We start from the raw sequence: 46,484 nt of genomic DNA, 5'->3' as shown, positions 1-46,484 counted from the left end.
TTCGATAACGACATTCTACGAATAGAATGTCTTCGTTTGCTTACGCACTAATTAAAGTTTGTAAGACTTTATATTGATTAACTTCACTGCTTGTTTAGTTTTCAAGGTTCATGTTTTGTTGTTGTCGTTTTGTTTCAGCGACATTTAATATCTTAACATTTTACTTTTTCTTTGTCAACAACTTTTTTGAAAAAGTTTTTAACGTTGTTTGAGTAAGCTGTTTCGTTATTTCTTGTTGTTGTCCTAACGACAATTACTATAATACAATAATATCATATCAATTGTCAACTATGTTTTAAAAGTTTTTTTAAAAACATTTAAAACGACTGTTCATCCATGCACTACATAGTATCGATGATAGACATTTGGCGTTTTTGTCTCCAAACGTTCTATATCAATATACCCTTTATCTACTAAGTATTCAATGAATACTTCTAGGTTTATTGAATAATTTTTAAGTTCTTCTTGTTCATGTAATTGTTGAATAGACCAATTCGTTTGTTCTTCCATAACACGTAGTATATGGACGCTACATTCTTCCATTTTAGAATTCAACATAAACTCAGTTGCTAGAAATACAAGTTCCAATCTTTGTTCGATGGATTCTGAACTCATAATAAATTCTTCATTTAATCGATATACTTCTGCATTAAAGTAGCGTACTTGATTCCAGACCATTAGTTCTGGATAGTTCCCTTCTTCTATTATAGATAGTCTGGCTAAATGTAATAGCGACTCACTCATATGATGATATGCATCAAAGAAGTTCTTTTGTTCAAAGCTAACACGTCCTTCTTGATAGCGGCGTAATAGCTTTGAAAATTCGATACCCATCTTAATAGAGCGACCGTAATAAGGATTATCTTTTAATTCTTTACGTAATGTGCTAACAAATTCATTGCGATCAAAAACAACGCGTCCGTTATATAACCAATCTACAAGTTTTTTATTCGTTGCTAATAATAACCATTTCCTAAGCTGTGCCTCTGTAATTATATGCATAGCAGTAATTCGATTATTATAAGTATAATGCTTTGTAAAGATCGGTAACTCTGCTTCTTTTACTAATAGAAGCAACACAGAATCAAAATTATCCGTCGTCGGACTTAATTCATCAACTTTTTCTACAAGAATTGCGCCTAATGTGTTTGGATCGCCCGCTCTTTCTTGATAAATAGGTCTCAATATATGTTCCATTCTACTCCTCCTCATAATTATTCTTCAAATAAAAAAATAGTATCTTTGTTTATTTTTTACAATTTTATATGATATAGTAAATTATAGATTAGGAGGTCTACATATGAAACCCTATAAAAACAAAATAAACAAAATACGTTCATTTGCTTTATCCTTAATCTTTATTGGATTTGTCATCATGTATGGCGCTATTTTCTTTAAAGAGAATGCTGTGTTAGTCATCATCTTTATGACGCTTGGTTTATTATGCATTATCGGTAGTACCGCTACATATGCTTGGATTGGATTATTATCAACGCGCGCTATTGTGGTCGCATGCCCAAGCTGTCAAAAGCATACAAAAGTCTTAGGACGTGTTGATATGTGCATGTATTGTAATGAACCTTTGACATTGGATCCAAATCTAATCGGTAAAGAGTTTGACCAATCTTATAATAATAAAACAAAATCAAAGACGCAAGAAATAGATTCAAAGTAAGAGGGGCTGCTGCTGCTCTTTTTTTTTGCATAAAAAAGGCTTGAGAAATCTCATCAATTTCCCAAGCCTTTAAATCATTTTTACGATTTAGTCTGACAAGCTGGACATAGACCATAGATTTCTAAACGATGTGAATTTACTTTAAAACCTGTAACATGTTCGGTAAAACGTTCGATTTCATCTAGCCCTGGGTAGTGGAAGTCGACAATTTTGCCACAAGATTCACAAATCGTATGATAATGCTTACTCGTAATAAAATCAAAACGACTTGCATTATCTCCATAAGTCAATTCTTGCACTAAGCCAGACTCTTTGAATACGCGCAGATTATTATAAACCGTTGCGACACTCATATTCGGAAATTTCGCTTCTAATGATTTATAGATATCATCCGCTGTTGGATGTGTCATCGTTTCAATTAAGTATTCTAAAATCGCATGACGTTGCGGAGTAATCCTAACGCCTGTTTTTTTCAGCGTGTCTAGCGCAGTCTCTAATTGCTTTTCTGACATCGCCATGCACCTCTTTCATAAATATTCTTTAATTATAATTGTTATAAATAGTGTATCGAAATACAGTGCACTCTGTCAACTTCTATAGTTTATCCACTAAAAAAATCAGATGCTATTCTCAAATAGGGTGCTATGAATGAAAATCAATAGCCTGCAGTTAAATCCACAAGATTTTCTAGCTCATTTATTTTATGTGCTCTGTAGTTAATGAAATCACGTTTAAATAACTCAAAACTTCTTTCTAAGTAGCGTGATGAGTGGCTCGATGTATGGGGAGATACAGTCAGGTTCTCGAGCTGCCATAGCGCTGATGTTGCAGGTAATGGTTCCTCTTCAAAAACATCACAAACAGCAGCAGCAATTTCATGTGTTTCAAGTGCTTGTTGTAACACGGCAGTTTCTACTAATGTTCCGCGTCCAAAATTCAAGAATAGTGCATCTTCCTTCATTGCCAAAAAATATTCAGTCGTCAATAAATGATAGGTTTGTGGTGTACTTGGTAATACTGATAGCACGATATCAGCCGTAGGTAACGCGGTGAGTAAGTCATCAAACCCCACCATACGATCCATAAAAGGTGCATGTTTTTTTGAGCGATTGCAGCCGATTGTTTGTACACCAAATGCTTGTAGTAAACGACCAATTTCTCCACCTATCGCTCCTGGTCCTAAAATTAAAGCTGTTTGCCCACGCAATTCTTTTGATGGCATTTTACGTCGCCAATTATGTTGTGTTTGTTCTTTGTAAATAGTGGGCAAAGAACGGTAATGGGCTAAAATATGACCGAGAACTGATTCAGCCATTGGCGTTTTGTGAATCCCTCTCACATTTGAGACAGTTATCCCTCGCTCTTTCAATTCAGTTAATGGTAATTTCTCAACACCAGCTGATGCGATGAATAACCATTTTAACTCTTGCGCAAGTGCAATATTTTCGGGTGTAAGGTCTTCGCCATATGACACGATAATTTCCGCTTTTGCAAAATCACTAGGATCTATTTTTTTAGCAAAGATCAATTGTTCATTTGGTAGGCTTGACTGTAAATCACTTTTCAAATCAGGGCGTGGATCAAATGTAAAATAAATCATGTTAATTGTCACCTGCTTTTCTCAGCACTTCGGCAACTGCTGCTACATGATCTTTTACTCTTACATTTCTCCACTCCTGTTGCACGATTCCCTCTTTATTGACGAGGAAGGTTGAACGTACAATACCCATATATTCTTTGCCAAAATTTTTCTTTAATTGCCAAACGCCATATTTTTCTGCTACTTCTTGGTCTTCATCTACTAATAGTGAAAATGGTAGGCCATGTTTGTCGATAAATTTACTATGACGTTCAGCTGAATCTGGACTCACACCTAAAATAACTGCATCTAAATCAGAAAAATCTTCATACGCTGCTGCAAAATCGCATGCTTCAGTCTTACAACCTGGTGTCATGTCTTTTGGATAAAAATATAAAATCACGTTTTTCTTATTCAGAAAGTCGCTCAAGGAAACTGTTTCACCTTTCTCATTTTGCAAAGAAAAATCAGGTGCTTGTAAACCAGTCAAATTTGTCATATCCATTACCTCCAAAGTTTATTTGTTTCTTTATTGTATCAATATATTTGGTAAAAGTTGTGGATTTTGTCTACAATTAAAATTATAGTTGACCCAACGTACTTAATAGTTTAGAGTACGTCCATATAAAGTCAGAAAGTGAGGTTACCCATTTCTCATGAAATTAGGTGCCCGGATATTAAAAACAGGCCTTGCGATTGTCCTTGCCTTTTATGTTGCAACTTGGTTGGAGTTACCTTCTCCTATCTTTGCAGGAATAGCAGCGATATTCGCATTGCAGCCTTCGATTTATCGCTCTTATAAAACAATTATCGAGCAGGTACAAGGTAATATAATTGGCGCAGTTGTCGCCGTCATTTTCGGTACAGTATTCGGTCATTCCTTTGCCGTTGTAGGTTTTGCTGTCATCGTTACCCTGCTCATTATGATGCGTTTCAAACTAGAGAGTAGTATCTCTTTGGCATTGGTAACCGTCATCGTCATTTTAGAATTCCAACAAGGTGATTTTATTGAATTTGCAGTTTTGAGATTTCTCACAGTTATGACAGGTGTTCTTGCTGCTTTCATCATCAATCTCATTTTCTTACCACCGAAATACGAGGAGCGTCTTTTCACCTCCATCAAGTATTTACAAAGTGATATTATTAAATGGATTCGTTTGGCCGTTCGTCAAGCTTCAGAACATACTTCCACAAAGCAATCTTTACGTAGGTTGCGCGAGCAGTATGAACGCGTTAGTTCTTTATATAAACTTTTTAAAGAAGAACGCCCCTATACAAAAAAAGCACGTCATGTGAAGTTTAGAAAACTCGTTGTCTATAGACAAATGCTCATTACGATGACAAAAAGTATTGAATTATTAAATCGTCTACACCTCCATGAAAATGAATTATCTCAAATGCCTGAAAAATTCCATATTATGATTCAGTCGCGACTGGACTACTTACTCACTTACCATGAGCAACTACTGCTAAAATATACTGGGAAGTTGAAGGCGGAACATACAACTTGGATTGGGCAAGAGGAATTTTTACAACGCAATGAGGTAATGGATGTTTTTGCAAAATACATCGTCCAAGAACATGCTAAAGAAGGCGAAGAAGAATTTTCAAGTTATCATTTATTGCATATTCTATCTCGTATTTTAGATTATGAAGAAAACTTGGAGCATTTAGATACGCTGATCACATCATTCCAACAGCATCATTCCAAAGAATCGTTTAAAGAGAAAAATGAAGAGGTTATTTAAAAAATAAAAGAGTTCGTCCCTATCCATTTTATGGATAGGGACGAACTCTTTTTCAATTCAGTACTTGTACATTAAATAAATCGCTATAAAGTCGTTTTCTATCCATCAACTCTTGATGTGTTCCGACTTCTTTTAGTTCACCATGATCAATGAGCATAATTTGATCAGCATGAGTAATCGTCGATAAGCGATGTGCAACGATTAATGTTGTACGATTATGCGCTAGTCGTTCTAATGATTCTTGGATTAATGCTTCACTTTCAAGATCGAGTGCCGAAGTCGCTTCATCTAAAATTAATATTGGAGGATTTTTTAAAAATACTCGCGCGATTGCTACACGTTGCTTTTGTCCTCCAGACAATTTGACGCCGCGTTCTCCAACCATTGTATTATAGCCCTCTGGAAATTCCATGATAAAGTCATGTGCGTTTGCTGCCTTAGCTGCTTTAATCACTTCTTCATCCGTTGCGCGTGGATTCCCCATCATAATATTCTCTTTAATGGAATCACTAAACAACACATTATCTTGCTGCACAATCCCGATTTGATCACGCAAAGAGTGAATGGTCGTGTGTCGAATATCATGACCATCAATTTTTATGGCACCTTCTAAAACATCGTAGAAGCGTGGAATCAAACTAATAATTGTCGATTTTCCTCCGCCACTCATACCGACGAAAGCAGCTGTTTGTCCCGCTTCAATCGTAAAGCTCATATGATTTAAAATATTGCGCCCTTCAGGATCGTAACGAAATACCACATCATCAAATTGTACTTTTCCTTGTACTATTGGCAGATCTTTTGCATTTTTCTGGTCCGTAATATCATATTCTTCATCAAATAAATCAAACATACGGTCCATTGAAGCGACAGACTGTGTCAATGTTGTAGATGAATTGACAAGTCTTCTTAATGGATTATACAAACTATCAATATAGCCGATAAATAATGCTAATGTACCAACCGTAATATTGCCATGAATTACTTGATAACCAGCGTACCCTACAACCGCTACGGGTGCAATTCCAGTTATTGTATTGACGACCATGAACGTTTTAGCATTCCAACGCGTTTGATCAAGTGCTTTATCTAAAAAGTTTTGGTTCGTCTTTGTAAAAATAGCTTGCTCATGTTTTTCTAGCGTAAAACTTTTAATCACACTCATCCCTTGCACTCTTTCATGCAAATAACTTTGCACACCAGCCAACGCTTTAGATCGTTCACGCGTCAAAGTTCGTAAGCGTGTAAAGAAGAACTTCACACTGATAATATAAAACGGTAATGCTACTAACGTTACTAATGTTAACTCCACATCCATATATAACATAATGCCAATGGCGATGAACACTGTTACTAAATCAATCCATACATTCATGAGACCTGTGACAACAAATTCTTTTGTTTGTTCAACATCATTAATTGTTCGTGAAATTACATCACCGACACGATTATTCGCATAAAATTTAAGGCCGAGTTTCTGCAAATGTCCATACATCTTATTGCGAATATCAAAAAGAATACGATTACTGATCCTTTGCCCAAAATATTGACGATAGTATTCAATTGGCGGTCTTAATATAAAGAACATCACGGCCATAATACCAAGCCACATAAACAGTTCTGTCGTTTTTTGTTCTGTCGATAATTTTTCTGCGCCGATAATATCATCGATGACAATTTTAATGATGATCGGTGTTGCTAATGGAATCATAAATTTGATGATACCAAAAAAGAATGTAATAACTATATCCCATTTATACGGCTTGACGAATTGCATATACCTACGCATGCTCCCCATCCAAACACTTCCTTCGTTCTTTCAATAGAAAAGGCTCTCTACAAAGTCATTCACTTTGAGATAGCCCGTAACTTATTGTTGATTTTTAATTTCTTTTTGTAGCTCATATCGCTTTGTCCATACTTTGATAAAATCAGCTGCAAATGGACCCCGGCGTTGTTTGATCCAGCCAATTAGTTTTTTAATATTAGCCTTTAATATTTCATCGATCACCAATGGATAATCCATCTCTAGACGGTGCTGTTCATACTCATCTTCATCGAGTACTGTGTAAGTCATATCCGGAAATACTTTTACATCTAGGTCGTAATCGATGTATTTTATTGAGTTGTGATCAAAAACATATGGTGAACTAATATTGCAATAGTAATAAACACCATCTTCTCTTAACATACAAATAATATTAAACCATAGTTCCGTATGGAAGTAAGTAATAGACGGCTCTCTCGTTAGCCATGTCCTACCATCAGACTCCGTAACAAGCGTACGATCGTTGGCACCAATCATCATTTTCGGTGTACTTTTTAGTACCATCGTTTCTTGCCACACTCGGTGTATACGACCGTTATGCTTATAACTATGTATTTGTACAATTTCCCCTTCAGTTGGAATCGCCATCGCTTCGCCCACCTTTTTGTAAAACAATTATTGTATTGATGAAGTCTTTTGTAACATTATAACAATGTCCTGGAAAAACTTATAGCAAAAAAGCTATGAACATCTAAAAGATTTACGTATTTGGTGTTTTTTCAAGCTAGTGTGCTTTATAGTTTTTTTCGAGAAATTTTATATTGTTGTAAAATCTTTTGCATAGGCACTGCTAATGGTAATTGCTCAATTTCTTCCAATGATAACCATATACCCGACTTCGACTCGCCCTGAACATAGTAACTACTTAAGTTCCATACAATATGCGAGAATACATGTTTTAAAGTTAGCAACGCTTCCTGCCCCAGCACTTCCACACTATATTGCTGTGAAAACTCCGCTAAAGCTGAATAATGTTCATTTTCTAAAACCATTGGAAACTCCCACATATTAGCTAGCAGACCTGATTCAGGACGTTTCTCCATTAATAATTGCCCCTTGTCATTCTCTACAATAAAGACATCATATGCAAGTTTTTTGACTTTTGTTTTCTTTGTTTTCACCGGTAAGTTACTAGTCTGTCCTTCGGCAAATGCGCCACAGTAGTCACGCACAGGGCATAGTAAACATTTTGGTGATGTTGGTGTACAAACTAATGCACCTAATTCCATTAAGCCTTGATTAAAATCTGATGGATGTTTAATGTCCATCAAGTCCATCACGGCTTTTTCAAATACTTTTTTTGTCTTGGGCAGAGCGATGTCATCTTCTATTAATAGAACGCGACTCAAAACGCGCATGACATTGCCGTCAACAGCATGCTCGGGTACGCCATACGCAATGGATAATACTGCACCTGCTGTATAGGGACCTACACCTTTTAAAGTGGATATACTTGCGCGATTATTTGGTACGATTGAATGATAGTTTTCGACAACTTCTCGCACACCCGCTTGTAAATTTCTAACGCGAGAATAGTAGCCTAACCCTTCCCATTGCTTCAATAAAAACTCTTCTTCAGCCGTTGCCAATGCTTCAACAGTCGGGAACTTTTCTAAAAAATTTTCGTAATAAGGAATGACGGTATCTACGCGTGTTTGCTGTAGCATTACCTCAGAAACCCAGATTTTATATGGATCTTTTGTTTTACGCCATGGTAAATCTCTTTTTTCTCTTTGGAACCATTCAACTAAAGAGTTTTGGAATTCTTTTATATATGGATAGGACATGATGATCCTCCTTTTTTCAGACTTAAAACAAGCTAAAACTGGGTATAGTATTGTATGCTTGCTTTATAGAATATTTGTTTTTTGTCATGTTAGGAGCTGAATTTATGGACACAGGAACACATTTAGTCATGGGAATCGCAATCGGTGGTTTGACTTTAGTCGATCCAGTCGTCGCTAATAGTACAGCAACGACTACTGCAGTTATTGCAGGTGTGATCATCGGCTCACAAGCTCCAGATATCGATACAATTTTAAAACTGCGGAATAATGCAGTTTATATACGTCACCATCGTGGCATTACCCATTCTATTCCCGCAGTCATCTTATGGCCTCTTTTAATTTCACTTGTTTTATTTTTATTAATCCCAAGTGCCAATTTACTGCATTTGTGGCTGTGGACATTTTTTGCTGTTGCATTGCATGTTTTCGTCGATATATTCAATGCCTACGGAACGCAGGCGTTGAGGCCTTTTTCTAAAAAGTGGATTGCATTAGGCATGATCAATACGTTTGATCCTATTATTTTTGGTTTGCATGTGATTGCCATTATGATTTGGGCATTTGGTGCAAATCCAGTCATCACTATGTTTAGTTTATACGCCATACTCACCGTCTACTATATTATTCGCTATGCGTTGCATCATGCTGTGATTCATGCCGTAAAAAATACAATACCAGATGCAGATATTATTTTATTATCGCCAACAAGGTATTTTTTCCAATATAGAATCGCCGCCAACTCGTCCACCCATCATTATGTCGGAAGAGCTTATGGTCGCTCTATCACCTTATTAGATAAATTTCTCATAGAGCCGCTTCCTGATACACCTGAGTTTCATGCAGCAATGCAAACACCTGACTTGCAAAGTTTCATCTCTTTTTCACCCCTTTATCGCTTCGAAATACGCGATATTGAAGACGATTTGAAGGAAATACGATTAATTGATTTACGCTACCGTAGTAATAATCGCTATCCATTTGTAGCTGTGGCTGTTATAGATCCCTCTTTAACAGTTGTACGCTCCTTCACTGGTTGGATTTTTTCTGAAGAGAAGCTACAATCAAAATTAGAAGAAGAAAGTAATAATAGTTAATATAATAAGCGTCCTTGCCTTGTGCATGGGCGTTTTTCATTGGTTATTTTCAATGAAAAAACCCCCGCTTATAAGCTCGGGAGTTCATTATGTTAATCTAGATTCTCTAATAAATGCGCATACTTTGGATTACGTGCCACAAATTCATGCAATGTCGCTCCATAACTTTGAATCCATTGACGAATGAATTTTTCAGTCATTTCTGCGCCCTTATACTTATAGCCTGCTCGAGCATAGGTAGATTCAAAATCTGACCATAGTAACTCAATCCATACTCTCGCTTTTTCATATGAAATTTTATCATTCTGCTCTTGTAATAACGCTGTTAATTGCTCGATTGTCTCTTCCAATTAAAAAGCCTCCTTTACATCGATTAACATAGAGATCGGAATAGCTTCAATCTGAACATTGCCGCCTAGACGATAGCCCCATGCATATACACCTTTTAAATAATCAATTTTAAAGAATACACCGGGATCAGCTTGAATACGATAAATCTCGCCAATTTTAAAGTCCTCAGGTTTTAATAAAAAGGCTGATGCTAATATGGCCTTTCTCTCGTAAACTGCAAATTCATTAATAATACCTAATTGTTCTGCTTTTCTAGCCTTTTCGCGTAATACTGCTATTAATTCACGTAATTCAGTTGGTGTCATGTCGCTATATTTTTTTTCCATTAGTTATGCTCCTTCATGTCTATGAACTGTTCGATTATATCAGATGGAAAGCCCTTTTGGTACAATCCTTGCTTGACGCGCATTTTCAAATCATATCCTTCATACTTCTGGCTGTATTTACGCCAAATTTTTTCTCCCTGCGCTTCGATGAGATTTGCCCAATCCTCTTCATCTCGTATCAATTCAATTTTACCAATGACCTCTTGGATAATCGCAAAACCATAACCTTTTCGCATAAGCATTTCTTGAATTTTCTGCTTTACTTGACTTGGTGTTTTACGTGATTCTGCATCCGCTTTTTTTTGAGCGAGTGCTAGGGCCATCGTCAACTGCTCCTCATCAGAAAACTCATCGAGCATCTGTTGTTGCAATTCCGGAGAGATGCCTTTTTGTTTCAAATCTTGAGCGATTGCACGTGGTCCTTTTTTTGATGTACGTTTCTTCGTATCGGTAAGTGCTTTTGAATAAGTTTCATCATTCAATAAACCGATGCGTTTCAGCTTTTGGATTGCTTCCATAATAACAGCCTCACCTAACTCGTCGGCTAGTAGCTTTTGATGAATCTCATGCTCACTGCGCATTTGATAACTCAAAAAAGATAAGCCTCTATTAAATGCACGCGATACTTCATCTTCAAAAGCAATTTCTCCGACAGCCAGTTCATCCAATACTTTACCTTTCGTTAAACCATGTTGGATCAATATACTTTCGTCGACACTAAAAGCGTATTTTTCATCTAAGAAAATATTATACCGTTCTTCATTTCGTTTCTGACGAGTAATTTTCGTTATTACACGAGTCATGTAATCACCCCTAATCTATTTAGTATACCTCTTTTTGAAAAGTCTTACATCGCTTGTTTTTTAGTTATTTAGGGTAAAATAATAACAAAGAACGAATAAAAGGGGGAAATAAAATGAAAATTGTTATTGCTGGTGGTAGTGGATTTGTCGGGCATGCACTCTCAAGCTATTTATTGCACGCGAATCATGAAGTGATTATATTAACGCGCAAACCGAGTTATACAGACGGTGCTATTAAATATGTTCAATGGCTAAAAGCTGGTAGCGCTCCCGAAAAACAGCTCTCAAATATTGATGCGATCATCAATCTAGCTGGCACCTCTCTAAATGAAGGTCGTTGGACTAAAAATCGCAAAGAAGAAATTTATATTAGTCGGATTGAGGCAACAATGGCCATTAATCGTTTAATTGAAGAATTACCTCAAAAACCAAAAGTATTAGTAAATGCGAGTGCTGTTGGAATTTATCCAACGTCTAAAGCAGCTACCTATAACGAAGCCTCTACTCAACAAGCACATGATTTCCTAGGCAAAACTGTCGCTGATTGGGAAAGTGTCGCTAAAAAATCACAAGCACTTGGCGTGCGTGTCGTACTTTGTCGTTTTGGTGTTATTTTTGGTAAAGGCGGTGGCGCGTTACCTATGATGGTACTACCTTATAAACTACATGTCGGTGGCAATCTTGGGAGTGGATTACAATGGGTATCTTGGGTCCATTTAGACGATGTCGCACGGGCAATCGATTTTATTTTACACGATGAATCAATTTCCGGACCGGTGAATATCACTTCTCCAAACCCTGTACGCATGACACAGATTGGCCAAACAATTTCGACTATTTTACAACGCAAGCATTGGTTTCCAACTCCATCACCCTTGCTAAAGATTGCACTCGGCGAAAAAAGCATGATGATTTTAGAAGGTCAACGCGTAATACCAGTCGTTTTACAAAACAGCGGCTTTGAGTTTTCATATGCAAAAATACAGGATGCCCTTACGAATCTTTTATAATTCCTTTCCTTCATCGTCTTCCTTCGTTATAATGAACAAATGATTAAAAAAAGGACGTGGCAATGATAATGCAACAAACAATTATGGAACTGGGTAAACGTATTCCATTAAATATTAAAAAACTCGGCATTAATGGCGAGGGTATTGGTTACTATAATAAAAACATCGTCTTTGTAAAAGGCGCATTGATTGGGGAAGAAATTTACTGTGAGCTAACAAAAGTTGGCGGTAATTTTTCTGAAGCTAAAATTTTAAAAATTCATAAACGTTCAAAACATCGTGTACAACCACCTTGTCCAGTATATGAAGAATGTGGCGGTTGCCAACTTCAACATATGACTTATGCGAGTCAACTCGTAGCGAAAAAACATGTCATCAATCAAGCATTGAACAAATACGTGGCGAAGCTTGCACCAAAAGTAACTGTTAAAAACACGATTGGTATGCAAGACCCTTGGAAATATCGTAATAAGAGCCAATTCCAAGTTCGTAAACCTGGTAATCAAGTGATGGCTGGTTTATTTGTTGAAAACAGCCAAAAATTATTGGACATCGACAATTGCTTAGTACAGCATCCAATGACAACAATCGTGACAAATGCAGCAAAAAAAATGATTGCTGATTTGGACATCCCGATCTATGATGGACGCTCAAATCAAGGTATTATTCGTACAATTGTCGTGCGTGTTGGTGTCAATACAAATGAAGTCCAATTAGTTATTATTACAAATCAGAAAAACTTCCCGAATAAACGTGTGTTATTTGATCAACTTGCGACAATCGATGAATCAATCGTATCAATTGTTCACAATGTTAACCCAAATGATTCTTCACTAATTTTCGGTGAAAATACGTATGTGATGTCAGGAAAAGAAACAATCCATGAAGAACTTGGTGAGTTTGCATTTGATTTATCTGCCCGTGCATTCTTCCAACTGAATCCAACTCAGACAGTTAATCTTTATGATGAAATCGCAAAAGCAGCCGCATTAACTGGTGAAGAAACAGTCGTTGATGCCTACTGCGGTGTCGGCACAATCGGTATGTGGTTAGCTGAAGATGCTAAGGAAGTTCGTGGTATGGATATCGTAGCTGATAGCATTCAAAATGCAAAAAATCATGGCATTGAACATGCTATTTATGAAACTGGTTCAGCCGAAACATGGCTAGCTCAATGGTCTGAAGAAGGTTTTGTACCCGATGTATTGACTGTAGATCCACCAAGAACAGGTTTAGCGCAAAGTTTAATTGATACAATTTTAACCGTTAAACCAAAACGTTTTGTTTATACTTCTTGTAACCCGTCTACATTAGCAAAAGATTTAGCTCAATTAACAGCAGCTTATACGATTGAATATATCCAACCCATCGATATGTTCCCTCAAACAGCGCATGTTGAAAGTGTTACATTACTCACTTTAAAATAAACTGTATCTAGTAAGAAGTATTTTGTACATCATGTACAAAATACTTCTTTTTATTTTTGTTAATTTTGATTCACCTCAAGATACATACTATTTTGCCTATTACAAGAAACTGGCACCCGCTCCTATAATTATTTTTACTATATTTGGTAAAGTTGTTGATTTATTGTTCATACGACTACATAATGGTAGTATTATCACGTTTTTATAGGAGGTTTTATATGAGTAAATTACTAAGTTCTATCCAATGGAAACTAATGCTTAACTCCCTACTACTACTCCTTGTCCCCTGTTTCATTATTGGACTTGTCAGTTTCTACAGTGCCAAAAACAGTATGAACGAACTAGGTGAAACAATTGTTAAGAACAGTGTGATTTCTACTTTACAGCTAATTGATAGCTATAATGAACAAGTGGAAAATGGTGATATGACGATTGAAGAAGCCAAGGAGCGTGTTCGTAGTGTTACAATTGGGGTAAAAAAAGCAGATGGCCAACGAGCTATCACAAATAAAACAGACTTAGGTGAAAGTGGTTATATTTTTTTCGTTGAAAAAAATGGATTAATGGTCGGTCACCCGAATATAGAAAGCAGCCAGACATGGGATTTACAGGATAGTGATGGTCAATATTTCATAAGAAATGTTATTAAAAAAGCGACTGCTGGTGGTGGCTTTACGCACTATCCATTCCGACTACCTGACGATGTCATGAGTACTGCTGACAAAATTGCTTATTCAAAGGTCGATTCACATTGGGGTTGGGTCATTGCCGCCAGTTCCTATAAAAAAGATTTTAATGCACCAGCCAATAAGTTGCTCATTGTCATTACTATTGCATTAAGTATATCAATCCTAATTGGCTTCTTTATCACAATTGCTCTTGCTCGTAATTTCACATCCCCTATTCAAAAGTTGACCTACAAACTAAATAAAATCGCACAAGGTGATTTAAATGTACAGCTAGAAAAAACAAATCGCCGTGATGAGATTGGGCAACTTAATAATCATTTTAATCATATGATGACCAATTTAAGAACATTAATTTCAGACGTCAATAGCTCAATAAAAGGAATTCGTGGCACAGCGACGAATTTAAGCTCCGTTTCTGAAGAAGCTACTGCTTCAACAATAGAAATTTCACATAGTATGGCAATGCTTGCTGCTGGTTCAAAAAAACAAACTACCGATAGCCATAATAGTAAACTTGCAAGTAATGAATTGACGATGGAAATTCAACAATTACATAGACGAAATGAACATATGCTACAATCATCAAATGAAGTATATATGGCAAATGAACAAGGGCTTCAATCGCTTGAAATCCTTAGAGAAAAATCGATGGAATCAGCCAAACTCGTTGGACATGTTCAAAATGTATTCCATAATCTTTCAAGCAAAATGAAAGATATAGAAAATATTATTACTTCTATAAAAATGATATCCGAGCAAACAAATTTATTAGCTTTAAATGCATCCATTGAAGCGGCTCGAGCTGGTGAACATGGCAAGGGTTTTGCCGTTGTCGCTGAAGAAGTGCGTAAGTTAGCAGAGCAAACTGCAAATTCAACAAAGAGTGTACAAATTACTTTAAGTGGTATCGAAGTCGATACGCAAAAAGCATCCATCGAAATTAATAATACCGCTTCAATTGTTCACCAACAAAATGATGCAGTCATAGCGACTGGTCAATCATTTGATAGTATTCGAAACACTGTAGAATCGATTCGAGAAGCCATAAGCACCGTAAGTTCGAGCGTCAATGACCTCGTGATTCAAAAAGATAAAATTGTGGAGTCGATTGATCATATTGCTTCAGTCAGTACAGAAAACGAACTTGCGACACTTGAAGTATTTGAATCGATTGATGAACAACAAAAAGTTGTCAATATTGTCGCAGAATCATCCATGAGTCTAACAGATGAAATCAATTTATTGAAAACCGCTATCGAAAAATTTAAAGTTTAATGAGTAGGGACCAACAACTACATAGGGTCCCTTCTACTTATGAGGAGGACAACATCATGAATATTCGCCCACTAACAGCAGAGGATTTATCGGCATGCACCGAATTATTTTTGAAAGTTTTTACGCAGCCGCCATGGAATGACCAATGGACATCTACAGAAGCCGCTCGAATTTACCTAGAGGAATATAGCCATAATCCTGTATTTCTTGGTTTTATTTTAGAGGAGAACAATTGTATTGTTGGCGCATCATTTGGTAATACGCGTAGTTTTTACACCGGCGTTGAGTATTGTATTTCTGAATATTTCATTGATGACCGTGTTCAACATAGTGGTTATGGTACTTTTTTTATGCAACAAATTGAAAAAGAACTCATAAAAAAAGATATCCATATAATCGCGCTCCATACTGAACGTGATACACCTGCTGAAAAATTCTATGCCAAACTTGGCTTTACAGCGAGTGATATGAATATCTTTTATTATAAGGTTTTTTAGTTTAGTTGTTGACGTGTATCCTTACCAAAGAAAAATGAAATGAGGAAGACACAGAAAACTAAACCTGCAATTAATAATAGGAAGCTTGCATCAATAAACTGTACAAATGCGCCTCCTAAAAATGGGCCTGATAAGCTGCCTATACTGAAGAAAATACTGCATAGCAAGTTTCCAGTTGGTAGTAATTCTTTTGGTGTTAAATCAGCCATATAAGAAATACCCAGTGAAAATACAGAGCCACAGAACATGCCTGCAATAAGGAAAATAATGAGAACTAGCATCGCATTCGTTTCTAAAAAACTACCGATAAAGAACATAGCACTACCACCACCGAGTGCGACTAACGTTACTCTTCGACGTCCAATTTTGTCGCCAATTGTACCAAGTGGTACTTGCGTAATAATACCTCCGATAGAAAATGCGGCTAATGTAATGGATAGCATCGAAATATCAAAATTATTTCTCATAGCATATACCGGGAAAATTGCATTAAGTGACGATTCTAAAAAGCCATAAACAAGCGGTGGCAAAAATGCGACCCACGCATATTTTAATGTACGACCATAACGCACCCAAGTGTTACCATGTTGATTGATTTGAATGGGCTCCGGTTTATCATTTTTCAAGAAAAAGACGAATGACCATGCAAATAAACAAAGCAAAGACGACACGATAAACGGCAGTGACTCACTAATGTTCAATAAGGGCACCAGAAGCGGTCCTATTGCAAAACCAAGACCAAATGATAGTCCATAAATTGCGACATTTTTTCCTAACCGACCTGGCGGTGCAGAGGATGTAATCCAAGTCTGAGTCGCATAGTGTAAAGCATGATCACCAATACCAATAAATAATCTTAAAATAAACCAAAACATAACACTTTTCCATAGTGGGAAAAAAAAGAGCGACATAAAGACAATAGCTCCACCAAAGACAATGATTGGTTTGTACCCAAATCTACGCATTGGACGTTCTACAAATGGCGCTATTAAAAGCGTACCTAAATAGAGACCTGTAGCGTTTAATCCATTGAGAGAAGTTGATACACCATCACGCTCAAAAATAATCGAGATTAAGGGTAAGAGCATCCCTTGTGAAAAGCCTGATATGGATACGATTAAAACAAGTATCCAAAAACGTTTTTTCTCAGCTGTGAAATTCGCAAACATAATTCTTCCCCCTAACACTTCAAACTGCTCATATCCTACCATAATGTTTTGGAGATACATAGAGTTCTTGTGTTATGCGAAACATTCTGAATAATCCTTTCTTACACGTCATGGACCACTAAAATTTTACACACAAAGAAACTCAGTAGTCGGCATGTCGTCGTCTACTGAGCTCTAACTTTCTATCGTTATCATGTATCTCGTATTCTAAACCACTCTTCGGCAAAAGCATGTGCCGGGAAAGTTTAAAACTCCCTCCTTCATCTATGAAAACTATAGGCGCCTTCTTTTTTGTACAATCTCGCTACTACACATCCATTAAACTATAACTTGCTCGAATGTTTCACTTACGGTAAAACTTAATCTATTTAGATTAAGCACTTTGCTTTTCATGAATAAGTTGATGTGTATCGCAATTTACTGAGGTCTTATCCTACGTGAATGGACAATTTTTTTGCTACTCCTTTCTTATTTGTTAAGCTTATATTAACACGGAAACTTAATAAAGTAAATTTTCAATCTATTCACTTTTACAAAATGATATTTTAGTCCTAAAGTATTGAAATAATATATAAATTCCGTTACTATGAGGAAGAAATGAAACGAGGTGTACTTATGAGCAAATCAATTACGAATAAGGACCAGCAAGTAACTTATTTAAAAGAACGCCTGCATATTTTCATGGAAGTTCTAGACAGTATCGATCCCGAATCGACTGAGCTTGATGATATCGATCGCCTTATTAATATGGTGGATGATATTGAGGATAAGATGGATACATTTAAACACCGTTCGACATCTACAGAAGAATAGCCTCATTCCACAGAAATACAATTATGTGTTTCTGTTTTTTTTTGCTTTTTTTCTTAAAAAATCATGTGATTTCTATGTAAGCCCTTTTTCTACTATGTTTTACACGCTATAATAAAGAATGATTCAACATACTATCCTTTTGAGGGGGAGCTTTTCATGAATTTAGTAAATCTTGAAAAAAGCATTTATGATTTAATTACAGAAACGTCGACGAACTTACCAAAAGATGTCCGTCGCGCGATTAAAAAAGCAAAAGAAGCAGAAAATGCTGGCACACGTGCTGCGATGAGCTTAGACACGATTGCCAACAATATTTTTATGGCAGAAGATAATGTATCACCTATCTGCCAAGATACCGGTTTACCAACATTCAAAATTAAAACACCTGTTGGCGTGAACCAAATCGAGATAAAAGACATGATTAAAAAAGCAATTGTAGCAACTACTGGCGATGCTAAACTACGTCCAAATGCTGTAGATTCACTAACAGGTAAAAATAGTGGTGACAACTTGGGTGATGGTCTACCTGTCCTTAAGTTCGAACAGTGGGATAAAGATTATATCGAAATGAAGTTAATTCTTAAAGGTGGCGGCTGTGAAAACAAAAATATCCAATATAGCCTTCCTACTGAACTTGAAGGTTTAGGGCGTGCTGGTCGCGACTTAGATGGTATTCGTAAATGTATTTTACATTCGGTCTATCAAGCACAAGGGCAAGGCTGTTCTGCTGGCTTTATCGGTGTTGGTATCGGTGGCGACCGCTCTGCTGGCTACGATCTTGCAAAAGAACAATTATTCCGTCATGTAGATGATCGCAATCCAAATGAAGATTTAGCTAAATTAGAAGACTATATCGTTGAAAAAGCGAATACTTTTGGTATCGGTACGATGGGCTTCGGCGGTGAGGCAACTTTACTCGGTTGTAAAATCGGTGTTATGCACCGCATTCCAGCTTCGTTCTTCGTTTCAGTAGCCTACAACTGTTGGGCTTATCGTCGTATGGCAATTAATATTAATGCTGAAACAGGCGAAATTATGGATTGGCACTACCAAGAAGGCGAAAAAATCGGCTTTGAAGAAGAAGCGAAAGCAGAGAAAAAACAAGATGCTGATGTTATTGAATTAACAGCACCTATTTCTGAAGAAAAAATCCGTTCGCTTAAAGTGGGCGATGTTGTCAAAATTACTGGTCGTATGTTCACTGGCCGTGATGCAATTCATCACCATTTAATGAGCCATGATGCTCCCGTTGATTTAAATGGGCAAATTATCTACCACTGTGGTCCAGTAATGGCAAAAGATGCACATGATAACTGGACAGTTAAAGCAGCTGGTCCAACGACATCTATCCGTGAAGAACCATATCAAGGCGATATTATGAAAAAATTTGGTATTCGAGCAGTTATGGGTAAAGGCGGCATGGGTCCAAAAACACTTGCAGCACTAAATGAACATGGTGGCGTTTACTTAAATGCAATTGGTGGCGCTGCACAATACTATGCGGACTGTATTAAGTCTGTAGATGGCGTTGATCTTCTTGACTTCGGTATTCCTGAAGCAATGTGGCATTTAGCCGTTGAAGACTTCACAGCTGTTGTTACTATGGATTCACACGGCAATTCATTGCATGCTGATGTACAAAAATCATCATTAGAAAAACTAGCACTACATGCTGAGCGTGTATTCTAAATTTCTACTCAAACACGAGTACCTCTCATGGTACTCGTGTTTTTTTATATCATTGCAAATGATAATCATTCCAAACTAACCATGTAACCAACTGATAATCACTCTCATTTTCTCATTTAGTTGACATCGTACTCTTTCTTAATTATAATGATTATAAAGTAAATATATACAATGAATACGAATAAAACACCTTTTAAAACAAGGTTAAATGATTCTAAAAAATCTATACACATTGAAAATCATTATCATTTAGGAGGGGTGACCCATGACTACTATGTCAACTTTAATTGAGAAAATAAAACCACATGCTGAAATGATTGCCGCTCTCTTTGCCGGCGTTCTTATAGCAACTGCTTGGATTTTAAGTAAAAACATCGGTGATACAACTGTCGTAGTTGGCATGTATTTAGCTGCTTTCATTATTGGGGGTGCAGCAAAGGCTAAAGAAGGAATTGAAGCTACTTTAGAAAGTAAGAAATTAAATGTTGAGTTGCTGATGATCTTAGCAGCAATAGGCTCCGCAATTATTGGTTATTGGACAGAAGGCGCTGTATTAATATTCATCTTTGCTATGAGTGGTGCATTAGAAACATATGCCATGAATAAAAGTCACAAAGAAATTTCAGCGCTAATGAACTTACAACCTGAAGAAGCAAATTTACTGTTAGCGGACGGTACAGTAAAAAAAGTCCATGTCAATGAATTACAAGTTGGTGACAAGCTACTCATCAAACCAGGCGAACGTGTTCCTACAGATGGTCGTATTATAGAAGGCACTACCTCCATTGATGAAGCAGCGATTACGGGCGAATCAATTCCCGTAACGAAAACAATGGCAGCTGAGGTCTTTGCAGGTACCGTCAATTTATCGGGGGCTGTTACGATTGAGATGACTAAACCTAATTCTGAATCATTATTTGCCAAAATTATTGAGCTTGTTCAATCCGCTCAAAGTGAAAAATCACCATCACAACAATTTATCGAAAGATTTGAAGGGCGCTATGTCAATACTGTATTGATCGTAGTAGCGATTATGCTCTTTTTACCACATTTCATCTTTGGATGGGATTGGAATACGACATTTTATCGTGCGATGGTGTTATTAGTAGTTGCTTCACCATGTGCGCTCGTAGCATCTATTATGCCTGCTACTTTATCAGCAATCTCTAATGGGGCAAGACAAGGTGTGTTATTTAAAGGTGGTATTCACATCGAAAATCTAAGTTCACTAAAAGCAATCGCCTTCGATAAAACAGGGACATTAACGCAAGGTAAACCAATCGTTACTGATTTTATTGTTGCTGATGGCTACGATGCTCAAGATTTACTGGCAACAATTGCTGGGATTGAATCACAATCAAATCATCCACTTGCAGTGGCTATTACGCAGTATGCTACTGCTCAAAATATAAAAAAATTTCATAAAGCACAAATTGAAGATATTCCAGGTTGGGGTCTAAAAGGTGTCGTTAACGGTGTAGAATATAAGGTGGGTAAACCAGATTTTATTGGTAAAGAACGCGTTGCAGCCTTTCAAAATGGGCGCGCAAACCTCTTAACTGCTGAAGGTAAAACCGTTATTTTCATGGCCAATAATGAGGGTATTGTGGCATTAGCTGCCATGAAGGATACTGTACGCGAGCAATCAAAACAAGCGATTAAACAATTAAATGAGATGGGTATCCACACAATTATGTTAACAGGCGACAATGAAAAAACAGCAAAAGTAATCGCGGCTGAAGCTGGTGTTGAACAATATGTCGCTGAATGTTTACCGGAAACAAAAGTAGAACATATGAAGGACCTTATGAAAAAATATGGTTTCGTCGCGATGGTTGGCGATGGTATTAATGACGCCCCTGCACTTGCAACCGCTACAACAGGTATTGCTATGGGTGAAGGAACAGATGTCGCTTTAGAAACGGCTGATATCGTTCTCATGAAGAATGATTTGACTAAAATCGCTTATGCTGTGAAGCTATCGAAAAAAATGCAAAAGATTGTCAAACAAAATATTTTATTCTCCATTTCAGTAATCGCGTTATTGATCATTTCAAACTTCCTACAAATCGTCAATCTACCATTGGGTGTGATTGGACATGAAGGTAGTACAATTCTTGTCATCTTAAATGGTTTACGTATGTTAAACAGCCGCCCATAAAAAAATCCACCTCACGGGTGGATTTTTTTTTCGCGAAGAATTTGTTCTTTTCTACGTTGTATCGTAACATTTAGCTGCCCCCCAATGACGAGAACAATTCCTGTTATGTAAAGCCATAACATGAGGATAATAATCCCCCCGATACTGCCGTATGTTCTTGAGTAATTCGAGAAATTATTTACATAGTATGAAAAAGCAAAAGATATTAATACCCATGCTACTGTTGAAAATATGGCGCCTGGGATGGCAGACTTAAAGTACAGTGTAATATTAGGTGCAATCCAGTAAAGCATGACCAGTACTGTAAATATAAGAATCGGCGGCATAATCAGTCGCACATAATTCCATAACGTTAAAAAGCTGTCTTCTATACCAATTGTAGAGAATAAAAACACACCGATTGCACGACCGAAAACAGGTAATACTAAAGCGACAATGACCAACCCAATCAGTAGCACCGTGAATACAAGGGACATCCCTCTGGCAACTAAAAATGGCCGTGTTTCCTTCATACCATAAGATCGATTGAGGTTTTTAACGAGGGAATTGACACCGTTTGATGCTGACCATAAAGTGGCGATAATACCGATAGACAATAGCCCCCCACTCCGACTTTTCATAATATCAGAAATAGTCGATTCAATAAGTGAATGGACCTGTTCTGGTAAAATATTTTCAAGCATTGAAAATACTTGCTCTTGAGGCAAATTCAAAAAAGGGAGCAATGTCAATACGAATAATAGTAGCGGGAACATAGATAGTAAAAAGAAATACGCTAATTGGGCTCCAGCACTTGAAACATCTGCTTCTTTCACACCTTGAATGAACGCCTTTAAAAATCCTTTTTTAGATGTATAATCTACACTATTTAAATCTATATTCGACGGTTTTTTTTCTACTTGCATAAACTTAACTTTTTTGAACATATCCGAAGAATGCGGATTTTTTTTACCGCTCATCAAATCGCCCCTCCTTCGTTACAATTTATAAATGAATAACGGAATCAGTTTTTAGTTTTTCTTCTGCTTCAAGCTGTTCTTCATTTGCAAATGATTGCTTCGTATCTGCTAGCATTGCCGTTACTGCTGGTGTCAAACTCTTTAATTCACTAATTTTTTCTAAATAATACTCTTTATTTTCCATAATATTAGCTACTAACCCTTTTACTGTACTCAATTTACCCCCAACATTTTCTTTTACTTCACCTTTTGTATTCATATAATATTGAATATCCGTCTTCACATTTGTTACTTGACGTGCAGTTTTTTCACGCGTTTCTTTATTCAACAGACTAATTCCCGCTCCTACTGCTGCGCCTACTACCATTCCAAGTACTAATTTATTTGCCATCTTTATTCCCTCCATTTTTTACATGCTTTATGTAACTTCATTACCCTTCTACTTTACCATTGAACCATAGTTGACTAAAGTGACGACCATGAATTTCAATAAAATTCATCCTTTTATAATGTTTAAGCCCGTAATAAAACAATTTAATTGTTAATAATTGGTTTTTTTGTCATTAAACCCTTGACTTTTATGACTTAATTTATGAAAATACTCAGTAAGTAACGCTATCCTACTAGCAAGATCAATTTAATAAGGGGGCTATGCAATGACAAGCTTTTTACATTCACTTGAATCTATGTTAGCTAACTTTTCTAATTTTCTTTGGGGGATTCCACTGATTGTTTTGATTATTGGTACTGGTCTGTACTTAACGATTCGCGTAGGTTTTTTACAAATACGTTTACTGCCAGTTGCATTACGTTTAGTTTTTTCAAAAAATCACTCTAAAGATGCTGAAGGCGATATTTCTCAATTTCAAGCCTTGACGACTGCATTAGCGGCTACAGTAGGAACTGGGAATATTGTCGGTGTGGCAACCGCCGTTATTCTCGGTGGTCCTGGTGCAATATTATGGATGTGGTTCGCAGCAGTCCTTGGTATGGCAACTAAATATGCCGAAGCTATTTTAGCCGTTAAATATCGTGTAAAAGATTCTAACGGTCAAATGGCTGGTGGTCCAATGTACTACTTAGAGCGTGGTTTAAAGCAAAAATGGCTCGCTGTACTCTTTGCCATATTTGGTGTTATTGCATCATTTGGTATTGGCAATGGCACACAAGCCAATTCCGTTGCTGGCGTTATTAAAAATACATTTAATATTGAACCATGGATTACAGGAATCGTCTTAACCATTGCAGTTGGGCTTGTAATTGTTGGAGGAATCAAATCTATTGGTACAGTCACATCATTTTTTGTCCCTATTATGGCCGTATTTTATATGGCGGCGGGACTCATTGTCATCCTAATGAATTTGTCAGATGTTCCTGCTGCTTTTGGTATTATTTTTAAAGAGGCCTTTACCGGCACTGCTATCGGTGGTGGTGCGATTGGGGCTGCGATTCGCTATGGCGTAGCCCGTGGTATCTTCTCCAATGAAGCGGGTCTTGGTTCGGCTCCTATTGCTGCCGCAGCGGCTAGAACAGATTATCCTGGTCGCCAAGCACTTATTTCTATGACACAGGTATTTCTAGATACTATTTTAATCTGTTCTGTTACAGGTTTAACAATTGTCATGTCCGGTGTTTATACCGATACATCTCTCGTAGCCAATCAGCTGACCGTTGCCGCTTTTGATTTCTACCTTGGATCATGGGGTCCTTACGTCGTCGCAATTGGGTTAATTTTCTTTGCTTCTTCTACCATTATGGGATGGGCTTACTATGGAGAAAAATGTTTACAATATTTATTCAAATCATCTACTGCCATTATCATTTACCGCGTAGTTTTCTCCATGTTTGTCTTTGTAGGTGCCACAATCTCTCTTGACCTTATTTGGACGTTCTCCGATGTAGCAAATGGGTTAATGGCTATTCCAAACCTCATTGGATTAATTGGTCTATCTGGTGTCATCGTCGCAGAAACAAAAATTATCAGAGATGTATTAAAAGAAGAGAAGCTCTCTTTACGTACATAGTCATACTTCGTACAACCAGTATTGCGTTAGAGCGTGATACTGGTTTTTTTATGTCTTTTATACTGGTATAGCCAATAAAATAGTTCATTTATTCTAAATTCTTATACAATTATTTACAAAATTCTATTGACTTATAGTCAGAATTTTACGAAAATATTAAATAGTACAACTTTTTAAAGAAAATTTGTATCGATTAACACAACGGAGGGATTACATGACAGCATTTGGTGATTGGCTCAATGGTTTTTTAGGTGATATTTCTACATTTTTATGGGGTGTCCCGCTTATCGTCCTTATTATTGGTACAGGTATCTTTTTAACAATTCGAATTGGTTTTTTACAAATTCGCTTATTGCCAACTGCTCTAAGACTTGTTTTTTCTAAACAACACTCAAAAGATGCAGAAGGCGATATTTCACAGTTCCAAGCGCTAACAACCGCTCTTGCTGCTACGGTTGGAACCGGGAATATTGTTGGTGTTGCAACCGCTGTTATTCTTGGTGGTCCAGGTGCAATTTTCTGGATGTGGGTCGCAGCCATACTCGGCATGGCTACTAAATACAGTGAAGCAATTTTAGCTGTAAAGTATCGTGTAAAAGATGCCAACGGTCAAATGGCTGGTGGCCCGATGTACTACTTAGAACGCGGTCTAAAACAAAAATGGCTAGCAGTTCTCTTTGCTATATTTGGTGTATTAGCTTCTTTTGGTATCGGGAATGGTACACAATCCAATTCCGTTGCTGGTGTCGTTCAGAATACCTTTAAAGTAGAACCATGGATTACAGGTATTATTTTAACAGTAGTTGTTGGACTTGTTATTTTAGGTGGGATTAAATCCATCGGAAATGTCACAGCTATATTTGTTCCAATAATGGCTGTATTTTATTTAATCGCTGGTTTAATCGTCATCGTGATGAATTTCTCAGAAGTACCTGCTGCTTTCGGCGTTATTTTTGATTCAGCCTTTACTGGCGCAGCTGCTGGTGGTGGTGCCGTTGGTGCTGCTATTCGTTACGGTGTTGCACGTGGTATCTTCTCCAATGAAGCCGGACTTGGTTCCGCTCCAATTGCTGCTGCCGCTGCCAAAACCGATTTACCTGGGCGACAAGCTCTTATCTCAATGACACAAGTATTTTTGGATACTATTTTAATCTGTTCAATCACTGGTTTAACAATTGTTATGTCAGGTGTCTACGAGGATCAATCAGTGAAAGCAAACGCTTTGACTACATCTGCATTTGAGGTATTCCTTGGTGCTTGGGGCCCTTATATAGTAGCCATTGGTTTAATTTTCTTTGCTTCATCTACAATAATGGGTTGGGCTTATTATGGTGAAAAATGTTTACAGTATTTAATTAAAGATCCTGTAGCAATCATTATTTACCGCATCATCTTCGTATTATTCATCTATGTTGGTGCGACAATTTCACTAGATCTCATCTGGACATTCTCTGATGTCGCAAATGCTTTAATGGCAATACCTAACTTAATCGGCCTAATCGGTCTATCAGGTGTTATTGTTGCTGAAACAAAAATTATTCAAAAAACATTAAAAGAAGAAAAACTTGCTTTACGCGCTTCAAAATAGGGAATTGACAATTGCTCTTAGTAGTGGAATGATAACAAGGTAAACAATTTGAAAGGCAGGGATTATACCTTGGATTTATCAACACCAACACCAGAGAATATTCATTTCATGATTGAAGAAATCAAAGATAAATTGCGTATGGTAAATGCTGATGCAATGCGTTCTGAAACATTTGATACGGAGCAATACGAAGATTTAGTATACTTGTATGAGCTTGTTCATAAACGCAACGCTTTCAGCCCAAGCGAGATGGAAGCAATCGTCGCTGAGCTTGGTTCATTACGTAAATAGTATCGCAAACCATATAAAAGGGACCGCCATGACAATGTCATAGCGATCCCTTTTATTGTATATTTATTTATTTTTTTGCTCGTAAGAAGAACCATCTTTTTTCACTAGTGGTTGTATTAAAACTTCTACTCGTCTATTTTTAGCTTTACCTTCTTCTGTATCATTTGATGCGACAGGATTGTTTTCCCCATAACCTTTTGCACTGAAGTAAGCAGAATCTAATTTTTTATTCGAATCGATTAACAGTGTTAAGAAATTAACTGCACGCATAACGCTGAGTTCCCAGTTCGATTTGAATTCCGCTGATTGTGCGGGAACCGAATCGGTATAACCTGCTACAACGACTGAACGTTTTGGTTCTAAATTTAGTACTTTAGAAAGATCCTTCGCGATGCCACTATAATTCCCTCGAATATCCGCCCTACCTGGCTCGAATAATACACTTGCTTTTATCGTTACAAGCAGCCCGTCTTCAGTCATCTTCGTATTGAATTGATCTTCCAGTTCATTATTCGCAATAAACTCTTCGACATCCGACTCAATCTCTTTTAACGATTCCTGATCTTGTTCATAGGCTGACTGCTCCTGCAAATTACTTTTTGGTGTTTTCACTTCTACCATCGATGGATTTTTCATAATACCAGAACCACCATCAAATACGGTATTAAAAACATTTGATAATTCCGCTAGCTTCTTTGTATCCACTGAGGAAGAGGCAAATAATACGATAAATAACGCTAATAACAACGTTAAAATATCGGCATAAGGAATTAGCCATGACTCAGGAATATGCTCTTCATGCTTTTTATGCTTTTTAGCTCTCTTTGCCAAGGCCGTCCGCCCCGCTTTCATCGATTATTTTAGCACGTTCACTTTTTGGTAAGTATGATGCTAGCTTCTGTTCAATTACGCGAGGAGCCTCCCCTTCTAGTACTGACAGGATGCCTTCAATAATCATCATTTTTTGTTTTACTTCAATTGCTGATTTACGTTTTAATTTATTGGCAAACGGATGCCATAATACATACCCCGTAAAGATACCTAGTAGTGTCGCAACAAAGGCTGCGGAAATCGCATGGCCAAGTGCTTCAACATCATCTAATTGTTTTAAGGCAGCGATCAAACCGATAACGGCTCCTAATACACCAAGAGTTGGTGCGTATGTACCTGCTTGTGTGAAAATTGCGGCACCGCCAGCATGTCGTTCTTCCATAGATTCTACTTCTTCGGTCAAAACATCTCGAATATAGTCGGCATTTTGGCCATCAATTGCAAGTGTTAAACCATTTTTAAGAAATTGATCATCTACCTCATCAACCTTACTTTCAAGTGCTAATAAACCTTCACGACGAGCAAGGTCTGCCCAGCTTGAAAATAGTTTGATAATTTCTAAATCATTTACTAACTTTTTTTCTTTAAATAATATTCCTAATAGTTTTGGCACTCTTTTTAACTCGCTCATCGGGAACGCAATTGTTACTGTTGCAATCGTTCCAAGTATAATGATAAAAAGTGCTGCTGGATTTAGTAAGGCATCTGGTGTGACACCTTTAAAGAACATCCCTACTAGGAGTGCTATGAAACCAAGCACAATACCTACAACTGATGATATATCCATTTTAGAACCTCCAAAGTCGTCATTCTTATTTATATTTCGGTATATTTTTTAAAATCTTAATATACAACTACTACAATCATTGGATATTTCAAGGTTTTTCGTAAAAAAAGCACAACTTATCCATAGTTGAGCAGTAAAACTTGATTCGTGCCACGAAATGTATAGAATAATAGTTGCATGTAAATTATATAGTAAAAGGGATGGGATTGTATGATAAATTTCCAACAAAAGTTAGAAAACTATGCTGAGTTAGCTATCAAAGTAGGTGCTAATTTACAAAAAGGGCAGTATTTATACGTCGATATTACCGTTAAAAATATTGAATTGGCTCAATTAATTACTAAAAAAGCTTATGAAGCAGGTGCGAAAGAAGTCTTCATCAACTATGAAGATGATGTTATTACGCGCCTTCACTATGACCATGCACCACTGGATGCTTTTGAACAATTCCCTGTATGGCAAAGTTTGCAACGTGAATGGTTAGCTGAAGAGGGTTGTGCATTTATTAAAGTCAAATCTTCTAGTCCAGATCTATTAAAAGGTGTGGATCATGCTAAATTAATCGCTGCTCAAAAATCTGCTGGCATTGGTATGGCCATTTATCGTTCATATGCACAAGCCAATAAGATTAGCTGGACAGTCATGGCTGCTCCGTCAAAAGATTGGGCTGCTACGATGTTTAGCCACTTAGCTGAACATGAGCAAGTCCCTGCACTATGGCAGGCTATTTTTGCCGCAACACGTGCAGATGTAGATAATCCGATTGAAGCTTGGCACAAACATGATGCCTTGCTAAGTGCAAAAGTGGCTGAACTCAATGAAAAGAATTTTCATAAACTGCACTATACCGCTCCAGGAACCGACTTAATGATTGAATTACCACAAAATCATATTTGGAGTGGCGGCGGAAGTAAAAATGCTGATGGATTTGACTTCATGGCTAATATTCCAACGGAGGAAGTATTCACAGCACCGTTTAAAGATGGAGTGGATGGGTATGTTAGTAGTACAAAACCACTGAGTTATAGTGGGAATATTATCGATCAGTTTAAAATCACTTTTGAAAAAGGGCGCATTACTGGCGTTGAAGCTTCACAAGGAGAAGAAATTTTGAAAAATCTGATTGCTACAGATGAGGGTTCTCATTATCTTGGAGAAGTTGCCTTAGTGCCACATCATTCTCCTATTTCTGATTCCGGCCTGCTATATTACAATACATTATTTGATGAGAACGCATCCAATCACTTAGCCATTGGTAGCGCCTACGCATTTTGTGTTAAAGATGGGACATCGATGACCGCAGATCAATTAGCTGCTGCTGGCTTGAATCGTAGTTTGACACATGTTGATTTTATGATTGGTTCCGCATATATGAATATTGATGGCATTACACAAGACGGGACTTCAGTAGCTGTTTTCCGCGATGGTAATTGGGCATTTTAATTTTATTATTGCGTATCTTTCAATAATATCCAAATAAATTCTATATTTACACTTAATTTCCTTATTTGTTTCATGTATACTTTAGAATAGGATTTGATTATTGGTAAGGAGGGATTTATACAATGGGCTTATATATCGCAACCGTTTTAGGCTACTCCGCTGGGATACTAGCAGTAGGTGCATTATTTGTACATTATTTACGCGCTGGGCTTGATTCATCTCAAGCAGAGATCGTCGATCCAAAACCAACTACCAAATTTTAATTAAAAGCGACGTACTCTGTCATAGAGGCGTTGCTTTTTTAAATTTCAAAGTAAATATTGTCATCTTTTCGTAATAAAATGGTTTTTTACAATGAAAGAAATGTCTACTATAGTCATTTCTTTCTTTCTTTTCACATAGAGAACGATGTTATATTTGTAACGTGGGAATATTTTACATACCTTTTCGTTATTTATTGCTATATACTAACTAGATGATAACTTTGCTATTAAAATGGCTGAAACTATAGACAAGCTCGAATAAGGGAGGAATTTGAAGATGTTTTCTTCATCATCAATCGGTATCGACTTAGGTACTGCAAACACATTAGTATACACAAAAAATAAAGGTATTATTTTAAATGAACCTTCTATTATCGCAGTAAATACAAAAACAAAAGAAGTATTGGCAATTGGTCATGAAGCGAAGGCAATGCTAGGAAAAACACCTGCCTCTATCACAGTCGTATCTCCACTTAAAGATGGTGTCATCGCTGATTTTGATATGACAACTAAATTACTTAAACATGTTTTAGACAAAGCTTTCAAAGGCGTTGGTGGTTTTAAAAAACCAAATGTCGTTATTTGTACACCATCTGGAGCAACTTCTGTTGAACGTCTTGCTATTCAAGATTCAGTTCGTCAATGTGGTGCACGCGAAGTCTTTTTAATCGAAGAATCAATCGCTGCTGCAATCGGTGCTGAACTACCAGTTAGTGATCCAACTGCAAGTGCTATCGTAGATTTAGGCGGCGGTACTACTGAAGTCGGTATTATTTCTCTTGGCGGTGTTGTTTGTACGAATGCTGTTAAAATTGGTGGCAATCGCATCAATGAAGACATTGTCCATTACTTACGTAAAGAACATAGTATTTTAATTGGTGACCGTACAGCTGAAGAAATTAAAACTTCTATTTTAAATGCGCCAATTGAACATGCTCTTATGGAACTTCAAGTTACTGGTCGTGATATCGTAACAGGCCTTCCACGTGCGATTACCATCGATTCAATGCAATTACAAGATTGCTTATCAGAAACCTTCCAAGCTATTTTAGAAGTTATTCGTCGTACATTAGAAATCTGTCCACCTGAACTTGCCGGTGATATTGTAGAACGCGGTATCGTTTTAACTGGTGGTACTTCACTAATTCACGGTCTTGCTGAATGGTTATCAAATGAGTTACTAATTCCTGTTCACTTAGCGCCATCTCCACTTGAATCAGTTGTAATTGGTACAGGAGTTTCTCTTGATACACTTCATTTGCTAAGAAAATAGGCTAATTCTCGCATTTTTACAATTTCCATTTTCTTTTTGTACAACTTTCGTTAAAATAAAATTGTTACAGGAGGGGAAATTAAATATGAAATTAGATGAAATTTTAGCTTTTAATGAAAAATTTGTTGAGAATAAGGATTATATTCCTTATGTATCGGATGGGGTACCGAGCAAGAAGTTAGCCATTATTACATGCATGGATGCTCGCCTAATTGAACTGTTACAAAAAGCCATCAATATTAAAAATGGTGATGCGAAAATGATTAAAACTGCTGGTGCACAAATCAATAATCCATACGGTAGTATTATGAGAAGTATTTTAGTGGCTGTTTACGCATTAAAAGCTGAAGAAGTACTTGTTATTGGCCATTTGAACTGTGGTATGAACTCTATGGATCCAAACAAAGTAATCGACTCGATGAAAGACCATGGTATTTCACAAGAAACGATCAATACTTTAGAGCATACTGGCATTGATTTAAAAGATTGGCTAAAAGGATTTAACAATCTTGAAGATGAAGTTCTTCGCTCCGTTAATGTTGTCCGTGATCATCCATTGATTGCTAAGACGATTCCTGTACACGGATTAACGATTGATCCAACTACTGGTAAACTAACAGTGGTTACGAACGGTTATTCAATCGCATCACACTAATATATAAAACTGCGAGCTTACTCGCAGTTTTTTTTATAAATTAAAATACCTCCGTTGATGCGTATGCGCCAACAGAGGTATTTTAATTGCTGTATTGTCTATTCACTCCGTCATCTAGTCTGTTAGTCATCCAAGATGAATCTTAGTAATTTCACTCTCCATTTTCTCCATGGAGCCTTGCCCTTTCAATACTTTGGATCAATTAAAGCATATAAATAATGATCCACCCAATCGCCATTTATGTATAGCAATTGCTTGAGCAGACCTTCTCGATCATAGCCTGCTTTTTCTAGCACCTTAACGGAACCCTCATTTGCTGGTGATACATAGGCTTCTATACGATGTATCGCCAATTCTTCGAAACCAAATTGTGTCACTCGCTTCACAACCTCTGTTGCAAAGCCTTGACCCGTATACTTTTCATCCATTGAGTAACCAATAAAAGCGCTTGAAAATGGTAAGCGCTTAATGGAGTACAATGAAATATGACCAATTAACTCACCGGTATCTTTCAAAAAAATACCAAAACTATATTCTCTGCTCATGCCCAGCTGTCTACTAGCATCAATAATTCTTTTCAGCTGGGTTTTATTCGTATAATACTCATTAGCATGCAATGGTTCATGAATGGACCAATACTTTTTATTGCGCGCAACTAAACTAGTCAAGCTTTCAACATCTGATTCGACCAATGTTCGCAGTTTGCATCTGTCACTTTCAACGTAAACCATCCGCGCTCCTCCACCCTATTACGATTGTACTTTTATCAGCAACTCTGCTGGATCTGTAATTTTTAAACCTTTTTTCGCCACTTCCTGCTCACAATGTTTAATAATCTCTTTTAAAACTTGTAGACGAGCGTATTTTTTATCATTACCTTCTATTAGGATCCATGGGGCATTTTTCATATCGGTTTTAGCGAACATATCATTTGCAGCTTGTACATATGCTGGCCATTTTTCACGATTACGCCAATCTTCATCCGTTAATTTCCAATGTTTATACGGATCCTGTTGACGTAATTTAAAGCGTTCTAATTGCTCATCTGCAGAAATATGAATCCAAAATTTCAACATGATAAAATTATCATCTGTTAAAACCTTTTCAAATTCATTGATTTCTTTATACGCTCTTTGCCACTCCGCTTCTGTTGCAAATTCTTCGATACGCTCTACGAGTACACGTCCATACCATGTGCGATCAAAAATACCGATGCTCCCCTTTGCTGGTAATTTACGCCAAAAGCGTTGAAGATGATTATGGCGTAATTCATGGGGCCTTGGCGCGGCAATCGGATGTACGACTAGTCCACGGGGATCGACTCTTTGCGTCAAACGTTTAATCGCTCCTCCCTTACCTGCTGCATCCATACCTTCAAAACCAATAATGAGTCCAATATTGTGATGAAATAAAAATTGTTGGATATTAACCATTTTTAATTGTAATTTTTTTAATTCTTTTTTGTACGAGACTTTTTCATCTAACTTTTTATCCATTTTCAAATTTTCAAGTTTTTTGTTCATTTCACACACTCCTTTTTTATTTTATATACCCTTTTTCTCTAAAATGTTCACTAAATTGCAAATTGTTGTTCTTGCAGATCAAGGGTATAATTATAACTAGTGTTTTTGAAACAGAACTTATTATGTTAAGAGGAGTAGATGTATTTGGCAAAATTAACAATGATAGCAATCAGCTTTACCATCATGTTGTTTGCTAGCTTATTTGCTAATATCCTTCCTAATAACGGGCATACTTTAAGTGGCATTTCAGATCGATATACAATTTTAGTATTTCCATCTAAATATGTTTATATCATTTTAGTCGTAATCTACATGTCTATTCTATATTGGATTTACAAACAATGGCAAATGGTTCGTAGTAATTCCCTTAAAATTACACAACTACAAGCTATTTCTTTCACACTAAGTATGGTATTCCACATTATTTGGATCTATTACTGGCACCAAGAGAGCTTTATCATCTCTTTAATCGCACTCTTACTTTCTGCTGGTTTTTTAGCTATTATGTATTTAACAATGCCCGTAAGCAATACTTGGCAAAATCGGTTACCCATTTCCCTGCTCTTATCATGGGTGATTGTCACAATTATGCTCAATATTGCTATTATTATTGTCTATTATAGTTGGAGTGGCATGGGCTTAAGTCAACCGCTATGGGCGGTTATTCTGCTAACAGTATTCGTAGCAGTTGCACTCCATCTTCGCTTCCACCACCATGACCCTGCTGTGCCCTTTGTCTTGATCTGGGCATATATTGGTGTAGCATTCCACAATAATTTTGAAGAGTTGCTCGTTACTACGGCTGCACTATTTTTAAGTGGTGTACTCGCAGTTGGAATTATATTTATGCGTAAATCAAACTAATAAATAAAAAGCCTCGAATGATTAAACATTCGAGGCTTTTCTTCGTATCAATTAATCAATTTTAGTCGTTAAAATTGGACCGTTTTTAGTCACAATCACCGTATGCTCCAACTGAGCTACATATGATTTATCAGGTGTTAAGAACGCCCAACCATCTGTACCTTCGATAATGCTTTCAGCTGCTTGAGAAATAAATGGTTCTACTGCAAAAACCATTCCCTCTTTCATCAGTGTCGCATCCCATGCATCATAATAATTCAAGACATATTGTGGCTCTTCATGAAGCGAGTGGCCTACACCATGTCCTGTTAAATTCATAATAACTTTTAAGTGATGATCATGTGCTTCACGCTCTACTGCTTTACCGATTTGATTTAATTTTGAACCCGGTTTAACTTTAAGCATAGCGCGATCAAAAGCAGATTGTGCAACATCACAGAGCTTTTGAAGTTCAGGTCTGTTGACATCTCCAACGATAAACGAAATACCTGTATCTGCATAAAAGCCATCAACATGTCCAGAGACATCGACATTAATCATGTCGCCATCTACTAATGGTGTATCATTTGGAATACCATGAGCTACAACTTCATTGACGCTTATACATGTGTATCCTGGAAAATCATATTCTGCTTTTGGACCTGAAACAGCGCCTTTTTCTTCAAATAATCTACCTGCCAGATCATCTAATTCTTTTGTTGTAACGCCTGGCTTAGTTGCTGCTTTTAAAGCATCTCTAATTTCGCCCATTGCGCGTCCTGCTTTTAATAGTGCATCAATTTCTTCTTGAGTAGTTGCTATCATTATATATACGATCCCTTCTATAACTAAATATCTACAATATACTATATCATATATTTCTCATTCCAACGTAAAAAATCATTTCGCCCTGTTGCATAGCTTTTACAATTCACTGGAGTATATAGCCCAATTTTGTCCTGCTAAAACTATTTTAATAAGAAAAACCTATACGAAAGACTTTTCATATCGTCTTTAATATAGGTTTGATAGCAATCACTATTTTGTGACAAATAATTTTGGTGCCGCTTTAAATAATAAATAAATGACGATTGTCGTCAAAATAATAGCTGGTAGCATATACGAACCATTGTAGACAATGGAATAGACATACACATTTTGTTCGCCTGCATATGCGCTGAAAAAAGCGACGCCGGCAGCAGTATGTGCGATAAATCGTAAAACTCCACCCAATGCCGTACCAACTAAAATCCACATAAGCATCTTACTTGATGATTTTTTAACGGACGCACTAATCACACGCCCTCTTACAACACCAGCTAGACCTACTACGGTAAAGGCTAGGAAGTAATCGATAAAACCTTGTAAGGGAGAAAAAATTGTTGGACCGAAGGCGATTTGTAAAAGACCTACTAAGAAGCCTGTAATCATTCCCTGCAACGTTCCCCAACGTAAAGCCATCAATACTATAGGTAACATTGCTAAGCTTACTGAGCCACCTTGTGGCATTTTAAACAGTACTAAATTATCTAAAAGTACAGCGATAGCTGCAAAAACAGCTATTTCAATCATCATAACTAATCTTTTGTGATTCATCGTCGGATCCTCCCAGATCTGATGTTAGCGCACAATTCCTGTGGTAATCTAGATAAAAAAAACGATATTAAGGACAGAGCCCCTAACATCGTAATATGTCGGTTTCTATCCACATTCCTACGTAAGTATTAACTTACAGGTTCAAAGGGTAAGAATAGTAACTATTCACTCTCAGCCGCTCATCGGCTCCCCTTGTGGTTGTACATCATTATTTTTTTATGGAACAATTCCATTGTAATAGATATGTGTCAGCAATTCAACAACCCTTTTCAACTAGTTACTTCCTTAGCGTAATACTTTTTCTTATACCGCTTTTAGTAACATTGCTTAAAAACAGTCGATTTTGGCACTTAATTACGCATTAAAGAATCACACTTACGAACCGTTCATTACTACTTCCCACATTCCACTCTTTGTTTATCTTTTAGTTTTGTTGTCTATTTACAATAAAATCGTGAGGGCAAGAGCTAGCGTTGACCATGCACAGCTTCTTGTTTTCGCCATCAATTAAAATGAAACTTTTTTTACACTCATCCCGTAGAATTATTAAGCTTTACTCTTTTATTAATCAGAATAGGAGTTGAAATGCTCTATGTCAAACAACCGTATTATTGCTTCATTATGCTATTTTAGTATTTTCTTTGCCGGTATTATTCTTCCATTAATCGTATGGTTGATTGTTCCTGAAAAAGATGTCAAAAAACATGCAAAAGCAGCCTTTTTTTCCCATCTAATTATGTATATACCTATTATCATCGCTGTGATTATCGCCATCTTCGCTTCCTTTGCACAGACTGATGATGTTATGGTAAATTCAAACTATTCAATTAGCGTTATCATTACACTACTTGTTACAGCTGTAGTCGTGGGTATTGTCTTCATTTGGAATATTTATCGCGGCATTAAAGTGTTAACATCTAAGGAGGTTTTATAAATGAAAGCAAAAGATTTAATAAAAACAGCAATTAAACTCGCGCCGATCATTATTCCCATCGTGAAAAAAGTTATTGATTCTAAAAAAGCAACAACACCTAAAAAATAACTAACAGGCTGTACGTTCAAAATTGAACGTACAGCCTGTTATCTTTTCGACGATTTGGGGAACCTGTGCTTTTTTCTATCTATTTTTAGGTATGTTTATCATGATTAAAAGAAATAGCGAAGACTCCTGCCAAAAAACAAGTAGTAAGCAATCCTTTATTTTCACCGTAGGTGAAAATAAATAGTGCGTTACTTGTCGGCGGAAAGCTCTCGCTATTTCTAATTGTCTAAAACATGAATTGTTTTAATACCCCAACATATATAATAGAACCTAAAATATGAATCCATACGTATCGATTGGGGGAGCAAAAAATTCATGATGATCTCATCTTCAAATCAATTAATTGCTGAAAAATATAACTTCTAGTTCAACTAGCTGTTATTGCTCTGTTGACGTCGCTGTTTCTAATGTGTTTTTAACATTATATTTTTTTGTAGTAGCTGTTAGCCAAGTTGCATACTGTTCATTAATTTGTGCATCGATATAGGCTGCTTTAACAGCTGTTTTAACCGCTGCATAAGTTGGTGTTGAGGCAACTTTTTTTCCAGTTACTTTTATAATATGATAACCATATTCAGTTTTAATAGGTTTGCTAATGTCACCTTTTTCCAGAGCAAATGCTTGTGTAGAAAATTCATCTACCATGTCGGATGCTGTGAAATACCCTAGATTTCCACCATCCTGTTTATTAGCTGAGTCAGTAGAATATTTTTTTGCAAGTTTTGCAAAATCTCCACCTTCATCTAGTAATTTCTTCACTTTAGTAGCTGTTGCTTTTTTAGCGACTAGAATATGACTCGCTTTTACTTGCGCCTCTGTTTTGAAAGAATCTTTATTTGTTTCATAATATGCTTTTATTGCTTGATCTGATGTATCTACTGTTTTCGTAATCATTTTTGATGCTTTGACATATGTTTTAATATTCTTTTTCAAATCAGCTAATGTCATATTACTCGACTTCAATGTTTCCTCCAAGGCTTCCTCTCCACCATATTGCGTGGCCATAATCGCAACTTGTGCATCAATTTCTTTAGTGGTTGCAGTCACTTTTTGTTTTGTAGCTTCTTGCTCAATTACTTCGTTTTGTATTAAGGTTGTTGCTGTAGCCGCCCCATACTGTGTATTTAATGCCTGATTTAAAGCTTCTTGCGTAATTTCCACTTTGCCAACTTTTGCTATATAGCTATTCTTTTTTGTAAAAAAATAAATAGCCCCTGCTACTACGATAACGACCGCCAAGGAAATAATAACTGCCACTTTTTTTTTCATCTATTACGCACTCCTCTATCTACTTATTCATTTCACTATACTAGTTCAATACGTCAGCATCATGTCAAAAGAGCCTGAGAAAAACGTATTTTCAACAGAGAAAATCCCGTATGAGTCGTTTTTTGGGCGTTTAATTGATTTGATTATTCGTATGTGAGATAGACTATTTTGTTCTGTCCCAGGCTTTTCATTCTACTATTGAACGATATTATTCTAACAACCTATAACATCGTATTTTAATTTCTTCAGCTAATAGTATTACCTTTGGCTTTGCAACACGAAGGTTTGAATAAGATGGCTCCTTCCGCAACCACTTGATTCCATTACCGATCACGTACGTTTACAATTAATTCTTTTACCTCAAACGGAATCGTTAATTGTTCGACCTATTTTTTCCTAGCTGCTAATACGATTGGCATCGTCATCAAAAGATCAATCTTTTTTCATTGCTTACACGCTACATCAACTAGATGATTAGCTTATTTTAAAATCAAAAAAGCAGACATTTTTTAAAATAATGTCTGCTTTCAAATTACTTATACAATTTCAGTACAAATTCTGTACCTGTTTCGTCACTTTTAACAAGTTGTAAATCACCATTGATTGATTGAGCCATCATTTTACTGAGCGGTAAACCTAAACCTAAACCACGAATCATGTATTTTTTGTCTTCTCCACGATAAAAGCGGTCAAATATAAGCTGTTGTTCTGCTAGAGGAATTCCTGGTCCTTCGTCGCGTACATAAATAGCAATAGCTGTTGATGTACTTTCTAAACGGACATGAATATGCCCTTGATCTTTCATAGCCTGCGCCGCATTTGTAAAGAGATTCGTAAATATTTGTTGGAACCGTACGGGGTCTACGAAGATAGATTCTTCTTGTGATAACGGGCGACAATCAATTTTGACAGCCGCATTCTCTTGCGTAATAGCCCATTGTGCAATCGTATCTTGCATAAATTGATTGATGTCACGTGCTTCTAATTTTATAGGTATGGCGTTTACAGCAAATGAATTAAATGCCAATAAATCACCGACCATCGTTTTCATTTTCTTGGTTTCAATCATAGCCATTTGTACAAATTCTCGTGCTTCATCACCCGCCACAACACCATCTTTTAATGCTTGCAATAAGCCATCAATCGCGGTCACTGGCGTTTTCAATTCATGTGTAACACCTGCTAGTAATTCTGTACGCATCGATTCGAGTTGTTCGAGGCGACCGGCCATTTCTTTAAATGATTGTACAAGATCATGCACCTCTGCTTCTGGACTATCATCTGGTAAATCGAGTGCGTAATTACCTTCTTGTACCATTTTTGCTGCATTAGCAACTTGTTGAATTGGCTTTGTTAGACGACTTGTTAAATAATAAATTGCCCCCAGACCAATTAACGCTAATGCACCGATCAAAATCGCTAGTTGCCCCAATGCTTGATTTGTATGCGTCATATTTTTTTCACTTTCCATAACAACTACCCATCCCAGTTGTTTTTTATCAACTTTGACTTTTTTCTTCACGATATAAAAAGTTTCTTCTATGCCATTCGCTAATTTAATCGTTTGCTTTGTTTCTGAAGAGTTTAATACGTTTTTTTCAATGGCTAGGAGTGGCGGACCCATTTGATTTTTATTGAGAACCTCACCTTTTAAATTCGTAATATACAGTTGTGGTTTTATATCTAATTTTGGTGGATTTGTACCTCCACCAATCATACCTTCTCGTGGTAATTCTCGTGTACCATCATCCACATTTGTGATACGATCTACCATTTGCTCAGCATAAATAGTCATCATTGACATACGATAATCGATTGTCGTATGTCGAATCCACAAAGCTGAAATCAATGCGATAATCGCAAGTCCAATTAGGAGAACAAGTAGATAACGTGTCATCCAATATGTTTTTAGTGATACGCGTTTACGTTTTTTTAACACTTAGTTGATACCCCAATCCGCGCAGTGTTTTAATTTCACCTTCGTCTGATGACCATTTTTCTAAGGCCTTACGTAAACGTTTAACTGCTAGATCTACCGCACGATCACTACCATCATATTCCCATCCCCATACTTGTTCGATGAGTTGATCTCTTGTAAATGTTTGATTTGGATGATCTGCTAAAAATAATAGAACAGATAGGTCTCTTGGCGTTAAAGCAATTTCTTCTTTTCCTACATATACCTCATGCGCTTGGGTATCTATAGTTAGTTGGCCAAAGTTTTTTGTTGGAGCTGATGTAATAGCCGTTCTCCTTAAAACAGCTTTAATGCGAGCCACTACTTCTTCGGCCTCAAAAGGTTTCGAAATATAATCATCTGCACCATTATTCAAACCATCTAGGCGATAATTCACATCACCTAGAGCGGTCAACATAATAACTGGTGTCTTACTGATTTCACGTATTTCTTTAAGTAATTGCCAGCCATTTTGTCCCGGCAACATAACGTCTAATAATATCAAATCAGGTGCAAATTCATCGAAAGCTTGCATGACTTTACTGCCATCAAAAACTTGCTGTGTTTCAAACTGTGCTTTACGTAAATAAACTTTCAACACTTGACTAATTGCAATTTCATCTTCTACAATCAATATTTTCACCATCTAATTTCTCCTGACATTACTTTTTATCCTCACTATACCCTTTTTATATGTCGAATAGATGTTAGCATTTTTATTAGCGATTGGCTTCTTTCACACAAAAAACCATTACTGTAGTTGGTGTTATAGACATCACGCTAATAAGGACAGCTATAAATTGCATTTTCGTCACCTCTACATTTTCCAACAACAAATCAAGCATTAGTAATAGAATTATTACTAATGCGATAGCATAAAAATTATAGGTCATCGCTTTACCAATCAGTTTTTCCGCTCGTTCGTCTCGTGGAAAAAGATGCGGTGATAAATAAGACATCATGAGTGCACTTACACCTAAAAAAACAATCGTCATTCCTTGAGGAAATTCACCAGATGCCAGTGATGAATAACTGCTATAGCTACCCATTGGTATCATAATCAATGCTAAAAATAAATAATTCAGCTGATTTTGATATACTTTTTTCATCGTTCTTCCTCACTTTCATATATAAAAATAGTTTCAATTGAACAATTGAAACCTATAGCGAGCTTAAATGCTAATGAGAGCGACGGATTATATATTCCTTTTTCAAGAGATATGATGGTTTGCCTTGAAACGGCCATTTTACCGGCTAATTCTTCCTGTGTATACCCCTGTTCTTGTCGTAATTTCTTGATATTATTTTCCATACTATTTGCTCATCTCCATTGTAAAAAAATACAATAATAAGTAATATAAGTAAAGTAAACTTTACATATATATATAAATGGTTTGGCATCCATTATGAAATAACATCACACTACATTCTCTAGTCATTTGATTTGAACGAAATACGCCAACCAAAATACACAACTATTTCTTGATACGCCGTATTTAATAAAATTTTTGTACAAACCCCTATGTATAGAATTTGAAGACGTTTGGTTACGGATAAGATTTGGTGAACCTGTGCTTTTTTCTGTCTATTTTTAGATATGCTCATCATGATTAAAAGAAATGGCGAGGACTCCTGCCGAAAAACAAGTAGTAAAGCTTTCGCTATTTCTATTTTTCTAAAACATGAATTGTTTTAATACCCCAATATATATAATAGAACTTATAGAACCAACAAAAAAACAGCATTTCCATAATGAAATGCTGTCTTTTTTTAATTATTCGATTAAAATGCCCAGCTGCCTTTACGGAATAAGGGTTCGACGGTTCCATCTGGTAATATACCATCGATATCCATATCTCCACTGCCGATCATAAAGTCTTCATGTGTGATAGATGTATTGATGCCGTTCATATCCATCTCTTCTTCAGTGAGCTCACTGCCACCCTCGAAGCAAGTTGGGTATGCTGCACCAACTGCGATATGATTTGAAGCATTTTCATCAAATAGCGTGTTGTAATATAAAATATTTGATGCTGAAATCGGTGATTCATGTGGTACAAGCGCAATTTCACCGATGTATTTTGAACCTTCATCTGCTGAAATCATTTCCTGTAATAAATCATGACCAACCCCAGCCTCTGCTTTCACAATAACACCTTTTTCAAATGTTAATTTGAAATCATCGATAATATTACCTTGGAATACAAGCGGTTTGGTATTTGAAACAAAACCTTCCACACCATATTTTGAAGGTAAGGTAAATACTTCTTCTGTAGGCATATTTGCTACAAATTCAGTGTTTTGAGGTGTACGACTAGAGCCGGTTTGCCAAATATGTTTTGCAGGAAGTTCGACAGTTAGGTCTGTGCCTGGTGCTGTGTAATGTAATTTTGCATAACGTTTATCATTTAATAGATCTGCACGCGTGTGCAATGCTACTAAATGCTGTGACCAATTTTCTACTGCGCTACCTTCACCAATACGTACCGTTTTGAAAATAGCATCCCATAATGCTGGTACTTGCTCAGTTTCTGGTAAGTCCGGAAATACTTTTTTTGCCCATGATGCTGATGGAACAGCAATAATTGACCAGGCGATTTTATCGTTCATTACCGCATCGCGATAATTTGCTAATGCCTTACCAGCTGCCTTTTGTTGTGCTGATAATTTACTAACTGATACGCCCGTCAATAGGTCTGGATCTGCCGCATCAATCCATAATAAAGCACCTTGACGTTCAATTAATTCATCGCGTTGTTCCGCGATCCAACGAGGATATTTTTCAAATTCCTCCACATCTGCATGATCAAATAAAGCACGATCAATTTCACCATCTGAAAAGTTTACAGTCACACGAGCAGCACCCGCTTCATATGCCTTTTTAACGACCATGCGCGTAAATTCTACTGTATCTGTTGTCGTATTGATTAATAATGTTTGTCCTTTTTGGACATTAGCGCCTACTTTAACAGCAAGCTCCGCAAATTGTTGTAATTTTTCTTCAAAAGTCATATGAATACCCCTTTTTCATAATTATTTCTTTTTATCACTAAATGTACGTTTACCATATTCTTTTTTTGCTGTGTATTGCTTTTTAGGTGCGCGTTCTTGTGGTTGCGCAACCGGCTTCTTACTCTTAATGAATTTACCAGCAGCTTTCGCTTTTTTACGCAATTCCTCTGGTTTACGAGAGGCATGTGGATACTCACCCTTGCCAGCAGAAAGTACGCCACCTTTATAAATACGTTCTTCTGGTTTTTCTGGTAGACTGCGTGTGAAGCCTTTATAATCTTTTTCCTCAAAAGAAGTAAGTAATGTCAGTACTTCACCATCTTTACCTGCACGACCCGTACGGCCTGAGCGATGTAAATATTGTTCTTCATTATGTGGAACATCCACGTGAATAACATGTGAAAGCCCTGAAATATCGAGTCCACGAGCAGCAACATCTGTTGCAATTAGAATACGGATTTTACCTTTACGGAAAGATTCTAATGCTTGTTTACGTTCTTCTTTTTTCATCTCTGCATGTAAAACTGCAATGGGTGCTTTACGATATTCTAACTTTGTTTCTTTCATTAACAGTTGATCCAAATTATTAACAAATGCCAATGCGCGCATGCCTTCAATATTTGAAAGTTTACGCAGTAGCTCTGTTTTTTCACGAATACTTACTTTCATGAATGAGTGGACCACTTTACCTTGATTCGGCATATCTTCTAAACGGACTTTAAAACGTTTAGGATTATTCATGAAATGCTCAGCAACTTGATCGATTTCGTCAGTGATTGTTGCGGACACCAGTGCAACTTGACGCTCATGATTTGCACCTTCGATGAATGATTTTACCATCACACGATTCTCGCGACCTAACAACTGATCCGCTTCATCTAGGACAATATATTGTAAATCATGTAATTTTAATTTTTTTGTACGCACTAATTCATTTAGACGACCTGGAGTACCCACGACAATAGTTGGTTTCTTTTTCAATTTTTCAATTTGACGGGCAGTATTTGCACCACCAATTAATGGGACTACAGTTACAGGTGTTCCTGCAGTCCAATCGCGAATAACATCTGTAATTTGCATGCATAATTCCTGTGAAGGAGCGACAATTAATGCCTGTGTATTTTTCTTATTACCATTCACTTTTTGGAGTAGTGGTAGAACATACGCTAATGTTTTACCTGTACCTGTTGGTGATTCTGCAATGACATCCAGTCCTTCAAGCATCGCTGGAATTATTTCGTCTTGAATGGGCATCGTTGTGTCAAATTTCCATTTTTTCTGTAAATCTTCATTCAGTAAGTTTAAGAATGTCATAAACTCCACCTTCTTTCTCCGATTAAATTTGCTAGTCTAAGGTTACCCTATATTTAGCTAATGACAAAGCATTTTATTAATATTTTTTCACATAAAAAATCAGACTTCGAAAAATCGCTAAACAATACCGCCTTATGATTGCTTACTTTAGACTTATTATTACTCCATTTCATAAGTCCTCATCGTAAGACATAAAGATGTATGATCGTGATTATCAGCCGTCTGTTTTATTTTAAAATCACTTTACGTATTGCGGTAAATCAATTACTTCATAGCCACAATATTCAATTGCAGTATCGGCTAATGTCATAAGTGCATCGATATAACATGCATCACGTTCTAACCCAAGCTCTTTGTAGACAACCGATAGCTCCGTGCATCCGAGTACTAGATGGTCGCAACCTGCTGCTTTAAAGCTATTCGTTATATGCTGCCATTTCTCAGCTGGTACAGCAATACCTGCTTTTACATAATCATATATTACGGCCATCAGCTCATTTTGGATTTCTTCATTCGGAGCATACGGCTCTAATCCTTCATCAAGCAATGCTGTTTGATACAAATTTGTTGAAAGTGTACCCGTTGTACCGAGAATACCGATTTTTTTCGCGCCAACTGCACGCGACTTTTTAGCTGTCTCACGAATCATATGAAGAATAGGTACAGCTGTATTATCGCTTAGTTCTTCATAAAAATAATGGGCGGTATTGCACGGAATGCATATAACATCCGCACCAGCGCTCACAAGCTTTCCTGCATCCTGTATGATAAAAGGCGCAGGATTTTCTTTCGTGTTATCTAGAATAAAAGCCGTACGATCAGGTATTCTCGTATCATTATCAATGATGAAATGCATATGTTCTTGGTCTTTAGATGCCTTTGTTCTACGGACAATTACTTCACCTAATAGCATCGTTGCTAACGGACCTACACCGCCAATAATACCTAATATTTTTTTATTCATCGATTAAGACAAACCCTTCTTATTAAAGTATTTTTTATACTTACGATAATAATTCAAGCTGTTCAACGTCAATTTAGCCCAACGCTTTGGATTCATATCTTCTTTATAGAATAATGAGTTCGTCACTTTACCTTCTTTAATCAATTTACGTGCTTTCGCTTTTAATTCCGCATTTTGCGCATATTTGAATAATACACCATTCGGAATAATCGTCCATAAATGTTCATTGTCTGCATAGACAAGCTCTTGTTTTTTACCAAGCATATAATCATCTGCTACATATTTCATCAAGTTGTAACCAGCTGCTGTTACATAGTAACTTGAACGACCATTGCGTAAATTAATTTCGAATAGTTTATACGAACCATCGCGTGAATCATATTTCATATCGAAGTTTGCAATGCCTTCAAAACCGATATCTTCGAGGAAGAAGCGTACTTGATCCATAATTTCTGGATCAATCGTCGTAATAATCGCTGCATAACTGCCGATACCTTCTGGTGAATGTTCTTCTAAAATCGGATTACCTAAACACATCAATTTCACTTTACCATCTGTTGCTACATACGCATTCAATACGCGCATATAAGAATCATCACCCGGGATGAATTCTTGGATAATCATCGTATCTTGATAAGATGATGCATAGATTGATTTTAGAATTTCAGTTTTTTCAGCCTCATCATATGCGATGAACACTTTTTTCTTACCAGGGAATGAACACGCCCAATATTGTACAGAGTTTGATGCTTTAATAATAATTGGGTATTGGAATTCCGGTGAAAATTCGCTATAGTTTTCAGCTGTTACAGTATCTGTTTTTGGGTAGCTGAAATTATATTTTTCACACATAGCATAGAAGTTTTCTTTTAACAGAATTTTGTCCATTAATACTTCATCGATGTATGGTACTTTAAAATCTTTTACAA

The 46,484-nt window shown here is 36.7% G+C and carries 47 protein-coding genes and 1 riboswitch (1 of these 48 only partly in view); of the genes, 19 read left to right on the top strand and 28 right to left on the bottom strand.

Features of this window, described 5'->3' with window-relative positions:
- Window positions 1-330: 330 nt before the first annotated feature.
- Window positions 331-1,197, bottom strand: a complete 867-nt coding sequence (locus DEX24_RS09340; protein WP_109306158.1) for a nucleotidyltransferase-like protein — start codon at window positions 1,195-1,197, stop codon at window positions 331-333.
- Window positions 1,198-1,300: 103 nt separating this feature from the next.
- Between DEX24_RS09340 and DEX24_RS09335 the strand changes: the two genes are divergently transcribed.
- Window positions 1,301-1,675 carry a YgzB family protein gene (locus DEX24_RS09335; RefSeq protein ID WP_109306157.1) on the top strand — a complete coding sequence of 125 codons (375 nt, stop codon included), beginning with the start codon at window positions 1,301-1,303 and terminating at the stop codon, window positions 1,673-1,675.
- Window positions 1,676-1,755: 80 nt separating this feature from the next.
- Here DEX24_RS09335 and perR read toward each other — a convergent pair whose 3' ends face one another.
- The 3 genes from perR to bcp all read right to left on the bottom strand — a co-directional run bounded on the left by perR (window position 1,756) and on the right by bcp (window position 3,753).
- Window positions 1,756-2,193 (bottom strand): peroxide-responsive transcriptional repressor PerR, encoded by a 438-nt coding sequence (gene perR, locus DEX24_RS09330; protein ID WP_109306156.1) that lies wholly within the window; start codon window positions 2,191-2,193, stop codon window positions 1,756-1,758.
- A 137-nt stretch (window positions 2,194-2,330) separates the two neighbouring features.
- Window positions 2,331-3,275 carry a D-2-hydroxyacid dehydrogenase gene (locus DEX24_RS09325; protein ID WP_109306155.1) on the bottom strand — a complete coding sequence of 315 codons (945 nt, stop codon included), beginning with the start codon at window positions 3,273-3,275 and terminating at the stop codon, window positions 2,331-2,333.
- A 1-nt stretch (window position 3,276) separates the two neighbouring features.
- Window positions 3,277-3,753 (bottom strand): thioredoxin-dependent thiol peroxidase, encoded by a 477-nt coding sequence (gene bcp, locus DEX24_RS09320; protein WP_109306154.1) that lies wholly within the window; start codon window positions 3,751-3,753, stop codon window positions 3,277-3,279.
- 157 nt (window positions 3,754-3,910) lie between these two features.
- On the opposite strand from bcp, the gene DEX24_RS09315 reads away from it, so the two are divergent.
- Window positions 3,911-5,002, top strand: a complete 1,092-nt coding sequence (locus tag DEX24_RS09315; RefSeq protein WP_109306153.1) for an FUSC family protein — start codon at window positions 3,911-3,913, stop codon at window positions 5,000-5,002.
- Between the two features lie 52 nt (window positions 5,003-5,054).
- Here DEX24_RS09315 and DEX24_RS09310 read toward each other — a convergent pair whose 3' ends face one another.
- The 3 genes from DEX24_RS09310 to mutY all read right to left on the bottom strand — a co-directional run bounded on the left by DEX24_RS09310 (window position 5,055) and on the right by mutY (window position 8,617).
- Window positions 5,055-6,800 (bottom strand): ABC transporter ATP-binding protein, encoded by a 1,746-nt coding sequence (locus DEX24_RS09310; protein WP_109306152.1) that lies wholly within the window; start codon window positions 6,798-6,800, stop codon window positions 5,055-5,057.
- A gap of 72 nt (window positions 6,801-6,872) precedes the next feature.
- Window positions 6,873-7,418: a nucleoside tri-diphosphate phosphatase gene (ntdP, locus tag DEX24_RS09305; RefSeq protein WP_109306151.1), complete on the bottom strand. Its 546-nt coding sequence runs from the start codon at window positions 7,416-7,418 to the stop codon at window positions 6,873-6,875.
- A gap of 146 nt (window positions 7,419-7,564) precedes the next feature.
- Window positions 7,565-8,617, bottom strand: a complete 1,053-nt coding sequence (mutY, locus tag DEX24_RS09300; RefSeq protein WP_109306150.1) for an A/G-specific adenine glycosylase — start codon at window positions 8,615-8,617, stop codon at window positions 7,565-7,567.
- A gap of 104 nt (window positions 8,618-8,721) precedes the next feature.
- Here mutY and DEX24_RS09295 point away from each other — a divergent pair, with 104 nt between their 5' ends.
- The gene (locus DEX24_RS09295; protein WP_109306149.1) at window positions 8,722-9,711 is read left to right on the top strand and encodes a metal-dependent hydrolase; all 990 of its coding nucleotides are present in this window, start codon (window positions 8,722-8,724) and stop codon (window positions 9,709-9,711) included.
- Between the two features lie 92 nt (window positions 9,712-9,803).
- Here the strand turns inward: DEX24_RS09295 and DEX24_RS09290 are convergent, their stop codons facing one another.
- From DEX24_RS09290 to recX, 3 genes are read right to left on the bottom strand one after another with little or no spacing between them, the layout of a single operon-like run.
- Window positions 9,804-10,061, bottom strand: a complete 258-nt coding sequence (locus DEX24_RS09290) for a YfhJ family protein (protein ID WP_109306148.1) — start codon at window positions 10,059-10,061, stop codon at window positions 9,804-9,806.
- Window positions 10,062-10,388: a YfhH family protein gene (locus tag DEX24_RS09285; RefSeq protein WP_170112903.1), complete on the bottom strand. Its 327-nt coding sequence runs from the start codon at window positions 10,386-10,388 to the stop codon at window positions 10,062-10,064.
- The gene (recX, locus tag DEX24_RS09280; protein ID WP_109306147.1) at window positions 10,388-11,191 is read right to left on the bottom strand and encodes a recombination regulator RecX; all 804 of its coding nucleotides are present in this window, start codon (window positions 11,189-11,191) and stop codon (window positions 10,388-10,390) included. The genes DEX24_RS09285 and recX overlap by 1 nt, the downstream gene beginning before the upstream one ends.
- Before the next feature lie 113 nt (window positions 11,192-11,304).
- Here recX and DEX24_RS09275 point away from each other — a divergent pair, with 113 nt between their 5' ends.
- From DEX24_RS09275 to DEX24_RS09260, 4 genes are all read left to right on the top strand, one after another.
- On the top strand, window positions 11,305-12,201 hold the full coding sequence (locus DEX24_RS09275; protein WP_109306146.1) for a TIGR01777 family oxidoreductase: 897 nt from the start codon (window positions 11,305-11,307) through the stop codon (window positions 12,199-12,201).
- A 65-nt stretch (window positions 12,202-12,266) separates the two neighbouring features.
- On the top strand, window positions 12,267-13,628 hold the full coding sequence (gene rlmD, locus DEX24_RS09270) for a 23S rRNA (uracil(1939)-C(5))-methyltransferase RlmD (protein ID WP_109306165.1): 1,362 nt from the start codon (window positions 12,267-12,269) through the stop codon (window positions 13,626-13,628).
- Between the two features lie 218 nt (window positions 13,629-13,846).
- Window positions 13,847-15,592 carry a methyl-accepting chemotaxis protein gene (locus tag DEX24_RS09265; protein ID WP_170112902.1) on the top strand — a complete coding sequence of 582 codons (1,746 nt, stop codon included), beginning with the start codon at window positions 13,847-13,849 and terminating at the stop codon, window positions 15,590-15,592.
- Window positions 15,593-15,648: 56 nt separating this feature from the next.
- On the top strand, window positions 15,649-16,089 hold the full coding sequence (locus DEX24_RS09260; protein ID WP_170112901.1) for a GNAT family N-acetyltransferase: 441 nt from the start codon (window positions 15,649-15,651) through the stop codon (window positions 16,087-16,089).
- Here the strand turns inward: DEX24_RS09260 and DEX24_RS09255 are convergent.
- A complete protein-coding gene (locus tag DEX24_RS09255; RefSeq protein ID WP_109306143.1) occupies window positions 16,086-17,258 on the bottom strand; it encodes an MFS transporter in 1,173 nt (390 codons plus the stop codon). The two genes, DEX24_RS09260 and DEX24_RS09255, sit on opposite strands and share 4 nt — an antisense overlap.
- A gap of 615 nt (window positions 17,259-17,873) precedes the next feature.
- Between DEX24_RS09255 and DEX24_RS09250 the strand changes: the two genes are divergently transcribed.
- From DEX24_RS09250 to DEX24_RS09240, 3 genes are all read left to right on the top strand, one after another.
- Window positions 17,874-18,071 carry an SE1561 family protein gene (locus DEX24_RS09250; protein ID WP_109306164.1) on the top strand — a complete coding sequence of 66 codons (198 nt, stop codon included), beginning with the start codon at window positions 17,874-17,876 and terminating at the stop codon, window positions 18,069-18,071.
- Between the two features lie 156 nt (window positions 18,072-18,227).
- A complete protein-coding gene (locus tag DEX24_RS09245; protein WP_109306142.1) occupies window positions 18,228-19,760 on the top strand; it encodes a fumarate hydratase in 1,533 nt (510 codons plus the stop codon).
- Window positions 19,761-20,034: 274 nt separating this feature from the next.
- The gene (locus DEX24_RS09240) at window positions 20,035-21,921 is read left to right on the top strand and encodes a heavy metal translocating P-type ATPase (RefSeq protein WP_109306163.1); all 1,887 of its coding nucleotides are present in this window, start codon (window positions 20,035-20,037) and stop codon (window positions 21,919-21,921) included.
- An 11-nt stretch (window positions 21,922-21,932) separates the two neighbouring features.
- Here the strand turns inward: DEX24_RS09240 and DEX24_RS09235 are convergent, their stop codons facing one another.
- Window positions 21,933-22,880 (bottom strand): YihY/virulence factor BrkB family protein, encoded by a 948-nt coding sequence (locus tag DEX24_RS09235; RefSeq protein ID WP_246131474.1) that lies wholly within the window; start codon window positions 22,878-22,880, stop codon window positions 21,933-21,935.
- 25 nt (window positions 22,881-22,905) lie between these two features.
- A complete protein-coding gene (locus DEX24_RS09230; RefSeq protein WP_109306141.1) occupies window positions 22,906-23,271 on the bottom strand; it encodes a YtxH domain-containing protein in 366 nt (121 codons plus the stop codon).
- A gap of 265 nt (window positions 23,272-23,536) precedes the next feature.
- Between DEX24_RS09230 and DEX24_RS09225 the strand changes: the two genes are divergently transcribed.
- The 3 genes from DEX24_RS09225 (at window position 23,537) to DEX24_RS09215 (ending at window position 26,783) form a co-directional block, all read left to right on the top strand.
- Entirely contained in the window at window positions 23,537-24,904 is a 1,368-nt protein-coding gene (locus DEX24_RS09225; RefSeq protein ID WP_170112900.1) for an alanine/glycine:cation symporter family protein, read from the top strand.
- 214 nt (window positions 24,905-25,118) lie between these two features.
- On the top strand, window positions 25,119-26,492 hold the full coding sequence (locus DEX24_RS09220) for an alanine/glycine:cation symporter family protein (protein WP_109306140.1): 1,374 nt from the start codon (window positions 25,119-25,121) through the stop codon (window positions 26,490-26,492).
- A 69-nt stretch (window positions 26,493-26,561) separates the two neighbouring features.
- Entirely contained in the window at window positions 26,562-26,783 is a 222-nt protein-coding gene (locus tag DEX24_RS09215; RefSeq protein ID WP_109306139.1) for a DUF1128 domain-containing protein, read from the top strand.
- A 63-nt stretch (window positions 26,784-26,846) separates the two neighbouring features.
- Here DEX24_RS09215 and motB read toward each other — a convergent pair whose 3' ends face one another.
- A complete protein-coding gene (gene motB, locus DEX24_RS09210) occupies window positions 26,847-27,614 on the bottom strand; it encodes a flagellar motor protein MotB (RefSeq protein WP_109306138.1) in 768 nt (255 codons plus the stop codon).
- Entirely contained in the window at window positions 27,598-28,401 is an 804-nt protein-coding gene (gene motA / locus DEX24_RS09205; RefSeq protein ID WP_109306137.1) for a flagellar motor stator protein MotA, read from the bottom strand. The genes motB and motA overlap by 17 nt, the downstream gene beginning before the upstream one ends.
- A 210-nt stretch (window positions 28,402-28,611) precedes the next feature.
- Between motA and DEX24_RS09200 the strand changes: the two genes are divergently transcribed.
- From DEX24_RS09200 to DEX24_RS09190, 4 genes are all read left to right on the top strand, one after another.
- Entirely contained in the window at window positions 28,612-29,844 is a 1,233-nt protein-coding gene (locus DEX24_RS09200; RefSeq protein ID WP_109306136.1) for an aminopeptidase, read from the top strand.
- A gap of 122 nt (window positions 29,845-29,966) precedes the next feature.
- Window positions 29,967-30,107, top strand: a complete 141-nt coding sequence (locus DEX24_RS17185; RefSeq protein WP_170112899.1) for a hypothetical protein — start codon at window positions 29,967-29,969, stop codon at window positions 30,105-30,107.
- 277 nt (window positions 30,108-30,384) lie between these two features.
- On the top strand, window positions 30,385-31,380 hold the full coding sequence (mreB, locus tag DEX24_RS09195; RefSeq protein WP_109306135.1) for a rod shape-determining protein: 996 nt from the start codon (window positions 30,385-30,387) through the stop codon (window positions 31,378-31,380).
- 85 nt (window positions 31,381-31,465) lie between these two features.
- Complete coding sequence (locus tag DEX24_RS09190) at window positions 31,466-32,035, top strand: beta-class carbonic anhydrase (RefSeq protein ID WP_109306134.1); 570 nt, start codon at window positions 31,466-31,468, stop codon at window positions 32,033-32,035.
- Between the two features lie 185 nt (window positions 32,036-32,220).
- On the opposite strand, the gene DEX24_RS09185 is transcribed toward DEX24_RS09190, so the two are convergent.
- Both DEX24_RS09185 and DEX24_RS09180 read right to left on the bottom strand, forming a co-directional pair.
- Window positions 32,221-32,766, bottom strand: a complete 546-nt coding sequence (locus tag DEX24_RS09185) for a GNAT family N-acetyltransferase (RefSeq protein ID WP_109306133.1) — start codon at window positions 32,764-32,766, stop codon at window positions 32,221-32,223.
- 18 nt (window positions 32,767-32,784) lie between these two features.
- Window positions 32,785-33,558 carry a polyphosphate kinase 2 family protein gene (locus DEX24_RS09180; protein ID WP_109306132.1) on the bottom strand — a complete coding sequence of 258 codons (774 nt, stop codon included), beginning with the start codon at window positions 33,556-33,558 and terminating at the stop codon, window positions 32,785-32,787.
- Window positions 33,559-33,702: 144 nt separating this feature from the next.
- Here DEX24_RS09180 and DEX24_RS09175 point away from each other — a divergent pair, with 144 nt between their 5' ends.
- The gene (locus tag DEX24_RS09175) at window positions 33,703-34,422 is read left to right on the top strand and encodes a tryptophan-rich sensory protein (protein ID WP_146192978.1); all 720 of its coding nucleotides are present in this window, start codon (window positions 33,703-33,705) and stop codon (window positions 34,420-34,422) included.
- A 51-nt stretch (window positions 34,423-34,473) separates the two neighbouring features.
- Here DEX24_RS09175 and map read toward each other — a convergent pair whose 3' ends face one another.
- Window positions 34,474-35,226, bottom strand: a complete 753-nt coding sequence (gene map, locus DEX24_RS09170) for a type I methionyl aminopeptidase (protein WP_109306130.1) — start codon at window positions 35,224-35,226, stop codon at window positions 34,474-34,476.
- 213 nt (window positions 35,227-35,439) lie between these two features.
- Complete coding sequence (gene thiT / locus DEX24_RS09165; protein ID WP_109306129.1) at window positions 35,440-35,997, bottom strand: energy-coupled thiamine transporter ThiT; 558 nt, start codon at window positions 35,995-35,997, stop codon at window positions 35,440-35,442.
- A 97-nt stretch (window positions 35,998-36,094) separates the two neighbouring features.
- Window positions 36,095-36,200, bottom strand: a riboswitch (TPP riboswitch).
- Window positions 36,201-36,589: 389 nt separating this feature from the next.
- On the opposite strand from thiT, the gene DEX24_RS09160 reads away from it, so the two are divergent.
- On the top strand, window positions 36,590-36,931 hold the full coding sequence (locus DEX24_RS09160) for a magnetosome magnetite crystal formation protein family (RefSeq protein WP_109306128.1): 342 nt from the start codon (window positions 36,590-36,592) through the stop codon (window positions 36,929-36,931).
- A gap of 486 nt (window positions 36,932-37,417) precedes the next feature.
- Here DEX24_RS09160 and DEX24_RS09155 read toward each other — a convergent pair whose 3' ends face one another.
- From DEX24_RS09155 to DEX24_RS09115, 9 genes are all read right to left on the bottom strand, one after another.
- Window positions 37,418-38,308, bottom strand: coding sequence for a peptidylprolyl isomerase (locus DEX24_RS09155; RefSeq protein WP_109306127.1), 891 nt, complete (start codon window positions 38,306-38,308; stop codon window positions 37,418-37,420).
- A gap of 532 nt (window positions 38,309-38,840) precedes the next feature.
- The gene (locus DEX24_RS09150; protein ID WP_109306126.1) at window positions 38,841-40,247 is read right to left on the bottom strand and encodes a HAMP domain-containing sensor histidine kinase; all 1,407 of its coding nucleotides are present in this window, start codon (window positions 40,245-40,247) and stop codon (window positions 38,841-38,843) included.
- Entirely contained in the window at window positions 40,231-40,911 is a 681-nt protein-coding gene (locus DEX24_RS09145; protein ID WP_109306125.1) for a response regulator transcription factor, read from the bottom strand. The genes DEX24_RS09150 and DEX24_RS09145 overlap by 17 nt, the downstream gene beginning before the upstream one ends.
- A gap of 73 nt (window positions 40,912-40,984) precedes the next feature.
- Entirely contained in the window at window positions 40,985-41,374 is a 390-nt protein-coding gene (locus DEX24_RS09140; protein ID WP_109306124.1) for a hypothetical protein, read from the bottom strand.
- Entirely contained in the window at window positions 41,371-41,577 is a 207-nt protein-coding gene (locus DEX24_RS09135) for a helix-turn-helix transcriptional regulator (RefSeq protein WP_109306123.1), read from the bottom strand. Before DEX24_RS09135 ends, DEX24_RS09140 begins: the two co-directional genes overlap by 4 nt.
- Window positions 41,578-42,047: 470 nt before the next feature.
- The gene (locus DEX24_RS09130; RefSeq protein WP_109306122.1) at window positions 42,048-43,277 is read right to left on the bottom strand and encodes an aminopeptidase; all 1,230 of its coding nucleotides are present in this window, start codon (window positions 43,275-43,277) and stop codon (window positions 42,048-42,050) included.
- A 21-nt stretch (window positions 43,278-43,298) separates the two neighbouring features.
- Entirely contained in the window at window positions 43,299-44,591 is a 1,293-nt protein-coding gene (locus DEX24_RS09125) for a DEAD/DEAH box helicase (RefSeq protein WP_109306121.1), read from the bottom strand.
- A gap of 238 nt (window positions 44,592-44,829) precedes the next feature.
- Window positions 44,830-45,555: a cysteate racemase gene (gene cuyB, locus DEX24_RS09120; protein WP_109306120.1), complete on the bottom strand. Its 726-nt coding sequence runs from the start codon at window positions 45,553-45,555 to the stop codon at window positions 44,830-44,832.
- Between the two features lie 3 nt (window positions 45,556-45,558).
- Window positions 45,559-46,484 carry the 3' portion of a carboxylate--amine ligase gene (locus tag DEX24_RS09115; protein ID WP_186819608.1) on the bottom strand. The gene runs 298 nt beyond the window's last position, so the window shows 926 of its 1,224 coding nt (coding positions 299-1,224); the start codon falls outside the window, past its right edge — the gene reads right to left on this strand; the stop codon is at window positions 45,559-45,561.

It is taken from the genome of Kurthia sibirica, from assembly GCF_003143975.1.
Classification (GTDB): domain Bacteria; phylum Bacillota; class Bacilli; order Bacillales_A; family Planococcaceae; genus Kurthia; species Kurthia sibirica.
The sequence above is the reverse complement of the archived record's forward strand: the minus strand, read 5'-3'. Positions and strand labels throughout refer to the sequence as shown.

Coding starts and splice junctions, on each gene's coding strand:
- DEX24_RS09340 (WP_109306158.1), bottom strand. CDS start 1,197: ATGGAACATATATTGAGACCTATTTATCAAGAAAGAGCGGGCGATCCA.
- DEX24_RS09335 (WP_109306157.1), top strand. CDS start 1,301: ATGAAACCCTATAAAAACAAAATAAACAAAATACGTTCATTTGCTTTA.
- perR (WP_109306156.1), bottom strand. CDS start 2,193: ATGGCGATGTCAGAAAAGCAATTAGAGACTGCGCTAGACACGCTGAAA.
- DEX24_RS09325 (WP_109306155.1), bottom strand. CDS start 3,275: ATGATTTATTTTACATTTGATCCACGCCCTGATTTGAAAAGTGATTTA.
- bcp (WP_109306154.1), bottom strand. CDS start 3,753: ATGACAAATTTGACTGGTTTACAAGCACCTGATTTTTCTTTGCAAAAT.
- DEX24_RS09315 (WP_109306153.1), top strand. CDS start 3,911: ATGAAATTAGGTGCCCGGATATTAAAAACAGGCCTTGCGATTGTCCTT.
- DEX24_RS09310 (WP_109306152.1), bottom strand. CDS start 6,800: ATGGGGAGCATGCGTAGGTATATGCAATTCGTCAAGCCGTATAAATGG.
- ntdP (WP_109306151.1), bottom strand. CDS start 7,418: ATGGCGATTCCAACTGAAGGGGAAATTGTACAAATACATAGTTATAAG.
- mutY (WP_109306150.1), bottom strand. CDS start 8,617: ATGTCCTATCCATATATAAAAGAATTCCAAAACTCTTTAGTTGAATGG.
- DEX24_RS09295 (WP_109306149.1), top strand. CDS start 8,722: ATGGACACAGGAACACATTTAGTCATGGGAATCGCAATCGGTGGTTTG.
- DEX24_RS09285 (WP_170112903.1), bottom strand. CDS start 10,388: ATGGAAAAAAAATATAGCGACATGACACCAACTGAATTACGTGAATTA.
- recX (WP_109306147.1), bottom strand. CDS start 11,191: ATGACTCGTGTAATAACGAAAATTACTCGTCAGAAACGAAATGAAGAA.
- DEX24_RS09275 (WP_109306146.1), top strand. CDS start 11,305: ATGAAAATTGTTATTGCTGGTGGTAGTGGATTTGTCGGGCATGCACTC.
- DEX24_RS09265 (WP_170112902.1), top strand. CDS start 13,847: ATGAGTAAATTACTAAGTTCTATCCAATGGAAACTAATGCTTAACTCC.
- DEX24_RS09260 (WP_170112901.1), top strand. CDS start 15,649: ATGAATATTCGCCCACTAACAGCAGAGGATTTATCGGCATGCACCGAA.
- DEX24_RS09255 (WP_109306143.1), bottom strand. CDS start 17,258: ATGTTTGCGAATTTCACAGCTGAGAAAAAACGTTTTTGGATACTTGTT.
- DEX24_RS09250 (WP_109306164.1), top strand. CDS start 17,874: ATGAGCAAATCAATTACGAATAAGGACCAGCAAGTAACTTATTTAAAA.
- DEX24_RS09245 (WP_109306142.1), top strand. CDS start 18,228: ATGAATTTAGTAAATCTTGAAAAAAGCATTTATGATTTAATTACAGAA.
- DEX24_RS09240 (WP_109306163.1), top strand. CDS start 20,035: ATGTCAACTTTAATTGAGAAAATAAAACCACATGCTGAAATGATTGCC.
- DEX24_RS09235 (WP_246131474.1), bottom strand. CDS start 22,880: ATGAGCGGTAAAAAAAATCCGCATTCTTCGGATATGTTCAAAAAAGTT.
- DEX24_RS09230 (WP_109306141.1), bottom strand. CDS start 23,271: ATGGCAAATAAATTAGTACTTGGAATGGTAGTAGGCGCAGCAGTAGGA.
- DEX24_RS09225 (WP_170112900.1), top strand. CDS start 23,537: ATGACAAGCTTTTTACATTCACTTGAATCTATGTTAGCTAACTTTTCT.
- DEX24_RS09220 (WP_109306140.1), top strand. CDS start 25,119: ATGACAGCATTTGGTGATTGGCTCAATGGTTTTTTAGGTGATATTTCT.
- motA (WP_109306137.1), bottom strand. CDS start 28,401: ATGGATATATCATCAGTTGTAGGTATTGTGCTTGGTTTCATAGCACTC.
- DEX24_RS09200 (WP_109306136.1), top strand. CDS start 28,612: ATGATAAATTTCCAACAAAAGTTAGAAAACTATGCTGAGTTAGCTATC.
- DEX24_RS17185 (WP_170112899.1), top strand. CDS start 29,967: ATGGGCTTATATATCGCAACCGTTTTAGGCTACTCCGCTGGGATACTA.
- mreB (WP_109306135.1), top strand. CDS start 30,385: ATGTTTTCTTCATCATCAATCGGTATCGACTTAGGTACTGCAAACACA.
- DEX24_RS09190 (WP_109306134.1), top strand. CDS start 31,466: ATGAAATTAGATGAAATTTTAGCTTTTAATGAAAAATTTGTTGAGAAT.
- DEX24_RS09185 (WP_109306133.1), bottom strand. CDS start 32,766: ATGGTTTACGTTGAAAGTGACAGATGCAAACTGCGAACATTGGTCGAA.
- DEX24_RS09180 (WP_109306132.1), bottom strand. CDS start 33,558: ATGAACAAAAAACTTGAAAATTTGAAAATGGATAAAAAGTTAGATGAA.
- map (WP_109306130.1), bottom strand. CDS start 35,226: ATGATAGCAACTACTCAAGAAGAAATTGATGCACTATTAAAAGCAGGA.
- thiT (WP_109306129.1), bottom strand. CDS start 35,997: ATGAATCACAAAAGATTAGTTATGATGATTGAAATAGCTGTTTTTGCA.
- DEX24_RS09160 (WP_109306128.1), top strand. CDS start 36,590: ATGTCAAACAACCGTATTATTGCTTCATTATGCTATTTTAGTATTTTC.
- DEX24_RS09155 (WP_109306127.1), bottom strand. CDS start 38,308: ATGAAAAAAAAAGTGGCAGTTATTATTTCCTTGGCGGTCGTTATCGTA.
- DEX24_RS09145 (WP_109306125.1), bottom strand. CDS start 40,911: ATGGTGAAAATATTGATTGTAGAAGATGAAATTGCAATTAGTCAAGTG.
- DEX24_RS09140 (WP_109306124.1), bottom strand. CDS start 41,374: ATGAAAAAAGTATATCAAAATCAGCTGAATTATTTATTTTTAGCATTG.
- DEX24_RS09135 (WP_109306123.1), bottom strand. CDS start 41,577: ATGGAAAATAATATCAAGAAATTACGACAAGAACAGGGGTATACACAG.
- DEX24_RS09130 (WP_109306122.1), bottom strand. CDS start 43,277: ATGACTTTTGAAGAAAAATTACAACAATTTGCGGAGCTTGCTGTTAAA.
- DEX24_RS09125 (WP_109306121.1), bottom strand. CDS start 44,591: ATGACATTCTTAAACTTACTGAATGAAGATTTACAGAAAAAATGGAAA.
- cuyB (WP_109306120.1), bottom strand. CDS start 45,555: ATGAATAAAAAAATATTAGGTATTATTGGCGGTGTAGGTCCGTTAGCA.